This window comes from Haematobacter massiliensis (assembly GCF_000740795.1).
Classification (GTDB): Bacteria; Pseudomonadota; Alphaproteobacteria; order Rhodobacterales; family Rhodobacteraceae; genus Haematobacter; species Haematobacter massiliensis.
Genome location: NZ_JGYG01000001.1, coordinates 452865 through 509496, shown reverse-complemented (window position 1 = coordinate 509496; position 56632 = coordinate 452865). Strand labels below are relative to the sequence as shown.

Annotated in this window: 53 protein-coding genes and 2 tRNA genes (2 of these 55 only partly in view); 23 read left to right on the top strand and 32 right to left on the bottom strand. The window is 63.5% G+C overall.

Annotated elements, in window-relative coordinates:
* On the bottom strand, positions 1–649 hold the 5' portion of the coding sequence (gene phaZ, locus CN97_RS02450) for a polyhydroxyalkanoate depolymerase (protein ID WP_051910929.1). It extends 680 nt beyond the left edge of the window; only the first 649 of its 1329 coding nucleotides appear in the window; the start codon lies at positions 647–649; its stop codon lies beyond the left edge, outside the window.
* A gap of 132 nt (positions 650–781) precedes the next feature.
* Here phaZ and CN97_RS02445 point away from each other — a divergent pair, with 132 nt between their 5' ends.
* The 3 genes from CN97_RS02445 (at position 782) to phaR (ending at position 3866) form a co-directional block, all read left to right on the top strand.
* Entirely contained in the window at positions 782–2611 is a 1830-nt protein-coding gene (locus CN97_RS02445) for a PHA/PHB synthase family protein (protein ID WP_084683947.1), read from the top strand.
* A 116-nt stretch (positions 2612–2727) separates the two neighbouring features.
* Entirely contained in the window at positions 2728–3192 is a 465-nt protein-coding gene (locus tag CN97_RS02440; RefSeq protein WP_035706445.1) for a phasin family protein, read from the top strand.
* A gap of 128 nt (positions 3193–3320) precedes the next feature.
* Positions 3321–3866 carry a polyhydroxyalkanoate synthesis repressor PhaR gene (gene phaR, locus CN97_RS02435; protein WP_035707011.1) on the top strand — a complete coding sequence of 182 codons (546 nt, stop codon included), beginning with the start codon at positions 3321–3323 and terminating at the stop codon, positions 3864–3866.
* Between the two features lie 42 nt (positions 3867–3908).
* Here phaR and CN97_RS02430 read toward each other — a convergent pair whose 3' ends face one another.
* The 13 genes from CN97_RS02430 to secG form a co-directional block, all read right to left on the bottom strand.
* Positions 3909–5276: an aminotransferase gene (locus CN97_RS02430; protein ID WP_035707009.1), complete on the bottom strand. Its 1368-nt coding sequence runs from the start codon at positions 5274–5276 to the stop codon at positions 3909–3911.
* Positions 5277–5340: 64 nt separating this feature from the next.
* Positions 5341–6642 (bottom strand): NAD(P)/FAD-dependent oxidoreductase, encoded by a 1302-nt coding sequence (locus tag CN97_RS02425; protein ID WP_035706442.1) that lies wholly within the window; start codon positions 6640–6642, stop codon positions 5341–5343.
* Positions 6639–7994 (bottom strand): glutamine synthetase family protein, encoded by a 1356-nt coding sequence (locus CN97_RS02420; RefSeq protein WP_035706440.1) that lies wholly within the window; start codon positions 7992–7994, stop codon positions 6639–6641. Before CN97_RS02420 ends, CN97_RS02425 begins: the two co-directional genes overlap by 4 nt.
* Positions 7987–8679: a type 1 glutamine amidotransferase gene (locus CN97_RS02415; protein WP_035706437.1), complete on the bottom strand. Its 693-nt coding sequence runs from the start codon at positions 8677–8679 to the stop codon at positions 7987–7989. The genes CN97_RS02420 and CN97_RS02415 overlap by 8 nt, the downstream gene beginning before the upstream one ends.
* Before the next feature lie 58 nt (positions 8680–8737).
* Entirely contained in the window at positions 8738–10072 is a 1335-nt protein-coding gene (locus CN97_RS02410; protein WP_035706434.1) for a glutamine synthetase family protein, read from the bottom strand.
* Between the two features lie 3 nt (positions 10073–10075).
* Positions 10076–10915, bottom strand: a complete 840-nt coding sequence (locus tag CN97_RS02405; RefSeq protein WP_035706433.1) for an ABC transporter permease — start codon at positions 10913–10915, stop codon at positions 10076–10078.
* Positions 10912–11790 carry an ABC transporter permease gene (locus tag CN97_RS02400; protein WP_035706432.1) on the bottom strand — a complete coding sequence of 293 codons (879 nt, stop codon included), beginning with the start codon at positions 11788–11790 and terminating at the stop codon, positions 10912–10914. Before CN97_RS02400 ends, CN97_RS02405 begins: the two co-directional genes overlap by 4 nt.
* 61 nt (positions 11791–11851) lie before the next feature.
* Positions 11852–12574, bottom strand: a complete 723-nt coding sequence (locus CN97_RS02395) for a transporter substrate-binding domain-containing protein (RefSeq protein ID WP_035706431.1) — start codon at positions 12572–12574, stop codon at positions 11852–11854.
* Between the two features lie 37 nt (positions 12575–12611).
* Positions 12612–13382 (bottom strand): ABC transporter ATP-binding protein, encoded by a 771-nt coding sequence (locus CN97_RS02390; RefSeq protein ID WP_165496698.1) that lies wholly within the window; start codon positions 13380–13382, stop codon positions 12612–12614.
* Positions 13383–13529: 147 nt separating this feature from the next.
* Complete coding sequence (locus tag CN97_RS02385; RefSeq protein ID WP_035706428.1) at positions 13530–13976, bottom strand: tellurite resistance TerB family protein; 447 nt, start codon at positions 13974–13976, stop codon at positions 13530–13532.
* 57 nt (positions 13977–14033) lie between these two features.
* Positions 14034–14498 (bottom strand): hypothetical protein, encoded by a 465-nt coding sequence (locus tag CN97_RS02380; RefSeq protein ID WP_035706425.1) that lies wholly within the window; start codon positions 14496–14498, stop codon positions 14034–14036.
* 158 nt (positions 14499–14656) lie between these two features.
* Positions 14657–16300, bottom strand: coding sequence for a CTP synthase (locus tag CN97_RS02375; protein ID WP_035706422.1), 1644 nt, complete (start codon positions 16298–16300; stop codon positions 14657–14659).
* A gap of 227 nt (positions 16301–16527) precedes the next feature.
* Positions 16528–16902, bottom strand: a complete 375-nt coding sequence (secG, locus tag CN97_RS02370; RefSeq protein ID WP_035706419.1) for a preprotein translocase subunit SecG — start codon at positions 16900–16902, stop codon at positions 16528–16530.
* 150 nt (positions 16903–17052) lie between these two features.
* On the opposite strand from secG, the gene CN97_RS02365 reads away from it, so the two are divergent.
* Together CN97_RS02365 and CN97_RS02360 are read left to right on the top strand one after the other, a co-directional pair.
* Positions 17053–18345, top strand: a complete 1293-nt coding sequence (locus tag CN97_RS02365) for an adenylosuccinate synthase (RefSeq protein WP_035706416.1) — start codon at positions 17053–17055, stop codon at positions 18343–18345.
* Positions 18345–18581, top strand: coding sequence for a DUF2842 domain-containing protein (locus CN97_RS02360; protein WP_035706413.1), 237 nt, complete (start codon positions 18345–18347; stop codon positions 18579–18581). Before CN97_RS02365 ends, CN97_RS02360 begins: the two co-directional genes overlap by 1 nt.
* A 7-nt stretch (positions 18582–18588) precedes the next feature.
* Here CN97_RS02360 and CN97_RS02355 read toward each other — a convergent pair whose 3' ends face one another.
* Positions 18589–19377, bottom strand: coding sequence for a hypothetical protein (locus tag CN97_RS02355; protein ID WP_131389503.1), 789 nt, complete (start codon positions 19375–19377; stop codon positions 18589–18591).
* On the opposite strand from CN97_RS02355, the gene CN97_RS20095 reads away from it, so the two are divergent.
* Positions 19361–20221, top strand: a complete 861-nt coding sequence (locus CN97_RS20095) for a thiamine diphosphokinase (RefSeq protein WP_242685170.1) — start codon at positions 19361–19363, stop codon at positions 20219–20221. The genes CN97_RS02355 and CN97_RS20095 overlap by 17 nt on opposite strands.
* On the opposite strand, the gene CN97_RS02350 is transcribed toward CN97_RS20095, so the two are convergent.
* Entirely contained in the window at positions 20103–21062 is a 960-nt protein-coding gene (locus tag CN97_RS02350; protein ID WP_035706407.1) for a DMT family transporter, read from the bottom strand. The genes CN97_RS20095 and CN97_RS02350 overlap by 119 nt on opposite strands.
* Before the next feature lie 153 nt (positions 21063–21215).
* Between CN97_RS02350 and CN97_RS02345 the strand changes: the two genes are divergently transcribed.
* The 8 genes from CN97_RS02345 (at position 21216) to CN97_RS02310 (ending at position 27180) form a co-directional block, all read left to right on the top strand.
* Positions 21216–21299 (top strand) — tRNA-Tyr (locus CN97_RS02345).
* A gap of 175 nt (positions 21300–21474) precedes the next feature.
* Positions 21475–22278: a 23S rRNA (guanosine(2251)-2'-O)-methyltransferase RlmB gene (rlmB, locus tag CN97_RS02340; protein WP_035707006.1), complete on the top strand. Its 804-nt coding sequence runs from the start codon at positions 21475–21477 to the stop codon at positions 22276–22278.
* A gap of 94 nt (positions 22279–22372) precedes the next feature.
* On the top strand, positions 22373–22918 hold the full coding sequence (locus CN97_RS02335) for a YHS domain-containing (seleno)protein (protein ID WP_051910905.1): 546 nt from the start codon (positions 22373–22375) through the stop codon (positions 22916–22918).
* Positions 22919–23098: 180 nt separating this feature from the next.
* Positions 23099–23533: a CoA-binding protein gene (locus CN97_RS02330; protein ID WP_035706404.1), complete on the top strand. Its 435-nt coding sequence runs from the start codon at positions 23099–23101 to the stop codon at positions 23531–23533.
* 57 nt (positions 23534–23590) lie between these two features.
* Positions 23591–24268 carry a PAQR family membrane homeostasis protein TrhA gene (gene trhA / locus CN97_RS02325; RefSeq protein WP_035706402.1) on the top strand — a complete coding sequence of 226 codons (678 nt, stop codon included), beginning with the start codon at positions 23591–23593 and terminating at the stop codon, positions 24266–24268.
* An 80-nt stretch (positions 24269–24348) separates the two neighbouring features.
* Positions 24349–25350 carry an N-acetyltransferase DgcN gene (dgcN, locus tag CN97_RS02320; RefSeq protein ID WP_035706401.1) on the top strand — a complete coding sequence of 334 codons (1002 nt, stop codon included), beginning with the start codon at positions 24349–24351 and terminating at the stop codon, positions 25348–25350.
* Positions 25351–25352: 2 nt separating this feature from the next.
* A complete protein-coding gene (dgcA, locus tag CN97_RS02315; RefSeq protein ID WP_035706399.1) occupies positions 25353–26318 on the top strand; it encodes an N-acetyl-D-Glu racemase DgcA in 966 nt (321 codons plus the stop codon).
* 1 nt (position 26319) lies between these two features.
* Positions 26320–27180: a D-amino-acid transaminase gene (locus CN97_RS02310; RefSeq protein WP_035706398.1), complete on the top strand. Its 861-nt coding sequence runs from the start codon at positions 26320–26322 to the stop codon at positions 27178–27180.
* Positions 27181–27259: 79 nt separating this feature from the next.
* Here CN97_RS02310 and CN97_RS02305 read toward each other — a convergent pair whose 3' ends face one another.
* From CN97_RS02305 to CN97_RS02290, 4 genes are all read right to left on the bottom strand, one after another.
* Positions 27260–28180 carry an ABC transporter permease gene (locus CN97_RS02305; RefSeq protein WP_035706397.1) on the bottom strand — a complete coding sequence of 307 codons (921 nt, stop codon included), beginning with the start codon at positions 28178–28180 and terminating at the stop codon, positions 27260–27262.
* A 9-nt stretch (positions 28181–28189) separates the two neighbouring features.
* On the bottom strand, positions 28190–29467 hold the full coding sequence (locus CN97_RS02300) for an ABC transporter permease (protein WP_084683946.1): 1278 nt from the start codon (positions 29465–29467) through the stop codon (positions 28190–28192).
* Positions 29468–29572: 105 nt separating this feature from the next.
* Complete coding sequence (locus CN97_RS02295) at positions 29573–30646, bottom strand: ABC transporter substrate-binding protein (RefSeq protein WP_035706396.1); 1074 nt, start codon at positions 30644–30646, stop codon at positions 29573–29575.
* A gap of 80 nt (positions 30647–30726) precedes the next feature.
* Positions 30727–31830, bottom strand: a complete 1104-nt coding sequence (locus CN97_RS02290) for an ABC transporter ATP-binding protein (RefSeq protein WP_035706393.1) — start codon at positions 31828–31830, stop codon at positions 30727–30729.
* A 318-nt stretch (positions 31831–32148) separates the two neighbouring features.
* On the opposite strand from CN97_RS02290, the gene CN97_RS02285 reads away from it, so the two are divergent.
* From CN97_RS02285 to CN97_RS02275, 3 genes are all read left to right on the top strand, one after another.
* Positions 32149–32802 (top strand): protein-L-isoaspartate O-methyltransferase family protein, encoded by a 654-nt coding sequence (locus CN97_RS02285; protein WP_035706391.1) that lies wholly within the window; start codon positions 32149–32151, stop codon positions 32800–32802.
* A 59-nt stretch (positions 32803–32861) separates the two neighbouring features.
* Positions 32862–34220 carry a TolC family outer membrane protein gene (locus CN97_RS02280; protein WP_035706389.1) on the top strand — a complete coding sequence of 453 codons (1359 nt, stop codon included), beginning with the start codon at positions 32862–32864 and terminating at the stop codon, positions 34218–34220.
* 90 nt (positions 34221–34310) lie between these two features.
* Complete coding sequence (locus CN97_RS02275; protein WP_035706388.1) at positions 34311–35240, top strand: hypothetical protein; 930 nt, start codon at positions 34311–34313, stop codon at positions 35238–35240.
* Positions 35241–36202: 962 nt separating this feature from the next.
* On the opposite strand, the gene CN97_RS02265 is transcribed toward CN97_RS02275, so the two are convergent.
* The 3 genes from CN97_RS02265 to CN97_RS02255 form a co-directional block, all read right to left on the bottom strand.
* Entirely contained in the window at positions 36203–36523 is a 321-nt protein-coding gene (locus CN97_RS02265; protein ID WP_035706383.1) for a DUF6280 family protein, read from the bottom strand.
* 255 nt (positions 36524–36778) lie between these two features.
* Positions 36779–37531, bottom strand: a complete 753-nt coding sequence (ygfZ, locus tag CN97_RS02260; protein ID WP_035706380.1) for a CAF17-like 4Fe-4S cluster assembly/insertion protein YgfZ — start codon at positions 37529–37531, stop codon at positions 36779–36781.
* A complete protein-coding gene (locus CN97_RS02255) occupies positions 37528–39339 on the bottom strand; it encodes an ABC transporter ATP-binding protein (protein ID WP_051910904.1) in 1812 nt (603 codons plus the stop codon). The genes ygfZ and CN97_RS02255 overlap by 4 nt, the downstream gene beginning before the upstream one ends.
* A gap of 132 nt (positions 39340–39471) precedes the next feature.
* Between CN97_RS02255 and CN97_RS02250 the strand changes: the two genes are divergently transcribed.
* A complete protein-coding gene (locus CN97_RS02250; RefSeq protein WP_035706376.1) occupies positions 39472–40674 on the top strand; it encodes a pyridoxal-phosphate-dependent aminotransferase family protein in 1203 nt (400 codons plus the stop codon).
* 15 nt (positions 40675–40689) lie between these two features.
* Here CN97_RS02250 and copM read toward each other — a convergent pair whose 3' ends face one another.
* The 4 genes from copM to CN97_RS02230 form a co-directional block, all read right to left on the bottom strand.
* Positions 40690–41052 (bottom strand): CopM family metallochaperone, encoded by a 363-nt coding sequence (gene copM, locus CN97_RS02245; protein WP_035706373.1) that lies wholly within the window; start codon positions 41050–41052, stop codon positions 40690–40692.
* 58 nt (positions 41053–41110) lie between these two features.
* A complete protein-coding gene (locus tag CN97_RS02240; protein ID WP_035706370.1) occupies positions 41111–42232 on the bottom strand; it encodes a pyridoxal phosphate-dependent aminotransferase in 1122 nt (373 codons plus the stop codon).
* Positions 42233–42274: 42 nt separating this feature from the next.
* Positions 42275–43414 carry a DUF2235 domain-containing protein gene (locus tag CN97_RS02235; RefSeq protein WP_051910903.1) on the bottom strand — a complete coding sequence of 380 codons (1140 nt, stop codon included), beginning with the start codon at positions 43412–43414 and terminating at the stop codon, positions 42275–42277.
* 220 nt (positions 43415–43634) lie between these two features.
* Positions 43635–44780 (bottom strand): type III PLP-dependent enzyme, encoded by a 1146-nt coding sequence (locus CN97_RS02230; protein ID WP_035706367.1) that lies wholly within the window; start codon positions 44778–44780, stop codon positions 43635–43637.
* A 230-nt stretch (positions 44781–45010) separates the two neighbouring features.
* On the opposite strand from CN97_RS02230, the gene CN97_RS02225 reads away from it, so the two are divergent.
* On the top strand, positions 45011–45460 hold the full coding sequence (locus tag CN97_RS02225; protein ID WP_035706364.1) for an Lrp/AsnC family transcriptional regulator: 450 nt from the start codon (positions 45011–45013) through the stop codon (positions 45458–45460).
* Positions 45461–45688: 228 nt separating this feature from the next.
* Positions 45689–48634, top strand: a complete 2946-nt coding sequence (locus CN97_RS02220; RefSeq protein ID WP_035706360.1) for a valine--tRNA ligase — start codon at positions 45689–45691, stop codon at positions 48632–48634.
* 163 nt (positions 48635–48797) lie between these two features.
* Here CN97_RS02220 and metF read toward each other — a convergent pair whose 3' ends face one another.
* Positions 48798–49658, bottom strand: coding sequence for a methylenetetrahydrofolate reductase [NAD(P)H] (metF, locus tag CN97_RS02215; RefSeq protein ID WP_035706357.1), 861 nt, complete (start codon positions 49656–49658; stop codon positions 48798–48800).
* Positions 49659–49841: 183 nt separating this feature from the next.
* Between metF and CN97_RS02210 the strand changes: the two genes are divergently transcribed.
* From CN97_RS02210 to CN97_RS02200, 3 genes are all read left to right on the top strand, one after another.
* Complete coding sequence (locus tag CN97_RS02210) at positions 49842–50780, top strand: pirin family protein (protein ID WP_035706352.1); 939 nt, start codon at positions 49842–49844, stop codon at positions 50778–50780.
* A 131-nt stretch (positions 50781–50911) separates the two neighbouring features.
* A tRNA-Asp gene (locus CN97_RS02205) sits at positions 50912–50988 on the top strand.
* 116 nt (positions 50989–51104) lie between these two features.
* A complete protein-coding gene (locus CN97_RS02200) occupies positions 51105–52523 on the top strand; it encodes a M20 family metallopeptidase (protein WP_035706349.1) in 1419 nt (472 codons plus the stop codon).
* A 45-nt stretch (positions 52524–52568) separates the two neighbouring features.
* Here the strand turns inward: CN97_RS02200 and CN97_RS02195 are convergent, their stop codons facing one another.
* From CN97_RS02195 to CN97_RS02180, 4 genes are all read right to left on the bottom strand, one after another.
* Positions 52569–53057: an SspB family protein gene (locus CN97_RS02195; RefSeq protein WP_035706346.1), complete on the bottom strand. Its 489-nt coding sequence runs from the start codon at positions 53055–53057 to the stop codon at positions 52569–52571.
* Between the two features lie 104 nt (positions 53058–53161).
* Positions 53162–55369 carry an aldehyde dehydrogenase family protein gene (locus tag CN97_RS02190; protein WP_035706342.1) on the bottom strand — a complete coding sequence of 736 codons (2208 nt, stop codon included), beginning with the start codon at positions 55367–55369 and terminating at the stop codon, positions 53162–53164.
* Positions 55370–55381: 12 nt separating this feature from the next.
* Positions 55382–56392, bottom strand: coding sequence for a deoxyribose-phosphate aldolase (gene deoC, locus CN97_RS02185; protein WP_084683944.1), 1011 nt, complete (start codon positions 56390–56392; stop codon positions 55382–55384).
* A 26-nt stretch (positions 56393–56418) separates the two neighbouring features.
* On the bottom strand, positions 56419–56632 hold the final stretch of the coding sequence (locus CN97_RS02180; RefSeq protein WP_035706339.1) for an HpcH/HpaI aldolase family protein. Its footprint extends 569 nt past the window's final position; 214 of the gene's 783 nt are visible here — the last part of the coding sequence; its start codon lies beyond the right edge, outside the window; its stop codon occupies positions 56419–56421.

Genomic DNA, 56632 nt, shown 5'->3' with positions numbered 1-56632 from the left:
TAGGCTTTGCCGCCGGGTCGATCGGCCCGCCGATGAGCGTCATGGACCGCGGTTGCGCCTCCGGCTCATGCTCCGCAAGCCACGCCCCGGCGACAAGCGTCAAGGGTGCCGGCTGGCAGATTGCGATCACGTGAATATCCGGACCGAGATGGCGGATGAAATCCACGAGCGTGAGGGTGAAATCCTCCACATCGAACTTGCCCTCGGACACGGGAATGTCGCGGGCATTGCGCCAGTCGGTGACATAAAGCTCGCAATCGGGCAGCAGGCTCGCCACGGTCGAGCGGCACAGGGTCGCGTAGTGGCCGGACATCGGCGCGACGAGAAGTACGCGCCGTGCCATCGGCTCGCGCCCTTCGACCCGGAAATGCACGAGGTCACAGAACGGCCGCCGCGCGACCACTGCCGTTTCCACGACCAGATCGGTGCCATCCGCGCCGGTGACAGTGCGAATCCCCCAGTCCGGCTTCACAACCATACGGGAGAAGCTCCGCTCCGCGACCTCTCCCCAGGCCGCCATCAGGGTAAGTGCGGGGTTCGGAATGGGGGCGAGGGCGGGGTAGCTCGCCATGGCACGGGCCGTCGCGCCCAGCCATTCGCTGGTGTTGCGCAAGGTTTCCATCATGTCGTAGCCGGTCATCGTCTTGATCATCGCGCTCTCCTGCCAATTGCAGCCTGGGGCAATTCGTCGCTTCCCCCCCAGTATGGGCGACGCTATGCTTGACTCCAACTCTAGGGGGGAGCCAGGGAGATGACAACGGGAACGCGTGGTCGCTCGCGTATGGACAAGTCGCCGGATGAGGGTGACGTAACGGAACCCGCGCCGGAGCCGTCGCCGGCGGACCATCTCGAACGCATGAATGAAAGTCTGGCGCGGGTGGAGGAGCTTCGCCAGCGAATGATCGCGGCTCTCGCCCGGCGCAAGCCCGTGGATGCCGGCCTCGCCGGGCCGGGAGGCGACATCTTCATGAAGGCCGCCACCGGCTACATGGCTGAGATGATGCAAAATCCCGGTCGTATCCTCGAGCATCAGATTGGCTACTGGGGCAAGGCTGTCCGCCACTACATGGATGCGCAGCAGGCTCTTACCACCGGTCGCCTCACGCCGCCTGATGATCGCGGACCGCGCGACCGGCGCTTCGCCAACCCGCTCTGGGACAGCCATCCGTTCTTCAATTACGTGAAGCAGCAATATCTGATTTCGGTGGAAGCGGCGCATCAGGCCGTGGCCGACATGCAGCTTGACGAAAAAGAGCGACGCAGAGTTGATTTCTTTACCCGCCAGATGCTCGACATGTTGTCGCCCACGAACTTCTTCGGGACCAATCCCGATGCGCTCGAACGTGCGGTTGCGACGGATGGTGAGTCGATCGTCAGGGGCATGGAAAACCTCGTCGCCGATCTGGAGGCGAACGATGGAGAACTCCTCGTAACCCTGGCTGACCGGCAGGCGTTTCAGGTCGGCGAGAATCTTGCCACCACCGAGGGTTCTATCGTCTTCCGCAACCGGCTTTTCGAGCTCATCCAGTATTCGCCAAAGACGGAGACGGTGAAGCAGCTGCCGCTCATCATCTTTCCGCCGTGGATCAACAAGTACTACATTCTCGATCTCAAGCCCCAGAACTCCTTCATCCGGTGGGTGGTGGGGCAGGGGTATACGGTTTTCGTCGTAAGCTGGGTCAACCCGGACGAGTCGCTCGCGGATGCCGGGCTTGATACTTACATCGAAGAGGGATTTCTGACGGCGATCGAAACCGTGCGCGATATCACCGGCGAAGAGCAGGTAAATGCGGTCGGTTATTGTATCGCTGGCACGACCTTGGCGCTGACATTGGCATTGCTTCGCAAGCGGGGCCTGAATCCGGTGAAGTCAGCCTCTTTTCTGACAACGCTCACGGATTTCTCCGATCAGGGTGAGTTCACGGCGTTTCTTTCCGATGACTTTGTTGACGCCATAGAACGGCAGGCCTATGCGAAGGGATATCTGGCCGCCTATTTCATGGCCAAGACCTTTTCCTATCTGCGCGCAAACGATCTGGTCTATGGTCCGGCAATCCGCAGCTACATGATGGGCGAAGCGCCGCCGGCATTCGATTTGCTGTACTGGAACGGTGACTCGACAAATCTGCCTGCCCGCATGGCGACCGAGTACCTGCGCTGGCTCTGTCAGGAGAACCGCTTCGCGAAGGAGGGCATTCGCCTGTGCGGTGAAGACTTGACGCTTTCCGATGTTACTGTGCCGCTTTGCGCGGTGGCATGTGAAGCCGATCATATCGCCGCATGGAAGGCGAGCTTTGCGGGGGTCTCCCAAATGGGAAGCCCAGACAAGACCTTCGTGCTCGCGGAATCGGGCCATGTCGCCGGGGTCATTAACCCACCCGGCAAGGACAAGTACGGTCATTACCTTGGGGCCACACCGGAAGGTGCGTCAGAAGCGTGGCGCTCCTCCGCGCAGCGCCGCCAGGGCAGCTGGTGGCCGAGCTGGGAGGGCTGGCTTCGTCAGCGGGCAGGAAGCGACGTAAGTGCCCGCTTGCCGGGGACGGGCAACCATCCGGTGCTTGGCGATGCGCCGGGGGAATATGTGCGCACCAAGGGGTCTGCGGGCGAATAATTGTTCAATTTAGCTGACTTATAAATTTTCTGCACCGCAGCAAAAAAATCTTGAAATGCCGCAGTGCAGAACATACCTTGGGGTCAGTACGCGATATTGTAGTTGTGGAGGGAAAGATGGCTAAAACTCAGGATTTCACCAAAATGGTGCAGGATATGATGTCGGCATTTCCGGTGGACGCTCATGCGTTCCAAGAAGCATTCAAGACCCAAGCCGCTCTGGGTGAGCGGATGACGAAAGTCGTGCTCGAAGCTGCAGAGAAATCGACGGAAATTTCCAGCCGTTGGACGAAGGAATCGATCGCGAAGGTCGGTGAGCTCGCTCGCGTGAAGGAAGAGCCGGGTGATTACTCCAAGGCGCTGTCCGAGTTCGCTTCTTCTTCCGCGGAAATGGCAGCGGAAAATCTGGCTGCCTTTGCCGAGGTGGCGAAGAAGGTGCAGATGGAAACTGTCGAACTGATGCTTGCTGCTGGCAAGGATATCTCGGAAGACGCTACCGCTGCTGTGAAAAAAGCGACGAGCGAAGCTACAGCTGCGGCCGCCCGCGCTTCCAAAGCCGCGCCGACGGCTGTCAAATCCTGACCGGATTTGAGGTTTGATTGGGGGACGGGCCATGGCCCGTCCTTTTTCGTTACAGGAGGAACGAGGCAGGTTTCTTTTTGGAAATCTCTGGCCTAGATTCCCTGTAGCAAGTGACGGGGGGATGGAAGGTGGCAGAGAACGACAAGCCGCTGCTGATCAAGCGGTATGCGAGCCGCAGGCTTTATAATACCGAAACCAGCGATTACGTGACGCTGGAGGATATCGCGCGGTTCATCCGTGACGGGCGTGAAGTGAAGATCGTTGACCTGAAGTCCGGGGATGACCTCACGCGCCAGTATCTGCTCCAGATCATCGCCGAGCATGAGAGCCGGGGCGAGAATGTCCTGCCCCTGACGGTCCTGACGGATCTGGTCCGCAGCTATACGACTCAGGCGCAGAGCGTGGTACCGCAGTTCCTCGCCATGTCCTTCGACATGTTGCGTGAGGGACCGAGTCGGATGATGGAAGGGTTGACCACCTATCCCAATCCGATGTCGGCCATGCCCGGGTTCGAGGCGATGCAGCGTCAGCAGCAGGCGTTTCTGAAGACGCTGATGCGGGGCTGGGCGCCGCCCTCGACCAAGGAGGAGGAGCCGGCTTCGACGTCTTCCGAGCTGGCGGATATCAAGCGCCAGCTTGCCGAGTTGCAGGAGCGGCTTTCGGGCCGGAAGTGAATCCTGGCAGCCCGCCCGATCCGGGCGGACTGCTCCCGCCTGTCAGGCGACCTCCGCAAACACCTGTTTCAACGCGGCTTCCAGTTTCTCGAACATCTCGTCCATCTGACCCTCCGTGATGATGAATGGAGGGCAGAGAACGATGGACTGTCCCAGTGGCCGACAGATCAGCCCGTGATCGGTGCAGGTATTGGCGATCCGCTCGGAAACCGAGAGTTTGCCGTCGAACGGCGTCTTGGTTGCCTTGTCTTTCACGGCTTCCAGGGCACCCATAAGGCCCTTGCCCCGCCACTCGCCGATGTTCGGATTCTCTGCCAGCCGCGCCAGGCCTGCCTCGAAGCGAGGTGTCAATGCGCGGGCCCGCTCCGCCAGTCCTTCGTTCATGATGATGTCGATGGCTTTCAGGGCCACCGCACAGCCGACAGGGTGGCCTGAAGCGGTGAAGCCATGCGGGAACTCCTCGATCGCTTCGGAGGCGGCCTGCATGCGATCAGCGAGTTCCGGTCCGAGGATGATCGCGCCCATGGGGAAGTATCCCGCCGTCAGCGCTTTGGAGGAGATGATGGCATCTGGCACGAAGTCGTAGGTTTCGCAGCCCCAGGTGTTCCCCGTCCGGCCGAAGCCGCAGATCACCTCATCGGAGATGAGAGGGATGCCGTATTTCTTCAGGATCGGCTGTACCGCCTGGAAATACCCTTTGGAGGGGGGAATCACCCCGCCCGCGCCCTGAACCGGTTCGGCAAAGAACCCCGCGATCGTGTCCGGCCCTTCGGCAAGGATCGTATCCTCCAGCTCCTTCGCCATCCGTTGGGTGAACTGTTCCTCCGTCTCGTCCTGCTCCCCGAAACGCCAGTAATGCGGGCAGGAGAGATGAAGAAAACCCGGCAGCGGCAATCCGAAGACGGAGTTGTAAGGTTTTCCGGTCATGGAGGCGGAGACTACTGTCACGCCATGATAGGCGTTTACCCGCGTCAGGATCTTGCGCCGCTCCGGCTTGCCCTCGGACTGGGCGAGGAACCAGAGCATCTTGACCATCGTGTCGTTCGCCTCCGATCCGGAGTTGGTGTAGAACACCTTGCCGCGCGGGAAGGGGGAGACCTCGACCAGGCGTTCCGAGAGCATGACCGTCTGGTCCGACATGCGACCGAAGAAGGCGTGGTAACCGGGAAAGCGGGCGAACTGCTCCTGTCCCGCGGCAATCAACCCAGCATGGTCGAAGCCCGCCACCATGTTCCACAGGCCCGAATTGGCGTCGAGATATCGTTTGCCATGGGTGTCGACGATATAAGGCCCCTCGCCATGGGTAAGGACGACCGTGCCCCGTTTATGAACGGAGGGCAGATCAGTGAAACCGTAAAGGCTGTATTCCTCTGCCCGGGCTTCCCAGCTGTTCGGTACATCGTCACGCATCATACGGTCCTTTCCTTGGCTCGTCTGAAAGCTAGTCCTTGCGCCACATTTCTTCAACAGCGGCTCAAAGTCCCAGCCGGTCGCGCAGGCCATACCACGTCATCGCCAGAACGAGGAGCGGATGGCGCGCGGCCGCGCCACCGGGAAAGCGCGGCGTGGGCAGCCGCCCCATCAGGTCGAACCGTTCCGCCTGTCCGGCCACCGCCTCCGCCATGATCCGCCCGGCGAGCGTCGCCATCGCGACGCCATGCCCGGAATACCCCGAGGCTGAGAGCAGGCTCGGTCCGAGCCGGAGAAAGCAGGGCAGGCGCGTCATCGTGATCGCCAGCGTTCCGCCCCAGGCATAGTCGATCCGCACGTCGCGCAGTTGCGGATAAACCTTCAGCATGGGTTTCCGCACTGTAGCGATCACATCGGGAAAGCGATAGCCGAAGCTCTCGCCTCCACCGAACAACAGCCGGTTGTCCTCCGACAGCCGCCAGTAGTTCACTACGAAACGGGTATCCGCAACGGCGACGGCTTCGGCCAGAAGATCGCGCGCCCCGGCGCCCAGCGGTTCTGTCGCAATGATGAAATTGTTGATCGGCATGACCCGCGCCGCGACCTCCGGCACCAGATCGCCGAGATAGCCATTGCACGCGAGAATGACGTGATCGGCTGTAACGCTGCCTTTCGCCGTCATGACCTGCGTCGTCTGCCCCCGGGTTATGCCGGTGACGAGAGTATTCTCATGGAAGGTAACGCCCGCAGCCTGCGCGGCCTGCGCCAGACCGATGGCGAAGTTCAACGGGTGGATATGGCCCGCGCCACGGTCGATGTCGCCGCCGACATAATCGTCGGAGCCGATCAGCCCCCGGATGCCCGCCTTGTCCAGCGGTTCTACCTGATCGTAGCCATATTCGCGGGCCAACTTCTCCGCCATGGCATGGGAGTGGCGGACCTCGGCTTCCGTGCGACAGGCATGCGCCACCCCGGGTCGGAAAGGGACGGGCATCGCATGACGGGTGATGAGGTCGCGGACTAGCGCCTTCGCCTCCTCCGCAATAGCCCAGAGCCGGTGGGCATCGTCCCGGCCCATGCGCCGTTCAAGCTCGTCCTGTTCCAGCCGCTGACCGGAGCCGACCTGTCCGCCGTTTCGCCCCGAAGCGCCGAAACCTGCGCGATGCGCCTCCAGCAGCACCACGGAATAGCCTCGCTCCGCGAGATGCAGCGCCGCAGACAGCCCGGTATAGCCCCCACCCACCACGCAGACATCGGCACGGAGCGACCCACGAAGCGGGGGCGCGGGTGCCCGATCGGTGGCGGTCGCCGCGTAATAGCTGGCAGGAAACGACCCCTGACGATCGTTGGCGGTTAGAAGGTTCATACGTTGAGCAGCAGGTGCTCCCGCTCCCACGGGCTGATGACTTGCAGGAACTCCTTGTATTCGTTCCGTTTTACAGAATCGTAGACGGAGCAGAAGCCGGTACCCAGAACCTCCCTCACACCCTCGTCCTCTGCGAAGAGGTCGAGCGCATCGCCGAGGTTGTAGGGGAGTTCGTCCGCAGACATATAGGCATCACCCAGGCATTCGGGGCGCGGCATCTTCTCTTCCAGCAGGCCCAGATAGCCGCAGGCAAGCGATGCGGCGAGCCCGAGATACGGATTGCAGTCCATACCCGCGAGCCGGTTTTCGATCCGCCGTCCCGAGGGTTCGGAGATCGGCACGCGCAACCCCGTTGTCCGGTTGTCACGCCCCCATTCGAGGTTGATGGGTGCCGCGAAATCCGGGACATAGCGCCGGTAGCTGTTCACATAGGGTGCCAGCAGGGCGATAACTGCAGGCAGATGGTTCTGCATCCCGGCGATGAAATGCAGGAATGCCTGCGTCTCAGCGCCCTTTGCATCGGAAAAGATGTTCTGTCCCGTCGCGGTATCCACCACCGAATGGTGGATATGCATGGCGGAACCCGGCTCTCCCTCGATGGGCTTGGCCATGAAGGTTGCAAAACAGTCGTGGCGGAGCGCGGCTTCGCGGATCAGGCGCTTGAAGTAGAAGATCTCGTCTGCCAGCCGAACCGGGTCGCCATGGGCGAGGTTGATCTCCACCTGACCGGCGCCGCCTTCCTGCAGGATGCCGTCGATCTCAAAGCCCTGTGCTTCGGCGAAATCATAGATATCGTCGATGACGGGGCCGTATTCATCAACCGCCGACATGGAATAGGCCTGCTTGGCTGCGGCCCGGCGGCCCGACCGGCCCATCGGCGGCTGCACCGGCATGTTCGGGTCGATGTTGCGCGCCACGAGGAAGAATTCCATCTCCGGCGCGACGATCGGCGTCCATCCCTTTTGCTTGTAGAGATGCAGGACGCGTTTCAGGACGTTGCGCGGCGCTGCGGCCACCGGCTGTCCCGTCTGGTCGATGGCATCATGGATCACCTGAAGCGTGACATCCGCCGTCCATGGCGCCGCGGTAGCGGTGGAGAAATCCGGCGCCATGATCATGTCGGGCTCGGTGAAGGCGCCTGTCGGGTTGTCTGCCCAATCCCCGGTGATCGTCTGGAGAAAGATCGAATTCGGCAGGAAGAAGGATGTCTGCTTGGCGAATTTGAACGCAGGCATTGCCTTGCCGCGTGCGACGCCAGCAATGTCGGAGACGATGCACTCTACTTCGTCGACACGACGGCCCTGGATATAGCGTTGCGCGGCTTCGGGGAGCTTTTCGGTCCAGTCAGACATGGGCCCTCTGAGTAAGAAAATCGGCGATCCGGTCGGCGAGCAGGGCGGAGCCACGTTTCGTATCGGCGCTATCCGCCAGACGGGAGAGGGCGGCGGCAACCCTGTCGCCTGGCACGCTGCCGCTCCGATGGTCGATCAGGCCCTGCGTCACCGTCCCGTCGAACTCCGGATGCGCCTGCACGGTAAGGATATCGTCGCCATAGGCCAGCGCGGCATTGTCGCAGAAGCCGGAGGAGGCGACCACCTGCGCTCCCACCGGCCGTTCGACCACCTGATCCTGATGCCAGGCGTTGAGGGTGACCGTCCTGTCGCCGAAGTCGTAGTCCTGCGGGCCGACCGACCAGCCGCCGGAGAACTTCTCCACCCGTCCGCCAAGCGCCTGCGCAATGATCTGATGCCCGAAGCAGATGCCCACCATCGGCACATGCGCCTCCTTCACTGCGCGGATGAAGGTTTCCAGGGGCGGGATGAAAGGATGCTCCTCATATACACCGAAGCGGGAGCCGGTGATGATCCAGCCGTCTGCGTCATGGGGAGAGGTCGGAAACTGCATGTCCAGTACGCGCCAGGTTCGGAAGTCGAACCCCCGGCCGGCGAGCAGACGCTCGAACATGTCAGGATAGTTGCCGGAGGCGGGCTGAATGACGTCGGGCGCGTCGCCGGTCTGCAGGATGCCGATGAGCATGGGAGTCCTCAATGCAATCGCCCAAGGCTATCCCTGCCTGCCGCCGTCGGCAAGCGGCTCACACGGTGTCGAGATACAGGTCCATCTGTTCATCGGGGCCGAGTTCCGCCATGTAGCGCACCTCCTGCCGCTTGGTCAGCACATAGTTTCGGATCAGTTCCTGCGGAAAGATCCGCGCGACCAGCGGAGAGGCCTCGAAATCGTCGATCGCCTCCTCCCACGATGTCGGGAGACGGGGCGATGCGCTGTCATAGGCGTTGCCAAGGAGGGGCGGCGGCGGTGTCATCCCATCCTCGATACCGATGAGCGCCGAGCCGAGGACCCCCGCGATCATCAGGTAGGGGTTCACGTCACCACCCGCCACGCGGTGCTCGATCCGCCGTGCGACCGGTTTTCCGGAGGGAATGCGGATCGCGGTGGTCCGGTTCTCATAGGCCCAGGTGATCGCCGTCGGCGCATGCGCACCCGGAACCAGACGGTCGAAGCTGTTGGCATGGGGCGCAAACACGAGCGTCGAATCATGCAGCGCGGCAAGGCACCCGGCGACAGCGCTTTTCAGAGCAGCAGTGCCCTCCGGCCCGCCGTTGTCAAAGATGTTGCGCCCCTGCCGGTCGAGCACGGAGAAATGCATGTGCATCCCGTTGCCCGCATAATCCTCATAAGGCTTGGCCATGAAGCTCGCCGCGAAACCGTGTCGCCGGGCGAGACCCTTCACCAGCAGCTTGAAGAGCCATGTGTCGTCCGCGGCCTTCAGCGCGTCGGACTGATGCATGAGGTTGATCTCGAACTGACCCAGACCCGCTTCCGAAATCGCGGTGTCGGCGGGAATGTCCATCTCCTCACAGGCATCATAGAGATCGGTGAAGAAGCGGTCGAAGGCATCCAGCGCGCGCAGGGCAAGCGTCTCCGCCCCGATCCGCCGCTTGCCCGAACGCGGCGATTTCGGCATCTGCGGACGCTTGCCGGAATCGTCAATGAGGTAGAATTCCAGCTCCGTCGCCACGACGGGGCGCAGCCCGTCTGCCGCATAGCGCTTCAGCACGGAGGCCAGCGCATGGCGGGGGTCACCGTCGTAGGGCCGGCCGTCCTCGCGGAACATCCAAAGCGGCAGGAGGGCGGTCGGTGCTTCCAGCCATGGCATCGGCATGAAGCCGCGGTCGGTCGGCAGTAGAACGCCATCAGGATCGCCTTCGTCAAAGACGAGCGGGCTGTCCTCGATATCTTCGCCCCAGACATCCAGTGAAAGGACCGAGAGGGGAAAGCGCGTCCCGTCCTCGGCGATACGGTCGGCGAAGCGGCGAGGAATGCGCTTGCCCCGCGCCTGTCCGTTGAGGTCTGCCGCCGCTACGCGGATGGTTCTGACTTCGGGGTGTTCGCGCAGCCAATCGTGCATTCTTTACCTGACGTATTGCGGCTTGAAACGGAGTTTTCGCCGCGCCGTCTGTGGAACATGCCGGTTGAGCCGCCGGTTCACCAGCCCGAAAAGTCCGATCACCAGCAGGGTCAGCAGGATGAAATAAAGCCCGACCAGCGGATAGGCCACGAAAGGGTTGAAGGTTCTCGATACGAAATAGCTGGCATAATAGAGGCTGTCGCCCGATTGCTGCCATGCCGGAAAGGCGGAGAAGAAGACGAGCGTCGTGGCGTGGAGCAGGAAGATCGCCTCATTCGTGTAGGCGGGCCAGGCAAGGCGCAGCATGGTTGGCCACACGATGCGCGTGAATTTCTGGCGGCTGGAGAAGCCATAGGCATCCGCCGCCTCGATATCGCCTTTGGGAACCGCCATCAGGGCGCCGTAGAAGATCTGCCCCGAATAGGCCGCCGTGTTCAGACACAGCACCACCAAGGCGCCCAACCACGCCCGCGTGAGCCAGCGGGTCTCAACCGTAAGCGTGGTGAAGCCGAGCGGGATGTCCACCCCCACCTTCGGCAGCAGCATGAACAACTCGTAGGCAAAGAAGAACTGGATGAAGAGCGGAGACCCGCGGAACAGGAAGATGAAGAGATCGGCCGGTTTCGACAGCCATCGCCGCGGGCTGGCCTTGGCAAGCGCGAGACCGGTCGCCAGGAAGAACCCGATGAGCAGGGCGAGCGCGGCAAAATAGATGTTCCACAGCAGGCCGGAGCCGATGAGGACCACCTGCTCGCAAAGCCCGATCTCTCCGGTGGGGAGCCGCCGCTCCCCGATACCGAGCGCGCGGAGGCCATAGAGGTGAAGCGCCTCGCCGCAGGTCATGCCGCTCTCCTGATCTGTTCACCCGCGAGCGTAGCCTGCCCCGTGGCGAGCCTGCGCGTGTACCGGGCAAGAACCCTTTCGCTCACCCAGGTCAGCAGGAGATACCAGGCGAGCAGGACGAGGAAGTACCACAGCCGCCAGTCACCATGCGGATAGTCGAAATGCGAGGTCTTGGAGGCGCCCAGTTCGCGTGCCCAGTAGACGATGTCCTGCACGCCCAGCAGGAACAGGAGCGGTGTCGCCTTGATGAGAATCATCCACAGGTTGGACAGTCCGGGAATTGCGTAAGTCCACATCTGCGGGACGAGGATGCGGCGGAAGATCTGGCCCTGGCTCATCCCGTAGGCCTCGCCCGTCTCAAGTTGTGCCTTGGGAACGGAATTCATCGCGCCATAGATCACATTGGCCGCGAAGGCCCCGAAGACGATGGCGAAGGCAACCACGGCAAGCGTGAACCCATAGGTCTCATGGATCCATGGCGGCGAGGAGGCGAGCGGCAGCTTCGCCTCTGGACAGACGACGAAATCCGACCCACGCCGCACGGGTTCGGTCCAGTCGGGGCATTTGACCTTGTGCCGCATCCACTCCAGCCCCTGGTCGATCATCAGCGGCACGAAGAGGAAGAACACAATATCCGGCACCCCGCGCACCATGGCGCTGTAGCCCTTACCGATGAGGCTTACCGGCGCGAAATGCGAGCGCGCGGCGACCGCTCCGGCGAAACCGAGCGCCAGCGCCAGCGGCGCGGTGATGAGAAGAAGGGCGATCACCACCAAAAAGGAGCGGTAGAACAGCAGGTGCTTACCCGATGTCAGGTAGCACGCATACCATTGAAAACCGTCGAGTGTGGCAGGATCGGTACAGAAGCTGAACATCGGCGGCTCGGACTATCCGGGAGGGGAGAGGACCGGGGACATGCCCCGATCCCCGCTGGCATCAATAAACGACGGCGTCCTCGCCAAACCATTTCACAATGAGCTTGTTGATGGTGCCGTCCTGTTTCATCTCTCCGATTACGCCGTCAAAACGATCGCGGAGCGCCGCATCGGACATGCGGAATGCCGCGCCGACACCTTCGCCAAGCTGCACGCGATCAACGATGACCAGCTCCCCATTCGACTGGTCCACGATCGGTTGGAGGTAATCCAGATCGGCGAGAACGGCATCAGCCTCGCCGTTGCGCACGGCGGATACGGTTTCGTCAGGCGTCGCGAACTCGACAAGTGTCGCGCCGGATTCGGCCACGTGCTGCGCCTGGATGGTTGCGGTCTGGGCGGCAACGATCCCCTTGGTCACATCGACATCATCGGAGGCGGCGACGTAGAGAGACACGGTGGGCGGGGTGTAGTTCTGCGTGAACAGACGGTCCTTCTTCCGCTCCTCGGTGATCGACATGCCGGCCATGATCAGGTCGTAGTTCCCCGAGTTGAGGTTCGCCATGATCGTGTCCCAGTCGTTCTGCACGAATTCGCAGGTCAGGCTGAGCCTCTTGCAGAGTTCGCCGCCGAGTTCGACCTCATATCCGTCGAGCTTGCCACTGTCGTTGATGAAATTGTAGGGAGCATATGCGCCCTCCGTTCCGATCCGCACCACTTGCTGCGCGAATGCGGAACCGGCCATCGTCGCCAGAACGGCGGCGGTCATCGCGATTTTCTTCATGTCAGAACTCCCTGTTATCTTATGGGCTTGCCGGATGTTATTCACCACCAGCGCGAAGAAACTGGCGCAACCGCTCGCTTCGCGGTGCGCCAAAAAGCATATCCGGCGATCCCTCTTCCTCTATTCGTCCCTGATGGAGGAAGACGACATGATCGGAGACATCGGCCGCCATCCGCATGTCATGGGTCACGATGATCATCGTGCGCCCTTCATCGGCCAGAGCCTTGATGACGCGAATCACCTCCTGCTCCAGCTCCGGGTCCAGCGCGGAGGTAGGCTCATCGAAAAGGAGGGCCTTCGGTTCCATGCACAACGCCCGCGCGATGGCCGCGCGCTGCTGCTGCCCGCCTGAAAGCTGCGACGGATAGCGGTCGGCCTTGTCCCCGATTCCCACCTTGTCGAGAAGCTGGCGGGCACGCGCCTCCACCTCCTCCCGGGGCTGTCCAAGCACGGTGACGGGCGCTTCCATGACGTTCTGCAGCACCGTCATATGGGACCACAGGTTGAACTGCTGGAATACCATCGACAGGTTCGTGCGAATCCGGAGCACCTGCGTGCGGGATGCCGGGCGGCGGTGCTGCCCCTCGCCATGCCACATGACGGCTTCCCGCTCGAACAGGATCTCCCCGTCCTGACTGTCTTCCAGCAGGTTGGCACAGCGCAGCAGCGTGGACTTCCCCGATCCGGAGGAGCCGATGAGCGAAACCACGTGCCCTCGCGGCGCGGTGAGGCTCACGCCCTTCAGCACCTCGAGGTTGCCATAGGATTTGTGGAGATTGATGATTTCGATGACGGGTGGTGTCGCGATGCTCACGGGGGGTCGTCGTCCTGTTGCTTGGTCGATAGTTGGACGATTTTCCCGATGGAATGCAATGAGTCCTGCGCGTCAGGGGCGATTGGTCGCATAAAATGAAGGCAATCCGTCAGGTCTTGCCCTTCAGTTGTGCAATATCGGTCAGGCGCGGCGGCTTTCGACCCGTTGCCGCGCCAGCGCACTGTCGCGATCATTGACGCCCAGCAGGTTTGCGGTGAGCCGGAGCATCGCATTCTCCTCCTGGTTCCGTATCCCGTCGGCAAGCGCCACGTCCCACAGCGCTTCCATCACCCCCTCGCGCTCTTCGTAGGCGACGGCATCCTTGATGACTCGGGTAAAACGCACGGTATCGGGAGCGACCTTCTCCAGTTCCTCGGCCTCGCGCAGCAGGGAGGCCGCCTCAAACGGGCCAAGGGCGAAGCGGGTGCCGACGATCCGGGCGATGCGATCGCTCTCTTCGCCGGAATAGGTGCCGTCAACCCGCGCGACGCGGACAAGCAGGGCTGTCAGCGCAAGACGCACATCGTCCGTGGCGAAGGAGTGTCGATCGGTGGCGCCTGTGAAAAGGCGGATGAGATCCTGGAGCATATGGGTCGATATAGGGTCGGTGCTGCGTATTCGCGAATCACATCCTGCGGCGCGAGATCAGATGCAGGCCCAGTAGGGGCCGGCGCGCTCCGCCATGGAGCAGGTGCAGATCTCCTGCTTGCTCTGCCCGTTCAACGGCTGAGGGTTGATGAAGCCGATGCCGCGATACTGCCCGGTCACCTCCCGAATCGCTTGCGACCCCTGCGGATAGGCGCGGTCCCCGATGAGGCAGGCAGCAGGCAGGCTGATCGCCGCCACGCCGGACCGGTCCCGGACCACCGGCACGCTGCTGGCTGCGGTTTCCGGGGAAACGGTGACGATGGGCGCGGATGTATAGGAACCGCGCTGCGAGCGCCCCGCAGGATAGCTGGCACCCAGATCGCGGTCCCACACGGTCTGGCAGCGGGCTTCCGCTCCTTCCCCAAGACAGTTCAGGCGATCAGGGTCCGCTCCGCCGTTGATCAGCGGCCCACAACCCGCAAGCGTGAGCAGAAAGGCGGGAAGGAGGATGTGACGGATCATGGCGCGCTCCGATGTGTCTGGTTGAGCGAAATCTAACCGCTCTGGCGCGTCGGGCAAGCCAGAAGGCAGCCATGTCCGTTTTCGGGCGGCTTTCGATCTCGCTCCGGCATTGCATTGAGAGGCTCGCGGGCGGCCTCTCAATGCGCACCGATGCAAGGTCAGACCAGACGTTCGACCTCTTTCGCAGCTCGCACGAAATCGGCGAACAGCGGATGCGGCGCGAAAGGTTTCGATTTCAGTTCCGGGTGGAACTGAACCCCGATGAACCAGGGGTGGTTCTCATATTCCACGATCTCGGGAAGGCGCCCATCGGGCGACATGCCTGAGAACACCAGCCCATGCCCCTCGAGCTGGTCGCGGTAGCGGATGTCCACCTCGTAGCGATGCCGGTGGCGTTCCTCGATCTCCGGCGCGCCGTAGATCGCCGCAACGCGGGATCCAGGCTTCAGCGCGGCGGTGTAGGCACCGAGCCGCATCGTGCCGCCCTTGTCGTCGCCCAGCTTGCGCTCGACCCTATGGTTGCCCTGCACCCATTCCTTGAGGTGGTAAACCACGGGAGTAAAACGTTTTTCGCCAGACTCGTGATCGAACTCCTCCGACCCGGCGTCATTCAGCCGGGCAAGATTGCGGGCGGATTCGATCACCGCCATCTGCATGCCGAGGCAGATGCCGAGATAAGGGATTTTCCGCTCCCGCGCGAAGCGGGCCGCGTTGATCATGCCTTCCGTTCCGCGCTCTCCAAAGCCGCCGGGCACGCAGATTGCGTGGAAATCCTCCAGCCAAGGACCGGGATCCTCGCGCTCGAAAATCTCGCTGTCCACCCACTCGGCCTTCACCCGCACGCGATTGGCCATGCCCCCGTGCGTCAGTGCCTCTGCGATGGATTTGTAAGCGTCTTCAAGTTGGGTGTATTTGCCGACGACGGCGATGCGCACCTCGCCTTCGGCGTTCTCCAGCCGGTCCATGACATCCTCCCAGCGGGAGAGATCGGGGCGCGGAGCGGGGGCAATCTGGAAAGCGTCAAGCACCGCCTGATCCAGCCCTTCACGATGATAGGCCAGGGGCGCCTCGTAGATGGTCTTGAGGTCGGGCGCCGCGATCACCGCATCCGGCCGGACGTTGCAGAAGAGCGCGATCTTTTCACGCTCCTTCTGCGGAATGGGCTTCTCCGACCGGCAGACCAGCACGTCGGGCGCGATGCCGATGGAGCGCAGTTCCTTCACGGAGTGCTGGGTGGGTTTCGTCTTCAGCTCGCCGCTGGCAGCGATGTAGGGCAGGAGGGTGAGATGCATGAAGATGCACTGCCCGCGCGGCCGCTCCTGCGCAAACTGGCGGATCGCCTCGAAGAAGGGCAGTCCCTCGATATCGCCGACGGTGCCGCCGATCTCGCAGAGCATGAAGTCGACCTCATCTTCGCCTACGCGAAGGAAGTCCTTGATTTCATTGGTGACGTGCGGGATCACCTGGATCGTCTTGCCGAGATAGTCGCCGCGCCGTTCTTTCTCCAGCACGTTGGAGTAGATCCGGCCGGAGGAGACGCTGTCCGTCTTGCGGGCAGAGACGCCGGTGAACCGCTCATAATGGCCAAGGTCGAGGTCGGTCTCGGCGCCGTCATCGGTGACGAACACTTCGCCATGCTCGAAAGGCGACATGGTGCCCGGATCGACGTTCAGATAGGGGTCCAGCTTGCGCAGGCGGACCGAATAGCCGCGCGCCTGCAGCAGGGCCCCCAAGGCAGCCGAGGCGAGCCCTTTTCCCAGGCTGGAGACCACCCCGCCCGTGATGAAGACGTAACGTGCCATGAAGCTGCTCCCGTGAGTTCCAAAGAGAATCTGCCGCGGTTCTTGCAAGAATCGCGGCATCACGGGACTTGGGATATAGCGGAAACCGTAACGGTCCGCAATATCCTGCGGAAAGACTTCCTGAAGCCCCGATAACTTGTGTTGATGTGGCCGTAAAAATGGCGGGCGTAGGGGCGTCCGCCGGTATCGATCTTTCAGCCGGCCGTTCAGCTAGCCGGGCAGTCTGCTCAGTCTGCGCGGGGCGGGGTTGCCGGGGCGCCACCAACTGACGGGGGCAGGAGGCTGCCGCCATCCGCGGGAAGCGCAGGCTCGTTCGCCGCGGGCGGAGCTGTGAGATCCGAACCAAGCCGGTCCAGCACCGAGCCACCACCCGAGCGTTCCGCCGAGATAATGGTCAGAGCGACCGAGGTGCACAGGAAAGCGACCGCGAAACCCCAGGTCAGCCGGGTCAGCGCATTCGCCGCCTGCCGCCCGGTCATCACGCCGGTGCCGCCGCCACCGCTGCCCATGCCCAAGCCGCCGCCTTCCGACCGTTGGAGCAACACGACGACGATCAACGCCAGCGCGAGCAGGAGGTGGATGATGAGCAGGATGTTTTCCATGGGGCAGCCGGCCTTTCGTTCCGCGCCTATCTAGAGGCATGGCGAACGGGTCGCAAGTCACCCTGTTCGACCCCGGTGCGATTTTCACGTGGTTTTGCCCGCGCGGTCGCGGTAAGGACTCCCCGCATCGACCAGAGGCGGAGTCTTGAAATGGCCAATGTCGTCGTCGTCGGCGCCCAATGGGGCGACGAGGGTAAGGGAAAAATCGTGGATTGGCTCTCGGAGCGCGCGGACATCATCGCGCGCTTTCAGGGGGGGCACAATGCCGGCCATACGCTCGTGATCGGCGAGAAGGTGTTCAAGCTGTCCCTGCTGCCCTCCGGGATCGTCCGGCCGGGCAAGCTCGCCGTGATCGGCAACGGCGTCGTGCTGGACCCTTGGGCGCTCTTTTCGGAGATCGACAAGCTCTCCGGCCAGGGGGTCGCGATTTCCACTGACAATCTGATGATCGCGGAAAACACGCCGCTGATCCTTCCTCTGCATCAGGATCTCGACAAGATCCGCGAGGAAGCGGCAGGGGCCTCCAAGATCGGCACCACCGGGCGCGGAATCGGCCCGGCTTATGAGGACAAGGTAGGGCGTCGCGCGATTCGCGTGGCCGATCTCGGCGATGAGGAGACGCTTGACGCGCGGCTGGACAGGCTGCTTGCCCACCATGACGCGCTGCGTCAGGGGCTCGGCGCGCCTGCCGTGGATCGGGCGGAGCTGAAGGCGAAGCTGCTGGAGATCGCGCCAAAGCTCCTGCCCTATGCGCAGCCGGTGTGGAAGATCCTCAACGAACAGCGCCGTGCCGGCAAACGCATCCTGTTCGAAGGGGCGCAAGGGTCGCTGCTGGATATCGACTTCGGCACCTATCCTTATGTCACGTCCTCCACCACCATGTCGGGGATGGCCGCGACGGGGACGGGGCTTGGCCCCTCTGCCATCGGTTTCGTGCTGGGAATCGCCAAGGCATATACCACGCGAGTCGGCTCCGGCCCGTTCCCGACCGAACTGGAAGATGAGATCGGTCAGCGGCTGGGCGAAAGGGGCCATGAATTCGGGACGGTTACCGGGCGCAAGCGCCGCTGCGGCTGGTTCGATGCGGTGCTGGTCCGCCAGACCTGTGCGATTTCCGGCGTCAACGGCATCGCGCTGACCAAGCTCGACGTCCTGGACGGATTCGACACGCTGAAAATCTGCGTGGGCTACGAGGTCGATGGCGTGAAATACGACCATCTGCCGACTGCCGCCGCGCTCCAATCCCGCGCGACGCCGATTTATGAGGAGCTGGAGGGCTGGCAGGAGTCCACCGCAGGTGCACGCTCCTGGGCGGAGCTTCCGGCCGCGGCAGTTAAATACGTCCGCCGCATCGAGGAGCTGATCCAGTGCCCGGTGGCGCTACTGTCGACGAGCCCTGAGCGGGACGACACGATCCTCGTCACCGATCCGTTCGCGGACTGATGGCGCTTGGCTACAAGGCCCGGCGGCGGTTGTCGCTGCTCATCCTGCTTGTGGGTGTGCCGCTCTATATCGCCGTCGTGGTAACGCTGATGAACTGGCTGGATGCCCGTTTCGGGCGCCAGCCGTTCTGGGTGGAGCTGGCGATCTATGTCGGCTTGGGCATCCTCTGGGCGCTGCCGTTCCGCGCGGTATTCAGGGGGATCGGTCGCGCCGATCCCGATGCGCCGGAGGAATAAGGCAGGATCAGGCGACGCTGCTGTGAGAGTCGTCGAAATATGCGGAATCCTCAGAAACCGCGAACCGGCCCTCTCCCAGCCGCCGGAAACGCCCCTCGCGGACGAGAACGCCGAAGGATTTCAGCTCTTCCTCAAAGGGATAGGGCACAGTGCTCGATTTGGACAGCGCATCCAGAAGCGCGGGGCGGGTAAAATCCGTCCAGCCCTCCACCGCCATCAGATAGGCCGCGATCGCCTCCATCCGTTCGGTCAGACTGGCCGGGGCAAGCTCCGCCAGCACGCTTTTCAGCCGATCCGCTGAAATGGCGGGGTACTTTGTGGCCGATAGCTCATGCGGCATGAGCTTCAGGGGTGGCAAGCTCATTTGTGGCGGCGGCGTGGGTACGTCCACCCGCTGGGCCGCAAGAAGCAGAAGGGGCGTGCTCACATCCTCGTTCAGATCGCGTTCAAGCCGGGCGGCGGGTTCCGCGCTTTCCCCGATATCGGGCTCCGCGACTGCGGCGATTTCCTCGGCAGACAGCCCGTAAGCGGGTCTGTGACCCGACTCGGCCGCCTCGGATACCGTCAGCCGCAGGACACCTTGCGAAACGGAAATTTCAGCGGGCGGAAACGCTTCCGACAGCGCTGCCACTTCGGCCTGACCCACCACCCGCGTGCCGAGCGCCGGGTTTTCTCCCGCGGCGCGCTGCAGAGCGTCCAGCACCTGCGCGAGAACCGCCGTCGGTGCGTCGTAGCCTTGGATCAGGCAAGAGAAGTCGCCGTAGGTGACGGAAAGGGTTTTGCCGCTCGTTGTCATTCTTTTCGCCATATCCGCCAGGCCGGAGCTGTTCCCGGTCAAGCTGTTCCGCCCGTCCGAATGCGGCTTGCCGCCGCCGACCGGACCGGTCAATCTGACGCGAGAGATTGCCAGTCCGGGCGTGGCCCGTCAACATGAGCCCATGTCCGAACCTGTCCTTACCGCAACATCTGGCATCACTTTGCTTGGCGGCGCCGATATTTCGCCGTCCCTGCTGGAGAGGGCGCTGTCGCTGGCGCCGGTGGTTGTCGCCGCCGACGGCGGCGCGGACAGGGGTCTGGCGCTTGGCGTCCGCCCTGAACTCGTCATCGGGGATCTCGACTCGCTGAGCCGCGCTGGCCGGGAGGCGATGGGAAATGCGGTTCTGGAGGTGGCGGAGCAGGACACCACGGATTTCGAAAAATGCCTGCAGCGTCTGGCAGCACCCTTCGTGCTCGGGCTGGGGTTTCTCGGCGGGCGGCTGGATCACGCCCTCGCCGCGCTGACAGTGCTCACCCGCGCCCCCATGCCGGTCCTGCTGATCGGCGAGGAGGATGTGGTATTCTGCGCGCCCTCCACACTGACGCTGCACCTGCCGGTGGGGACGCGATTTTCGCTCTATCCGCTCGCGCCGGTCAGCGGGCAGAGCGAGGGGCTGGTCTGGCCGATCGACGGTATCGACTTTGCTCCGGCGGGCAGGGTGGGCACCTCGAACCGCACGGCTGCGGAAGTCGTGCGGCTGTCCTTCACGGGGCCAGGGATGCTGGTGCTGCTTCCACGAGAGGTATTGCGGCCGGCACTGTCGGCGCTGCTGACCGCTGAACCACACGTTCCCGATGCACCAGGTAAAGACCCGAAGCGGTGATGATGGCAATTCCGGCCCAACTGATGGCATCGGGAAGATCGCCGAAGATCGTGTAGCCGAAGAACACCGTCGCGATCATCTCGAAGTAATGCAGAGGGGCGAGGGTGGTGGACCCCGCGAAACGCAGCGCATAGGTCATCAACATATGCGCGACCGTGGCGGCGGCGCCGACGCCTGCGAGCGCCAGCCAGATCGTCCCGCTCTGCGGCCATGCCAGCCCGAGCTGCACGCCCGGAATGTCCAGCGGCATCAGCAATACCGGAAGCGTCAAGACGCAGGCCGCGAGCGCCGTATGCGCCTGCATGGCCACCGGGTGCTGCTGGCGGGCAAGGCTTCTCGTGATGAGAATGTAGAGCGCAAAGAAGACCGCCGTCATGAGCGGAAAGAAGGCCACCGGACCGAAGGTTACAAAGCTCGGCCGGATGACGAGCAGCGCTCCTGCGAAACCGACCGCGCAGGCGGCAATCCTGCGTGGGCCGACGCTTTCCCCGAACAACGCCCAACCCAGCAGCAGGATGATGAACGGCTCTACGAAAGCGATGGCGAGCGCATCCGCCAACGGCATGACCTGCACCGCGGCGATGAAGGCATAAGTGGCGAGGATCGATACGGCGGCGCGGAGGAACGTCAGACCGAGCACGCGGCGTGACATGCGCCACTCCACCCGCATCAAGATGACCACCGGCACCATGAGCGCGGCCTGCACGACAAAGCGCGCGGCAGTTACCTGTCCGACCGGCACCGCCTGCGACGCGATCTTGGAGGCCACGTCGATCATGGGTGCCGTTAGGCAGAAGCCGAGCATCAGCGCAATGCCGAGAAAGGTGCGATCCTGTGTCATCGCGTCTCTTTAAGCCACGCGAGGAACGGTGGGCTGTTCATTTGCGACATTCGATGACGGTTTGAGCTATCGATTCAGACAAAACAATGTCGGTGTCGGCTGGAAAATTGCCTTGACGGGATCCATGGGCTCCTGTAATCCCCGCCTCGCGTCGGGCGACGTGCTGCAAGGTGCGGCAGCGGACTGTAACTCCGCCGGGGAGACCCATGCCTGGTTCGATTCCAGGGTCGCCCACCACTTCCATAAATTTCGTCAGAAAATCAATGGAGTGGTGGTTCCACGACAGGCGGCATGGACCATGCCTCTGCCATGGGATATGTGCATATCTCCCTCTTTTCGTCATAAGGCCGTGGACACGGTCCGGGGGCTTTTTGAACGCCGGTTGCGACCGGTTGTCTGTGCGGGGCGTGCCATGAAGAAACCGTCTTGGGTCATTGATAAGGAGCGTGCCAAACGGGCCGCTGCTGCGGAAACTGTCTGGCTGTTCGGGCTGCATGCCGTGCGCGATGCCCTGCTTAATCCGCGGCGGACGCGTCTGCGGCTTGTCGTGACCAAGAATGCTGCGGATCGGCTTGGCGATGCGATTGCCGAAAGCGGAATGACGCCGGAGATCGCCGACCCGAGAAAGTTCGATGTCCCGATTGATCCGGGCTCTGTTCATCAGGGGGCCGCGCTTGAGGTGAAGCCGCTCGACTGGGGGCGGCTGGAGGATGTCGCCATTTCGGGAGAGGGAGCACCGCTTGTCGTGCTTCTCGATCAGGTGACGGATCCACATAACGTGGGCGCGATCCTGCGATCCGCGGAGGTTTTCGGGGCGCGTGCTGTCATCGGCACCCAGCGACACTCCGCCCCGGAAACGGGTGCGCTTGCGAAAAGCGCGTCCGGCGCACTGGAACGCCAGCCCTATCTGCGCATCCGCAACCTCTCCGACGGAATGGAGACGCTGCGCAACATGGGCTTCACGCTCATCGGCCTCGCCGGGGAGGCGACGGTCGCTCTGGATGCCGCTCTCTCCGATCTCGGGGATCGGCCGGTGGCGCTGGTGCTTGGCGCCGAAGGCCCGGGGCTGCGCGAAAAGACACGCGAAACCTGCGACGTGCTTGTGCGTATCGCCGCAGCGGGGGAGTTCGGCTCCCTCAACGTGTCCAATGCTGCCGCAGTGGCGCTCTATGCTGCCGGTCACCGTGGCCGGTTGGGCACAGATACGGGCGAGTAGGCCTCTCTCCATCACGGTTGCGGGAGCGCGGGTTTTCCGCGGCCTTGGCCCATGTCATCTGTGGGGAAGGATTGAACGACTGAAGGAGCGCGCCATGACGGTGCTCGCCCCCCATGGCGCCTTGACGCACAGCCCTCCACGCCGCCGCGGAACTCAGCGCGTGGCCGATGGTCAGATGGGGCGCCGGGAAGTGTTCTTTCTGGGAGCGGGCGGGTTGGCGGCAGTGTCGGTGGGTTTGCCCGCGCTCGCCGGGACAAATCGCCGCGTCTTTGCCCCTGGTGGCATCGCGCTCGCGGGCCGGGATCCCGTCTCCTACTTCAGCGCCGCGCATCCCGCGAAGGGCAAGACGCAATACGCCCTGAAGTGGAAGGGCGCGATCTGGCTCTTCGCCTCGCATGAAAATCTCGTGGCTTTTGAGGCAGATCCCCGTGCATATGCGCCGCAGTTCGGCGGATGGTGCAGCAAGGCAATGGAAAACGGGGGCCGAAAAGTCGCTGCCGACCCGGATGTTTTCGCCATCCGGGACGGACGTCTTTATCTGTTCCGCAGCGCGGATGAAATGACGGTCTGGGCCGCCGCGACGACAGATTTCGACAAAACCGCCACAGCGGAGGAGCAATCCATCGCATCCGGAAATTAACATTCGTTCTGAATATGTTCACAGATTCGCGACTCCCCCCTTTAAAAGCGGGAAAGGGTCTCTATCTGCTCCATCAGAAGCGCGGAATCGGAACCTCCGTGCTTCGGTTCACTGTCCCTCGTTCCGCGACTGGCGCCCGGTCTTCGTGACTGGGCGCTTTTTTATTCTGGAGACACAGCCATGGTCCAGAGCGAATCCGCCCTGTTCACCCGCATCCTTCGCGATACGCGAAATGTCGCCGTCATCGGCCTGTCACCCAACCCCGCGCGCCCCAGCCATGGAGTTGCCCGCTTTCTTCAAAGTCTCGGATGGCGGATCGTACCGGTCAATCCGGGCCATGCGGGGGAAACCATCCTGGGGGAGACGGTCGTGGCCCGGCTCGCAGACATCGCTGACCCGGCTGCCATCGACATGATCGACATCTTCCGCCGTTCGGAAGCGGCGGGCGCGGTGGTGGAGGAGGCCCTTGTCGCGCTGCCCAACCTCCGGACTGTCTGGATGCAGCTTGGTGTCACCGCGCCTCGCGCGGCAGCTCTCGCCCGCGCCCGCGGGGTCGATGTGGTAGAGGATCGCTGCCCTGCGATAGAGTTTCCCCGCCTGCTCGCGACGCGCTGATATTCTGTCACACAAGCGTCGCTTGGCAGCAGGCGCGATCACTGGCAAAGTCGCTTCATGCAAGAGATAACGGAACCCGCTCCCTCCGATCTGTCCGGCGGCGTATTGCGTCCGCGGCCCGGTCGTGACGAGTTGATCGCAGATGGTATCGTGCACGGCGTCGGAGTGGCTCTGGCGCTGCTTGGCACGGTCGTTCTCATCGTCTCCGCTTCCGGTGCAGGGTGGAGCGGGCGGGCGGCTGCTGCGCTTTACGGCTCCATCCTCGTGGCCGCGCTCTCCATTTCCCTGGCTTATAACCTCTGGCCTGTCGGAGCGGTGAAGCTGGTTCTGCGTCGCTTTGACCATTCGTCGATTTTTCTTCTGATCGCAGCAACTTACACGCCATTCCTTGAGCGGAGCGCGAGCCATTACTCGGCCGTGGTGATGCTATGCGCGATCTGGCTGATGGCCTTCGCAGGAGTTGCCATCAAGTGGATTTTCCCCGTCGGATACGGGTGGCTGTCGCTGGTTCTTTACCTTTCCATGGGCTGGAGCGGACTGCTGATCGCCGCGCCGGTGATGCAGAGCATTCCTCTCATGTCCCAGGTTCTTATCCTGGCTGGCGGGCTGGTCTATTCTTTCGGCGTCATTTTCTTCCTTTGGGAGAAACTGCGCTTTCAGACGGCGATCTGGCACGGGTTTGTGGTGACTGCGGCGGCGATGCATTATGCGGCCATCCTCGCCTGCTTCCGCTAAGGGAAATGTCTGTCTGATCGGGGGTTGCGCCTGCGGGTTGCCGCGTCATCATGGCGGTGTTCAATCTCCGAGGTTCCCCCATGATAAAGACGCCCTACCTCCTTTTTCTCGGTGACGCGCCCGACCCCTTGGCGGCGAAGGTGGCGCAGGGCATCCGCGACTGGCGCCCTGAATTCGCCGTGGCGCAGTTCCGCATGGAGGGCTGCAAGGCGGACATGAAACTTCCCGACATGACCTTGGCGGAGGCGAAGGCCGCGGGCTGCAAGACCCTGGTCGTCGGTGTGGCCAATCGTGGCGGCGTGATCTCCGACAGCTGGATCAAGGTGTTGGTGGAAGCTCTGGAAGAAGGCTTCGACATTGCCTCCGGCCTGCACAACCTGCTCAGGGATGAGCCGTTGCTGGTTGCCGCCGCGGAACGCTTCGGGCGGGAACTTCACGATGTCCGCGTTCCGGTGGTCGACTATCCCATCGCCAACGGCAAGAAGCGCTCCGGCAAGCGCATGCTGGCCGTCGGCACGGATTGCTCGGTCGGCAAGATGTATACCTGCCTCGCCATGGACAAGGAGATGCGGGAGCGCGGCCTGAAATCCGATTTCCGCGCAACGGGGCAGACCGGCATCCTCATCACTGGCGAAGGTGTTCCCCTTGATGCCGTGATCGCGGATTTCATGGCGGGTTCGGTGGAATACCTGACGCCGGACAACGACGAGGACCATTGGGACATGATCGAAGGGCAGGGGAGCCTGTTCCATATCTCCTACTCGGGGGTGACGCTGGCGCTGGTGCATGGCGGCCAGCCCGACGCACTGGTGCTCTGCCATGAGCCGACCCGCCCGCATATGCGCGGCCTGCCGGATTACAAACTGCCGAGCCTGGAGGATTTGCGTGACCTGTCGCTCCAGCTGGCTCGTGTGGGCAACCCGGAGTGCAAGGTCGTCGGTATCTCCGTCAACACCCAGCATATGAGCGAGGAGGAGGCCGTGCGCTACCTCCAGAATGTGGAGCAGCAGATGGGCCTCCCCACGGTTGATCCGTTCCGACACGGCGCGGGCCGGCTGGTCGATGCGCTGGTGGCATCCTGACCATGAAGCTCACCGTGACCCCCGAAACCTTCCGGCTCGCGGAAGTGTTCACCATATCGCGCGGCTCCCGCACGGAGGCGAAGGTGCTGACCGTGACGGTTGAGAAGGACGGCATCACGGGGCGGGGCGAATGCGTGCCCTATGCCCGCTACGGCGAAAGCCTGGAGAGCGTGACCGGTCAGATCGAAGGGCTGGAGCTTCCCCTGAGCCGGACGGAGTTGCAAGGCATGCTGCCGCCGGGTGCCGCCCGGAACGCTGTGGATTGCGCGCTCTGGGACTGGGAGGCAAAGCGCGCGGGCAAGCGTGTCTGGGATATGGCGGGGCTGCCGAAGCCCGGGCCGATGATCACCGCCTTTACCCTCTCGCTGGATACGCCGGAGCGGATGGAGGCTGCGGCGCGCCGCAATGCCTCCCGCCCCCTTCTGAAGATCAAGCTCGGCACCGCCGATGACATGGGTCGGCTGGAAGCCGTGCGCCGGGGTGCCCCGGAGGCGCGGATCATCGTCGATGCGAACGAGGGGTGGACGGCGGATGTCTATCGCGACCTTGCCCCGCATCTCGTGCGGCTTGGCGTCGCGTTGGTGGAGCAGCCGCTGCCCGCAGGGGCGGACGAGATGCTGGCGGAGATCGCGCGTCCGCTACCGGTCTGTGCCGACGAAAGCTGTCATGACCGGCATTCGCTGGATGACATCGCGGGCAAATACGATCTCGTCAACATCAAGCTCGACAAGACCGGTGGCTTGACGGAAGCGCTGGCGCTGCGGGATGCGGCGCATGCGGCGGGCTATGGCATCATGGTCGGTTGCATGGTGGGGTCTTCGCTCGCCATGGCGCCCGCCGTGCTGGTCGCTCAGGGAGCGGCTGTTGTCGATCTTGACGGGCCGCTGCTTCTGGCCGAAGACCGCGACAGCCCGCTGCTTTACGACGCGGCGGGTGTGCATCCGTCCGACGCCGAGCTTTGGGGGTAACATGAGCCGCATCGTCTATGTGAATGGTGACTATCTGCCGGAGGAGGAGGCGCGCGTCTCCATCTTTGATCGCGGCTTCCTGATGGCGGACGGGGTCTATGAGGTGACGAGCGTCCTGGGCGGCAAGCTGGTGGATTTCGAGGGCCATACCAAGCGCCTCGCCCGCTCGCTGAGGGAGCTGGAGATGGCGACGCCCGTTTCGGATGAGGAGCTTCTGGCCATCCATCGGGAACTGATCGCGCGCAATGGGGTGGAGGATGGCATGGTCTATCTTCAGGTCACCCGCGGCAATCCCGGCGACCGTGATTTCGCTTTCCCCGACAAAAGCGTGGCCCCGACGCTGGTACTGTTCACCCAGTCGAAACCGGGTCTGGCGGACAGCCCGCAGGCAAAGATCGGCGCGAAGGTGATCTCTGTCCCCGATATCCGCTGGGGACGCCGCGACATCAAGACGGTGCAGCTTCTCTATCCCAGCATGGCGAAGATGATGGCCAAGAAGGCGGAGGTGGATGACGCCTGGTTCGTGGAGGATGGCTTCGTCACCGAGGGATCGTCCAACAACGTCTATATCGTGAAGGGCGGACGGATCATCACCCGGCCCCTGTCCGAAGAGATCCTCCACGGTATCACCCGTGCCGCGGTGATCCGCCTCGCAGCAGAGGCGCAGATGGAGGTCGAGGAGCGGCTGTTCACGGTCGAAGAAGCGCAGGCGGCGGATGAAGCGTTCTTCACCTCAGCCTCCGCGTTTGTCATGCCGGTGGTTGAAATCGACGGTGCAGCAGTCGGGGGCGGCAAACCGGGGCCAGTGGCGGCGCGGCTCCGGGAAATCTATATCGACGAGATGCGTAAAGCGGCGGTCTGAGCTTCCGACGACAAGTCTCTGACACTCCGCGCGGGACGCAGGCGATGGCTTGCGTCCCGCTTCTTTTTGGCCGCTGGCTTCAGCCGGGGCTGAGGCCGCGCAGACGCTCCGACCGGCGCCGCAGGAGTTCGACCGTGGTGAGAAGGCCGATGGAGACGACGATGAGGATGGTCGCCACCGCAAGGATCGCGGGGCTGATCTGCTCCCGGATACCGTTCCACATCTGGCGCGGAATGGTCTGCTCGTCGGGGCTGGCGAGAAACAGCACCACCACGACCTCATCGAAGGAGGTCACGAAGGCGAAGAGCGCCCCGGAAATCAGTCCGGGCAGGATGATCGGCAGCGTCACCTTGAAGAAGCTTCGGACCGGAGAGGCGCCGAGGCTTGCCGCCGCGCGGGTGAGCGACCGGTCGAACCCTACCAGGGTCGCCGTCACCGTGATGATGACGAAGGGAATGCCCAGCGTCGCATGCGAGAGGACGAGGCCGAGATAGGGAATGCCCCACTGCTGGATCTGGATACGGGAGTAGAAGAAGAACAAGCCGGTCGCAGTGATGATGACCGGAACGATCATCGGGGAGATCAGCAGCGCCATGATCGGCCGACGGTATGGCATCTCGGGCCTGGAAAGGCCAAGCGCCGCGATGGTGCCGAGCGTCGTTGCGACGAGCGTCGCGAAGAAGCCGACGATGATCGAGTTCTTGGCGACCTTCACCCATGTCGCGTTCTGCCAGACATCCGCCCAGAAGGCTCCCGTGCGTGGCGCATCCGGGGCCTGGGTGCCGAAGGTCAGGAGCATGTCGTACCAGCGCATCGAATAGCCTTCGGGGTCGAAGGCCAGCATCTTTTCCGTGAAGGTGAAGTAGGGCTCGGCGTTGAAGGAAAGCGGGATGATGACGAGGATCGGCGCGATCAGGAACAGGAAGATGAGTGCGCAAAGCGCCAGATAGACATAATGCCAGACGCGTTCGAGCGGGCTTGCATAGACGGGAAGGGCCATCTTCGTTCCTCAGCCGAGCTTCATGTTGTCGATGCCGATCAGGCGATCATAGAGCCAGTAGAGCAGCAACACCGCCGCCAGCAGGATCGCCGCGAGCGCCGCCGCCATCGACCAGTTCAGGCTGCCCTGCATGTGATAGGCGATCAGGTTGGAGATGAGTTGCCCGCTTGCGCCCCCGACCAGCGCGGGGGTGATGTAGTAGCCCACCGCAAGGATGAAGACGAGCAGCGACCCCGCCCCAATCCCCGGCAGGGTCTGGGGAAAATACACCCGGCGGAACGCCGTCCAGGAGGTCGCGCCGAGGCTCCGCGCCGCGCGCACGTAGGAGGGGTTGATCGGTCGCATCACGGAATAGAGGGGGAGCACCATGAATGGCAGCAGGATATGCGTCATCGCGATGATCGTGCCGAACTGGTTGTACATCATCGGCAGGCGCTGATCGTCGTTGATGATGTGCAGCGCGACGAGCAGGTTGTTGACCACACCCTGCTCCTGCAAGAGCACCATCCATGATGTCGTCCTGACAAGGAGCGACGTCCAGAAGGGTAGCAGGACAAGGATCATCAGCAAGTTCGACTTGCGAAGCGGAAGCGTCGCCAGCAGATGCGCGATGGGATAGGCCAGAACGAGGCAGATACCGGTGATAAGGGCGGAGAGCCAGAATGTGCGCAGGAAGAGCGGCACATAGATGCGACGATCTTCCGGTACACGCTCGATCGCACCGCTATTGTCGCGCTGCATGTCGATCGCCGCGAGATAGAAGTTGGCAGTGTAGGGGTGCGCTGCCTGACGCATCACGCCCCAGAGCACAGGATCGCCCCAGCGCGCATCGTCAGCCACCATCGTCTCACGATACGGAGGCTGCCAGTCGCGAGACTTGCGCCCTGCGGATGTAAAGAGCGAGCGGGTGCCGGGCAGGTCGTAGTTCACTCTTGTGGCGACGGTGCCGAGGGTCTTGGCCTCCGCCGCGTTCTTGATGTCTGTTGCGAGCGCGGCAAAGGCGCTTTCGTCCGGCTCCAGGTCGGGATGATCGCCCAGCCAGCCGGACACCGCAGGCATATTCGCCGAAAAGCCGTCGTTATAGACCGAGCGGAGCAGGAGCTGGCCAATAGGCATCACGAAGGTGATGACGATGAACAGCAGCAGCGGCAGCACGAGCAACAGCGCCCTGCGCCGTGCACTTCTCTGCGAATGGGCCAGCGAGCGTCTGAGCGCTTTGCCGCTCTCTTCCGGCAGGACACTGTCGGGCTGTCGTCCGGGCGGATAGACTGCGGTGGTTTCGACCATCTTGCTTCAAAGCCTCTGAGAGTGGCGGCAGGCGTGCAACGCTGTCCCGCTACCGGATAGAACGTGCCCGGTCCCGCTGGCGCGGGGCCGGGTCGGTTTCTCAGGTCAGTTGATGAGCCACGCGTTGAAGCGCTCTTTCAGATCTGCGTCATGATCGACCCAGAACTCGAAGTTCGTCTCGACCGCATTGGTCATGTTCTCGGGCGTCGTCGGCAGGTGCGGGGCCATGACGGTCTTGCCGTCCTTGTAGGTCCGCTCCATCGTCGCGGTGGATTTCCGCGTCGGGCCGTAGCTGATGTATTGCGTCATGTCGGCGAGCTTCTCGGGCGAGGTGGAGTAGTCGAGAAACTTGATCGCGTCCTCCAGATGCGGGGCACCCTTCGGGATGACGTAGCCTTCGAACTCGTACTGCATCCCGTCCCAGACGGTGACGAAGGGCTTACCCTCGCCGATCACCGCGTTGAAGATGCGCCCGTTATAGGCCATCGTCATGGAAACCTCGCCATCCGCGAGCAGTTGCGGCGGCTGAGCGCCGGCTTCCCACCAGACGACATCCTTCTTGATCGTGTCGAGCTTCTTGAACGCGCGGTCCAGACCCTCTGGGGTGGCCAGCACGTCATAGACCTCGGCCGCGGGAACGCCATCCGCCATCAGGGCGAGTTCGATCACCGTCTTGGGGGATTTGCGCATGCCGCGCTTGCCGGGGAATTTCGCCGTGTCGAAGAAGTCGGCGGCAGTCGTCGGCTTCTCACCGGGGAACTTGGTTTCGTCATAGGCATAGATCGTGGCCCAGACGTCGGTGGCGACGAGACAGTCCGTCAGGCCGCCCTCGAAGAAGTCATCCGCAGCGGCAGTGCCATCGGGTGCCGGCGCGAGTTTGGAGGCGTCGATCTCTTCCAGCAATCCTTCGTCGCAAAGCCGCACCGCGTCGGAGTATTCGAGCGAGGCGATGTCCACGGTGACGTTGCCAGCCTCCACCATCGCCTTGATCGGCGCGGCGGGGTTGTCGGAGTCAAGCATCGTCGTCTTGATGCCCGTGTCCTTCTCGAAGGGTTTCACATGCGCCTCGGTCTGCGCCACCCCATAGGCGCCGCCCCAGCTCATCACCACGACCTCGGCCTGCGCGGTGCCGAGGCTCGCCGCCGTCAGCGCGGTCGTCAGCGCAAGTATCTTCTTCATTTTCAGGCTCCCTGTTTGCCCTGTTATCCGGCGGTTTCTGCAGAAATCCGCCTTGTTCTGTTCAACGCCGGCTTTCCGATTCAGACCGGATCGAGCGCGCGCGCATCCTGCGGCGCCCAGCCGATCCTGAGGTGCTGTCCTGGCGACAGTTTGGTCTGGCTCAGCGTATTGCGGCATTTCATGACGAAATCGTCCGACCCCGCTACCTTCATCCGGGTGCGGAGAACGTCGCCCATGTAGATCACCTCGATCACCTCGGCGTCGATCATATGCGCGTCCTTCGGCATCATCTCCGGCTTGAACTCCACGCGCTCCGGGCGAATGGAAACCAGCGTCTCCTGCCCTTCATGGCGGAGATTGACGGGCGTCGCGTCGATCACCTCGCCCGTCGCGAGCCGGATGAGAGCCTTCTCCGGGCCGAGTTTCTCGACCCTTCCCGGAAGGCGGTTGTTCTCCCCGATGAACTGGGCGACGAAGCTGTTTTTCGGCCGCTCGTAAAGTTCATCGGGCGGCGCGAGCTGCTGGATGCGCCCGTCGTTGAACACGGCCACCCGGTCCGACATGGTCAGCGCTTCGCCCTGATCATGAGTGACATAGACGACGGTGATGCCGAGCTCGTGGTGCAGGCGCTTGATCTCGAACTGCATATGTTCGCGAAGCTGCTTGTCCAGCGCTCCCAGAGGCTCGTCCATCAGCACCAGTTTCGGGTCGAACACCAGCGCGCGGGCGAGGGCGATCCGCTGCTGCTGACCGCCCGAAAGCTGAGCCGGGCGCCTCGCTCCGAACGCGCCCATCTGCACCATGTCGAGCGCGCGGGCGATCTTTGCCTCGCGCTCCGCCTTGCCCATGCCCCGCACTTCGAGCGGAAAGGCAAGATTCTCGGCCACGGTCATATGGGGAAAGAGCGCGTAGTTCTGAAACACCATGCCGATGCCGCGCTTGTGCGGGGGCACCGTATTGATGGGGCGACCGTCAAGCCGGATTTCGCCGTGAGTCGCGGTCTCGAACCCTGCCAGCATCATGAGGCATGTGGTCTTGCCCGAACCGGATGGCCCGAGCATGGTAAGGAATTCTCCCTCTGAAATCGTGAGGTTGAGGTCTTTGACGACGAGGTTTTCGCCATCATAGCTTTTCTGAACGTGCTCGAACTCCACGAACCGGTCGCGGCCCTGGGCTGGTTCCACGCAAGTCTCCCTGTCTGGCGGCTCGGGCCGCTCGTTCTTGTATAGCTCCAGAGGAGCCATGAGTGGGTATCACGCCCAGCGGCGCGCTCCGGCGCTAGGTCGTTTGCGACATTACCGGTCAATTATCGACATTTCTGCGCGAACTAATGGCAGAACTGGAATTTCTGCACAGAGAATCACCGCCTTTGTTTTCTCGCGACGGAATTCTGGCGCGGGAAGACCAAGGTTTCGGCGGTTATGAGGCTGAACGGGGCTTGTTGCCGCCGCTGATTTTCTGTGGCAAGACATCCGCGACGCAGGATTGGACGGGAACGGGCAATGTCGGATTTCGCGAGCCGCCGCACAGTGATGGTGGACACCCAGATCCGCCCCGCTGATGTGACGAAATACCCGATCATCGATGCAATGCTGAGCGTTCCGCGCGAAGTTTATGTTCCCGCCGCCGTGCGCGAAGCCGCCTATGTGGGCGAGAATGTCGATATCGGGCGCGGGCGCTTCCTTCTCGAACCCCGGACGCTTGCGAAGCTCCTCGATGCGCTGGATATCGGGAAGGATGATCTGGTGCTCGATATCGGTGCGGGGCTGGGTTATTCGACCGCTGTTATCGCACGGCTGGCCGAAGCCGTTGTCGGTATCGAGCAGGATGAGGAATTCGCGGCCGAAGCGCAGGATCTGCTTGCGGCGGAGAGTGTGGATAATGCCGTCGTCGTGAAGGGTGACTTTGCCGAAGGCTCGCCCAAGCACGGGCCGTTCGACGTGATCATCCTTGAAGGAGCGGTCGAAGACGTACCCGAAAAGATCCTCGCCCAACTCAAGGATGGCGGCCGTATCGGTTGTCTGTTCATGGAGCGCGCGCTCGGTGTCTGCCGCATCGGATACAAGATCGACGGCGAGATGACTTGGCGCTATGCTTTCAATGCTTCCGCACCTGTCCTTCCGGGCTTTGCGGCTGAGCGGGGTTTCGTGTTCTAGGCTGGTTCTGAACGGGACACCGCCTGACAAATGAAAAAAGATCAGGAACGAGGCGGGACATGGCAGGGCGATCGAAGGTCAGGTTTTTCGCGGCGTTAGTCGCTGCGGGGTTGTCCGTCACCTCAGTGCGGGCGGAGACACTGACAGACGCGCTTATTGCGGCTTATCGCAATTCCAATCTTCTGGAGCAGAACCGGGCCGTTCTTCGTGCCGCGGATGAAGATGTGGCGACTGCCGTTGCTGCGCTGCGCCCGACGCTCGCCTTCGTGGCCCAGTCGCGCTGGGTCGATCCGGTATTGACGCGTCGGCTCACGAGCAGCATCGGCCTCTCGGCGAATCTCACGCTCTATGATTCAGGCCGCAATCGACTGGGGATAGAGATCGCGCGCGAATCAGTGCTTGCGACGCGGGAGGCGCTGGTCGGGGTCGAACAACAGGTGCTGCTGAATGCCGTTCAGGCCTATATGAACGTGCGCAGCGCCATCGAGTATGTCTCGCTGAACCAGAATTCCGTACGCGTGATTGGCGAGGAGCTTCGGGCCGCGCAGGACCGCTTTGACGTGGGCGAGGTGACGCGTACCGATGTCGCTCAGGCGGAAGCCCGGCTGGCTTCGGCACGTGCGCAGCTTTCCAGTGCCCAAGGTGACCTGACCACGGCGCGGGAGGCTTACAAGGCCGCGACAGGGCAGTATCCCGGCAGTCTCGCCACGCCTCCGACGCCACCTCGCAGCGCCGCCACAGTGGATGACGCAAAGGCGGTAGGCGTCCGCACCCATCCTGATGTGCGGCAAGCGCAGCGTCAGGTCAACGTGGCGGAACTGAATGTCTCGCTCGCGGCGGCGCAACGTTTGCCGACGGTTTCGGCGACCGGCTCTGTCGCACGGGATCAGAGCGGGGACGACGCCTCCTCGCTCACTCTCTCGCTGAGCCAGCCGATCTATCAGGGCGGCGCATTGTCCTCCTTGCATCGTCAGGCAATCGCCGGGCGGGATCAGGCGCGCGCGGCGCTTCAGCAGTCGGCCGTGAACGTGGCCTACCAAGTGGGTGCCGCCTGGTCGGACCTGCAGGTTTCGCGGGCGTCTCTCGCATCTATCGATGAGCAGATTCGAGCAGCGCAGGTTGCCTATGATGGCGTCCGGGAGGAGGCCCGGTTCGGTGCGCGCACCACGCTCGACGTTCTGGACGCGGAACAGGAGCTATTGAACGCGCGGGCCAGCCGGATTTCCGCGCAGTCGCAGCAGTATGTTGCCGCCTATTCCGTGCTGTCCGCGATGGGTCTTTTGACCGTGGATCACCTGAAGCTCGGGATCCCGACATACGATCCGGCCGCCTATTACAATGCGGTGCGCGAGGCCCCTTATACTTCCATTCAGGGCCAGAAACTTGACCGTGTGCTCCAGAGCATAGGGAAAAAGTAACTATTTCCTGTCATGATGTCATGTGAGTCGTGGGGCCGATCAGGCCGCACGAGCGACTCGATGCCCCAGCGGTCATAGGGATGAGGCGATATGTCTGACTCCGGTAAACGTGGCGAGATCGAAGATGTGCTGACGGCGATCCGCCGCCTTCTCGCGCAGGATGGCGACGGGCTGGAGATGCGCGTCCAAGGCGAACGTGCTGCCGGCGAGCGTCTCATGCTTACGCCGGAGTTGCGCGTCGAGCAGACCGATGGACGGGCCTCTATCGAGGATGCCTTGGCCCTGCTCGAAGCTGCAGTCGCGGCGCGTGCGAGCGTGCCTGTGCCGGTGGAAAGCAGAGAGTTCCACAACGATCTTCACGATGTCGATGAAGCGCCATTCATCGCGATTGATGAGCCGGAACACCACACAGCAGAACCGATCGCCTTCCGCCAGGCTCAGGCGCGGCGGTTCCAGCTTGTGCGGAGTTCATTCCCTCCTACGACCGAGAGTGACGAGCCGGAATTTCCCGTGGAGGCCGCTCGTCCTCCCGTTGAGGTTCCATCGCAGCCGGATGCTCCTCCTGAACTGCCTCCCGATACTCCGGAGGAGTCGCCGCCCGCCGATATCCCGGAAGATCCTGTGGAGGAGCCTGCCGAAATCCCGTTTGATGAACCGGTAGAGACCCCTCCGGACGTGCCTGATGAACTTCCGCTTCAGGAGCAGGGTGCGACGCAGACGGAGTTTTCCGCTGCCGCGGACGAAGTTGAGGTGGAAGCCGAGACATATCTGCCCGAAGAGGTGCGTCCCGGTCGGGAGGCAGCAAACATATCCTCCGCGACGCTTCCCGATGTGGAGGATGATATTGATCTTTTCGCCGATGAGACCTCGGAACTGGGCGATGAACATCTACGGATGCTTGTTGCAGAGGTTTTGCGAGAAGAGCTTCAAGGCCCGCTGGGAGAGCGTATGACGCGGAATGTGCGTAAGCTCGTCCGGGCGGAAATTCGCAAGGCGCTCGCTGGCCGGGAATTTGAGTAGATTAGAGCTGACCTTCCTCAAATTCGGTGCTTGGGTCAGATCTTGGCGGATTGTCAGATGATGCCTGCACCGAGCCCATCTTTGCTTTCCGGCTGTCTGTTTGCATGGCCAGCAGCCATCGGAAATTGATCCAGACTGGCGCCCTTGGGTCCAGAAGCGCTGCGGGCTAGCCGGGCAGAGCGCTTCGTGTAGGCGGCAGAGGGTCAACGATGTCGATGATCACGCAGGTTTGGGATATGTGCCGGAGTGCTGGCGAATTCGACATGAAGCCGACGGCGTTGGGCATGGCGGTTTCGATCAGGGTACAGGGAGTGGCGGACCCTTGCCGCCTGCCTTGGAGGCGAGGAACGGGCTCCTTCTCTAGAGCCGAACGTGAACATGCCGTGTTCGATGGCGTTGTCGCCCAGTTTCAGCATATCATTACAGATGGTTGGGGGCGCAAGCGTTCCATGCGGACCCGGGCAGGACGGATGGCGGCTGCGAGCAGGTATTTGCCACAAGGTCGCGGCGCCAGCCAGACCTCCCTGTATCCGTAACCTGTAAGCATACCGAACGCAGCGGTTCAAGGATTATGAACTGCGTCGGTGTTAGGCCTCAAAGGCGTCTTGGAAAAATGTTTTCCGGGCTGGCTGGGTGGGGCCCGAGGTTGAGCAGCGCAACTGCGCCGCAGAATCGGTGAGGCGAGCGGGAAACTCCCGAAATTCCGTTACTTGTTTCATCCTCGCATCGCGCGGACAGCTGCATTCGCCTGCGCCTTGATATACCAAATCGTGCTGCAAAAGAGGGACGACCGCCACACGAGATCAATATCCGAACGGCAAAGCTGCCAGAATCCGGGACTCAAGGCTGGCATTTGCTCAACGGCGGTCTGCCTGATCGCCGCGTTTCCCCCAGAAAAGTTTGAGTAACCATAAAAAAGACGCGCCAGCGGGCGCGTCCTTTTGGATGCCACGGCGCCCAGTTCAGGCGGCTTCGGCCTGTTCAAGAAGATGGCGGCGTTCACTTTCTTCACGGGAGAGCGCGACAGAGGTGCGGATACCTTTCGCGACAAATTCCATGAGACCCTTCACGACACGCTCGTTCGGGTCGATCCCGGCACAGGAAAGAACTTCGCGACCATCGCGAGACCGTGCCCAGCGGGCGATCTGTTCCGGTCCGTTCCCGTATTTCTTGTCATCAGCAATCGCATCGTCCAGTGCAGCAAGGACAACCGCGGCGAAGAGCTTACGAGCCCGCGCGCCCTGCTCGAAGTTGAAAGCGTTGCCGTCGACGGAGTCGGCCATGATATCCGGTCCTTTTCTTGTTATTGCTCTTGTCGTTCTGCGAAAGGTGGCCGAATATCGTGTTTAGGGTCGGGTTTGGTATTGCCGTTCGGGAATACCTGCCATGTGGGCATGGCATACCAAAACGGGACCCATCACAATATGCAGTCGCCTTACCAGGGGAGTGCCGCCGATATATAGGCCCCACTGACTTTCGATCAAGCATTTATCCGCGGCGACGTGTTGTTGTTTTGCCGCAGGGGCAGTGTCGTCGCGTCACGTTCTGCGGAGCACGACACCATCTGCGGTGAGCGGGCCGGTGGCGCGGTCGAAGCGGAGATAGGCAATGGCCTGATTTCCGGCGACGGTAAAGATACGTCCGGCGGGCTTTCCTTCCGCCATAATCTCGGTGCCAGGTGTCACGGGGGCGTCCAGAACGACCGAGACGAAACCCTTGCGAAGCTCGGTCTTGTGCTTCATCCGGGCAGTCACCTCTTGTCCGACGTAACACCCCTTGCGAAAGTCGACGCCGTTGAGCCGGTCAAACCCCGCTTCAAGGATGTAGGTATCGTCTGGCAGCAGCTCTATCCCCGCTTCGGGAATCGTTTCCGCCACCCGCAGGGTATCCCAGTCCACGGTGGGCGGACTTCCTTCCTCATCGGTATAAAGACGCCATCCCAAGGAGGGGTGACGCGGGTCGCGGAGCGCGCCTTCAGGCGGCTCGCCAAGACCGCGCAACACGTGAAGGGAACTTGGCGTGATGGCGACATCGGCCCGAAGCCGGTACATCTGGAGGCGGCGGGCAAGACCCTCCGCCTGTTCCGCATCGGCGTCGAGCAGGATCCGGTCACCCGCATCCGCGAGGAAGAAATCTGCAAGGTACTTGCCCTGCGGCGTCAACAGCGCTGCATAGATCAGCCCGTCCTTCAACCGGCCCAGATCGTTGGTTACCAGGTTCTGCAGAAAGGTGACCCGGTCCGCGCCCGTGATCTCATAAATCTTTCGGTTCGATGCGCGTTCGCCGGTCATGTCCTTGCCTCCGTGTCGTTCACCGATATGGGCATGGTCGATTGGAATTGCAGCCGGTAGAGCCCCGCATAGAGGCCGTCGCGGGACAGCAGCTCCTCATGCGTGCCCTCATCGACCACGCGGCCCTGATCCATCACGACGATCTTATGCGCGTCGCGAATGGTCGACAGACGGTGCGCGATGACCAGCGTCGTACGACCGACGGAGAGCCTGTCCAGCGCCGCCTGTACCAGAGCCTCCGAGCGGGCGTCGAGGGCGGATGTCGCCTCGTCCAGCAGCAGGATAGGCGCATCGCGAAGCAGGGCGCGGGCGATGGCCACGCGCTGTCTCTGCCCACCGGAAAGCGCCGAGCCGCGCGGCCCGGCCGGAGTATCCACGCCCAGGGGCAGATGCTCCACGAACTCCGTCACATGGGCTGCGTCCATTACCTCGCGGAGCCGCTCGTCGCTCACATCCTGCCGGCCGAGAGTGATGTTCTCCCGGATCGTCTCGTCGAAGAGCGCGGCATCCTGGGTGACCACGGAAAACATCGCGCGGAGTTCGGGCAGCGGAATGTCCATGAGGTCCACCCCGCCAACCGTTACACGGCCGGATTGGGCATCGACAAGGCGTGTGAGCAGGTTGAACACCGTGCTCTTGCCAGCCCCGGAAGCGCCGACAAGCGCGGTGGTCTTGCCTGCTTCAGCCGTGAAGGTCACGCCGCGCAGCACCGGCATTTCGCCATAGGCGAGTGTCACGTCCTGCAGCTTGATCTCCGTGTCCCCCGGCGCGGGAAGGCGGGGGTGGGCAGGCGCGGTGATGGAGGGAAGCGTATCCATCAGCCGGTAGACCCGCTCGAGACTAGCCGCCGCAACCTGCCATGTCCCCGCCGTATCGCCAAGCCTGCGGATCGGCTGGAAGGTCAGCGCCATGGCCGTGAAGAACGACATGAATTGCGCGAGGGTCTTTTCGCCGGCGATGATCTCCCGCCCGCCGAGAACGAGGACGGCAAAGAACCCAAGCCCCGTGACCACGTCGATGAGCGCCGGAATGGTCGAGCGACCTGCGGCGTTCTTCACTTCCGCCTTCACGATCGTGTCGATGATTCGCTCGAACCGGCCTGACTGATAGCCCTCCATGCGGTTCAGCTTGATCGGGATGATGCCGTGGAAGATCTCGTCCAGCCGGGTCGCGCGGAGGCTGGCCTGACGACGGCTTTGCGTTGTCTTGCGGCGGACGTAGCGCTGAATGCTGGCAATCGGCAGGATGAGAAGCGGCGTTCCGACCAGCGCCACCATCGTCCAGACCGGGTCGATGGAAATCGCCACGGCAAACAGCGACACCAGCGCCACGCCATCCCGCCCCACGGCGGAGATCAGGGTGATCCAGATGCCCTGAATGGCCATCGTATCGCCCTGCACCCGTTCGATGAGCGCGCCGGGTGGGTTCTCCTGAAAGAACCGGTTGTCCAGCGTCAGGATATGGCGCAGCAGGTCGGCCTGCATGGCGGTGGAGGTGCGCTGTGCGATGCGCGACAGCATCGTCTTGCTGAGGATGGAGGTGATCGCGCGGATCAGGAACAGCCCGAAAATCGCGGCGCCCACCCACCAGATCGCGGAGGGGTCGGCGCCCGCGAACACCTTCTCGAACAGCGGCTGGAGCATGTAGCTCAACGCGCCGAGGGTTGAACCCTCGATCACCATCAGCACGGCGACCAGCGACATGGCCGGGATCTGGTGGCGGAGGTAATCGTGCCAGAGCCGGCCAAACAGCCTGCGGGAGGTATAGGGATCGCCCGTCGCGTGGCGGGACTTGCTCGGGTCAGACATCCGGGCGCTCTGCCTAGGGGGCGTTGGCTGCGGTGTAGCGGCTCTGCGGCCCAAGGGCAAGCCGTGCGCCCGGTTGACCCCTGCAGCGGCGCGGACTAGGGGTTGAACCGCGCCTTGCATGGAGAGTTTTCGATGAGCCTCGGCTTCGGTCGTCATTACCTTGCCATCCCCGGTCCGTCAGTCATGCCCGACCGGGTTCTGAACGCCATGCATGTGCCGGCGCCGAACATCTACACCGGGGCATTGGTCGATACGGTGGACGATATCGTGGCCGATCTCCGCACGCTGGCCCATACAAAGGACAACGTGGCGATCTACATCGCCAATGGTCACGGCGCATGGGAAGCGGCGAATGCCAATGTGTTCAGCCGGGGGGATCGGGCGCTCAGCCTTGCCACCGGGCGGTTCGGCATAAACTGGGCGGCTCAGGCGCGCGAGATGGGGGTGGAGATCGACGTGATCGACTTCGGTCTGCGTGCGCCGGTCGATCCGCAGCGGGTCGAGGAGGCCCTTCGCGCCGACACCGGCCATACCTACAAGGCGGTCCTTCTGACGCATGTGGATACCGCGACCTCCGTCCGCAACGACGTGCAGGCCGTGCGGCAGGCGATGGATGCGGCCGGGCACCCGGCGCTGCTGATGGTGGATTGCGTGGCCTCCTTCGCCTGCGATCCGTTCGAGATGGATGCCTGGGGGGTGGATGTGCTCGTCACGGCCAGCCAGAAGGGTCTCATGACGCCGCCCGGCTTGGGCATCCTGTTCTTCTCGGACAAGGCGAAGCATGCAACCCGCGGCAATGACCTGCGCACACCCTATTGGGACTGGCAGCCCCGGGCGGAGCCTGCGGAGTTCTACCAGCATTTCTACGGCACGGCGCCCACGCATCTGCTGCTGGGACTTGCCGAGGCGCTGAACATGATCCTGCGCGAAGAGGGGTATGAGGCGGTGATGCAGCGTCACAGGACGCTTGCCCGCACCGTCTGGGCTGCTTTCGATGCCTGGAGCCACGGAAGCGAGATCGCCCTCAACATCGCCGATCCGGCGTTTCGCGGCCATTCCGTGACCGCGGCCCGCATGGGTGCCCCGCACGGCACCGCGCTGCGGGAATGGACGGAAAAGAACGTGGGTGTGACGCTGGGCATCGGGCTTGGCATGGCGGAGCCGGGCGACCCGTCGTGGCACGGTTTCCTGCGGGTGGCGCATATGGGGCATGTGAACGCCCATATGACGCTGGGCGTTCTCTCAGTGATGGAGGCCGGTCTTCGCGCGCTCGACATTCCGCACGGGCCGGGCGCACTGGACGCGGCGGCGCAGGTGATCGCCTCCAGCTGCTGACCGGATCGGCTCGCCTCAGTGACCGTGCTTGGCGAGCCAGTCGGTCATCCAGCCGATCTCCTGCTCCTGAGCGGAGATCACTTCCTGGGCAAGTTTCTTCACCTCGGGATCCTTGCCGTATTCGAGCACGATCTTCGCCATGTCGATGGCGCCCTGGTGATGCGGGATCATGCCGCGGATGAAGTCCACATCGGCATCACCGGTATAGGGGACGTCCATCGCGGAATGCATCCGCTCCATCGCTTCCATGTAGGCAGCGGTGGACGGGCTTTCCATGCTGCCGCCCTGCATGCCATGTGCCGAATGATCCTGCGCAAAGGCGGGGAGCGTTGAAAGGCTGAGCGCCGCTGCGCAGAGCGCGGTCGTGATCGGTTGCATGGTGGCCTCCGTTGCTGGGGACCTGCAACGTCGGACCTTCCAGCCGGGGGAAGGCAAATCACGCGGGCGTGACGGGCTCCCGTGCCGCAGCCAGCGCCTCCGGCAGCACTTCCTCCAGAAGGTCGAGATCGGCGGGCCGTCCGGCGCTTATGCGGATGCAGCGGTCGAGGGGCGCGACCCCCGGCATTCGGATGAATACGCCCCGCGCGCCGAGCTCTGCGACGATCCGGCGGGCGACTGCCCCATCTCCGCCGCTGTCTATGGCGACGAAGTTGGTGGCGGAGGGAAGCGCCGTCAGCCCGTTGGCCGTGGCAATGGCGCTGATCCGCTCCCGCGCATGGGCAACGTTTCTGCGGGTCTGCTCCAGCCACGCGGTATCGGCCAGCGCAGCGAGCGCCCCGGCCTGTGCGATACGCGACATGCCGAAATGGTTGCGCACCTTGTCAAAGGCGCGGGCGAGGGGGGCGGCGGCCAGCGCGTAGCCGACCCGCGCCCCTGCCATGCCGTAGGCCTTGGAGAAGGTCCGCATGCGAATCACACGCGGATCCTCCGCCGCGATCCGCGCAGCCGTTCCTTCCGGGGCGAGTTCCACATAGGCCTCATCCAGCACAAGGAGGGTGCCGTCCGGCAGCGCCTCCACCATCTGCTCGATCAGCCGCCCGGGATGGTGGCTTGCCATGGGATTGTCAGGGTTGGCGAGGTAGATCAGTTTGGGGCGCACCGTTGCCGCCAAGGCGACAAGCGCCGCCGGATCCTCATGATCCTGCCGGTAGGGCACCTTGTGCAGAACTCCCCCGCATCCCGCGACATGGAAGTTGAACGTGGGATAGGCCCCGTCCGACGTGACGACGCCATCGCCGGGCGCAATGACCAGCCGGGCGAGATAGCCCAGAAGGCCGTCAATCCCTTCGCCGACCACCACATTCTCCGGCCGGAGCCCATGATACGCGGCGAGCGCTTCCTTCAGATCGTGATTTTCGGGATCGCCATACATCCACGCATCGCTGGCTGTGCGCGCCATGGCCTCGATCGCCTTCGGCGAAGGGCCGAAGACGTTCTCGTTCGCGCCGAGCCGGGCCCGGAAGGGAGCGCCGCTCCGCCGTTCCAGCGTTTCGGGGCCGACGAACGGCACTGTGGCGGGGAGCGCATCGACAAGCGGGGTATAGCGGGGTCCGATCATGACGCATGACAAGCGCAAACCCGCGCGCCGCGCAAGGGGGGATCAACCCTCCCTGCGGAAGGGGCTGAAAAGCGCGGCAAGACGTACGGATGCCTCGGTCTGCTTCGGGGTGTCGATGCGCCGGATCTGCCGTGTGGGTGTATGGAATCTGACGGTGGGGTGAAGGCGGCCTTTCACCGGTCCATTCGCGCGCGGACTGCGGATGAGGAATACCTTGCCCCAGCCGTCGAAAGTGCCGACGGCACGTGCACTGGCATCGCAGGGAAACCGAAGCCGCCAGTCCTGCGGCAACGGCACGCCCTGCGCCTCCACACGCTCAAGCATCCAGACCAGTGGAATATTGGCGAGTTGCCGTCCCTGGCGGCCGGTATGCACCTGCCCGCCGATATCGGGATGCGCGCCCCGGAACCATGTATCCTCCGCCAGCCCATTCCAGTCGGGCAGCACCTGCCATGGCAGGGGACTGAAGGCGACGCGCGTCTCGTCGAGCGCCAGAGCCTGCGCGGCGTAGCGAACGGACGGGCCGAGGTCGAGCTGGTGAAAGGCGTGTTCCGCTTCCGTCAGACGCCAGAGCAGCGGCAGCCGCAGACCGAGCGCCTTCACGGTATCCCAGACGCCGATCATCGCGATTTCGACCTGAGTATGGCAGTGGGCTGCCCGGAAAGCCGAGGCGCTGTCGCTGTTCGGAGCAAGTCGATAATGACGGAAGACTTGCCGGATGTTGCGCTCCGTGGCTTCTTCGGCCCGCAGAAGGCCCAGCCGGTCGATCATCCCGGCAAGCGACCTGACGGCGAACCCGCCTCGCGAATAGCCGAACAGGAACACGCGATCTCCCGGGCGGTAGCGGGAGGCAAGGAAGCCGTAGGCACGTTGGATCTGATCGTTGATCGAAGCGCCGGTGATGATATCCGGCAGGCTCGACCATCCCTTCCACTGGATGCCCGCCTCATAGAAAAGCGACAGGCGGGAGGCGGATCCCGCCTCTCGCAGCAGCCGGAAGGTATGCCCGGCATTCGTCTCCTGCCCAGAGGTGAGGCTGGACAGCGTGCCGTCAAGAATGATGACGTGATCCATTGCGGGGCGGGTCTTCCCGCGCTTCGGCAGTGGCGTCGTTGCGGTGATCGGCGCGACATCCGCGAGGCCGAGAATCCGTCGCATATCCGTGAACCGCCAGATGCCCATTCCGACCCCCGCTCCACCACCCGCCGAAACTGCGGATTGACCGTTCCTCTGAAAGATTGGCACAACCAAGTCACCGTAACACGGCGAAAGCCCGTCGACTTTATGACAATGCCGCACAGCCGCTGCGGGTTGCGTGCAGGCGGAGAAAATACTTTCTTGCATGAAAAAGGCGCGCCCGCGGTCGCGCCTTTGGCACTTCTGTATCTTTGTATCGGGGGTATCAGCCTTTCAGCTTGAGCACCGTCGCGACGCTGAGTTCACCGAATCCGTTGAAGCGGGTGTTGGTCGCGATGGAATAGGCGCCCATCCCGTGGAACAGCACGTAATCTTCCTCCTGCATGTCGCCGGGCAGGGCCACGACGCCCGGCAAACGGTCAACGCTGTCACAGGTCGGACCAAAGACGATACGTTCCACCGTCTCGCCGCCACGCTTCACACCATCAGGCGAGATGACTTCCGTCCGGTCGATGATGCCGATGAGCGGAAGTTCCGCGAAGGCGCCATAGACCCCATCGTTGAGGAAAACATGCTCATCATCGCGCACTGCCTTCACCCGGCTGGCAAGCGAGAAAGCCCCGGCGCAGAGGCCCCGACCCGGCTCGCAGACCAGCGCCGGGCGATCGGAGCCGAAGGCTTCCGCCGCCACCGTGTCGATCAGGCGGAAGATCGCCTCCAGTTGCGGCTCGATCTCGTTCAGCCGGTGGGAGGGGAAGCCGCCGCCGACGTTGAGCCGCGCGATCTTCACCCCCGCCATCGCCGCGATCTCTGCCGCCGCACGGATATATGCGTCCCATGCGCTGGGCTCGGTGCATTGCGTGCCCGGATGGAAGGTCAGCGAGGGAACGAACCCGGCATCAGCGACCGTCGCCAGCAGCTCTGCCGCAAGTTCCACCGTCGCGCCGAACTTGGCACCGAAGTTGTAGGCCGCGCCGGCGACGGGCAGCTTGAACCGCACGGAAATCTCCGTGCCCTGCGCAGGGACAAGCGCGATGAGCTTGGCCAGCTCGCTCCGCGAATCGACGGAGTAGGACGCCACGCCCAGTTCGACAGCCGTCAGGATCTCCGAGCGTGCCCGGACCGGATTGTTGTAGTGCATCGCGGCGCTGGGCGCGATCCGCCGGATGAGCCGCATTTCGGCGGGAGAGGCGACATCAAAACCCTGCACACCTGCGGCGGCCAGATTTTCGATGACGATCTCATCCGGGTTGGATTTTACGGCATAGGTGACGAAACCGGGAAAGCCATCAATGAATCGCCGCGCCGTCGCCTGCAGCACCGCGGGCGAGAAAAACATCACGGGCGCATCGGGTTGCTGGATGCGGAGGTATTCGGACGGAGTCGTCCAGATCGTTTTCGAGAGCCCCATCGGCGCGTTCCTTCTTCTGCCAACAGAGCGCAGCCTACCCCAGCCCTGGACCCACCAGTTCGGAGCCGCTTACGCGTCAAACCAAACCAGGCCAGGTGCGTATGAGCCGCCCTTTTCCTGAAAACGAGGATGCCGCATATGGAGCCAAACCGGTGTCTTGGGAAGTGTTGTTTTTGCCTGCAGCTTCGTTAAATTGACGAAAGCCGCTTACAGATTCACGAGGTGGGATTCTGGACGATCTGGACAGGTCAATCGTTGCCCAACTGGCCGCGGACGCGCGCATTTCCCTCGCCACGCTGGCGCGGCGGTTGAAGGTGGCGCGCTCCACACTGCAGTCGCGTCTGGAGCGCCTGGAAAGCTCCGGCGTCATCACCGGCTATACGGTCAAGCTGGGAGAGGCGGGGCAAAGGGGGCGGTTGCGGGCGACCGTGCTGTTGACGATCGACCTCCGGCTTCAATCGGGAATCGTGAACCGGTTGAAGGCGATGCCGGAGGTAGAGACGATCCATTCCACCTCAGGCCGCGTCGATCTTCTCCTGACCCTGGCCGCCGCGACAACACAGTCGCTGGACACCGTGCTCGACGCCATCGGTGCGATTCCGGGCGTCAAGGCGTCGGAGAGCTTCATCCATCTGACGACAAAGCTCGACCGTGTTGTGGCAGGAGGCCTTCCAGCCTAGTCGTGCGCTTCAGCCCGCCCCCGCGAGCGGTTGCTCCACGATTGCGAAGGCCGTAACGCCGAGTGCAACCATGCGGCAAGGCGCGACCCATGCGGGGCTAAAGCTGGAAAAATGCCGGACAATGGAATGGCGGGCAAAGGGGCCTCCTGAAAAAAGCTGCAAACCGCGCCTTGGCGGCGGGGCAGTCCTTGGATAGACCTGCGGACGTTAAGAAAGTGGAACCCGACCATGGAAAAGACGTTCGACGCGCAATCCGCGGAAGCGCGGATCTACGAAACCTGGGAAAAGGCGGGGGCCTTCAAGGCGGGCGCGAATGCGTCGCGCGCGGAAACCTTCTGCGTGATGATCCCGCCGCCGAACGTCACCGGATCGCTCCACATGGGGCATGCGTTCAACAACACCTTGCAGGACATTCTGGTCCGCTGGCACCGGATGCGGGGTTTCGACACGCTCTGGCAACCGGGGCAGGATCATGCCGGGATCGCCACGCAGATGGTCGTCGAGCGGGAACTCGCCCGCAGTCAGCAGCCGGGCCGCCGCGAGATGGGACGCGAGGCCTTTCTGGAAAAGGTCTGGGAGTGGAAGGAACAGTCGGGCGGCACGATCATCAACCAGTTGAAGCGTCTCGGCGCCTCCTGTGACTGGTCGCGCAACGCCTTCACCATGGATCCGACCTTCCAGCAGGCGGTGATCAAGGTCTTTGTCGACATGTACGACAAGGGCTACATCTATCGCGGTAAGCGGCTGGTGAACTGGGATCCGCATTTCGAAACGGCGATCTCCGATCTGGAGGTGGAGAACGTCGAGGTGAAGGGCCACATGTGGCACTTCAAATACCCGCTGGAGAACGGCGAGACCTACGAATACGTCGAGAAGGACGCGGACGGAAACGTCACGCTCCGCGAGGTGCGGGATTACATCTCCATCGCCACGACGCGGCCCGAGACGATGCTGGGCGATGGGGCCGTGGCGGTCCATCCATCCGATGAGCGCTACGCGCCGATCGTCGGAAAGCGCGTTCTGCTTCCGCTGGCGGATCGCTACATTCCGATCATCGCGGACGAATATCCCGACCCGACCTTCGGCTCCGGCGCGGTGAAGATCACCGGAGCGCACGATTTCAACGACTACAAGGTCGCGGAGCGGCATGGCCTGCCGCTTTACGTGCTGCTGGACGGCAAGGGTCGGATGCGCGACGACGCTGCCGACGACAACATGGTGCCCGAGAAGTACCGTGGCCTCGACCGGTTCGAGGCGCGGAAGCTGGTCATTGCCGATATCGAGGCGCTGGGACTGCTGGAGAAGATCGAGGACAAGATCATCACCCAGCCCTTCGGTGACCGCTCCAAGGTGGTGATCGAGCCGATGCTGACCGATCAGTGGTTCGTGGACACGACCAAGATCGTCGGCCCGGCACTGGACGCAGTGCGCAACGGCGACACGCGCATTCTGCCGGAACGGGACGAGAAGGTGTATTTCCACTGGCTGGAGAATATCGAGCCGTGGACCATCTCCCGCCAGCTCTGGTGGGGGCATCAGATCCCAGTGTGGTATGGTCTGGACCTGGGTGTGCCGCAGGGGAGCGATCTGGGTGACGAAGATCGCGACGGAGAGATCGACGAGGTCGAGATCTTCGATCTGCTGATGAATGGCGGCATGCTGCATCGCGGGGAGGTTCACTACGCCGCCACCGATTTCGATGCGGTGCGGGAGCGGTTCCTCGATGAGATCGCCGATATTCCTGCGCCCTTCAGCCATTCGATGGTAGTGGAAGTGACGGACAAGGCGGAAGCGATCGAGCGTCTGGCAGCGAGTCTCGCCGCATACAACATCGACCAGGATCCAACGAAACTCGTCTATCCCGTCTGGCGCGATGCGGATGTTCTGGACACCTGGTTCTCCTCCGGGCTATGGCCGATCGGCACATTGGGCTGGCCGGAGGATACGCCGGAGCTGCGCAAGTATTTCCCGACGGATGTGCTGGTGACGGGCTTCGATATCATCTTCTTCTGGGTCGCCCGGATGATGATGATGCAGCTCGCGGTCGTGGGACAGGTGCCGTTCCATACGGTCTATGTCCACGCGCTGGTGCGCGACGAAAAGGGCAAGAAGATGTCCAAGTCGCTGGGCAACGTACTGGACCCGCTGGAACTCATCGACGAATACGGCGCGGATGCGGTGCGCTTCACACTCACCGCGATGGCGGCGATGGGGCGTGACCTGAAGCTCTCCACCCAGCGGATCGCGGGATATCGCAACTTCGGTACGAAGCTGTGGAATGCCGCGCGGTTTGCCGAGATGAACGGCGTCTGGGAGAACCACGCGACCGGCTCCGCCCCGCTGGCGACGGCCACGGCCAACCGCTGGATCCTCGGCGAGACGGGCCGCATCCGTGAAACGGTGGATGAGGCGCTGGCCGCCTACCGGTTCAATGATGCGGCGAACGCGCTCTATGCCTTTGTCTGGGGCAGGGTCTGCGACTGGTATGTGGAATTCGCAAAACCTCTGCTGGCGGATGAGGCGACCGCCGCGGAAACGCGGGCGGTGATGGCATGGGTTCTGGACCAGTGCTTTGTCCTGCTCCATCCCATGATGCCCTTCGTGACCGAGGAGCTGTGGGAGACGACAGGCAAACGGGCGAAGATGCTCGTCCATACCGACTGGCCGACCTATGGCGCCGAACTCGGCGATGCCGAGGCCGACCGCGAAATGGGCTGGGTCATATCGCTGATCGAGGAAATCCGTTCCGCCCGCGCGCAGATGCACGTGCCGGTGGCGCTGAAGCTGGCCATCGTCGTGACCTCTATCGACGAAGCTGGCCGTGCGGCCTGGGCGCGGAACGAGGCGTTGATCCGGCGCTTGGCGCGGATCGAGACCCTGACGGAAGCGGATACCGCGCCCCGCGGCTCCGTGACGATCGCGGTGGAAGGTGCGACTTTCGCCTTGCCGCTCGACGGTGTCATCGACATCGGGGAGGAGAAGGTGCGGCTGGAGAAGACGCTCCAGAAGCTCGACAAGGATCTGTCCGGGCTGCGCAGCCGTCTTGCCAATCCGAAGTTCGCCGAAAGCGCGCCGGAGGATGTTGTAGAGGAAACCCGTGAGAAGCTGGAGCTCGGCGAGGAGGAGGCTGCAAAGCTTCGTTCCGCATTGACCCGGCTGGCGGAAATCGCCTGATCGGCGCGAAGGCACGGGCTCAAGCGGCTCTGCCGCCATCGCCCGTGCCTCGCGCCTCTCCCTTCGGAGAGTCGCGGGACTGCCTGTGATGTCACGTCAGATCAATAGCGGGCGGTTCAGCAGTGTGGCTGATCGGGGTAATCCGCATGTCCGCCTTCTGGGATCAGGCGGCGCTTTCGGCGGCAGGACGAATGCCGAGATTGGCGCAGACCTGCTGGGTCAGCTGGGGACGGTTCAGCGTATAGAAATGCAAGTCCTCGACGCCACCTGCGATGAGGGCCTCGCAGAGTTCAGTGCACTGCTCGACCGCGAAGGTGGCCTCGCGGCCCGCTTCCACCGCGGCGGAGAAGCGTGCATCGAGTGATGCAGGCACGGATGCGCCGCAGCGGGCGGCGAAGCCGCGCACGCCCTTCCAGCTGTTCACTGGCATGATGCCCGGTATGATCGGCACATCGACCCCGGCCGCAACAGCCGCATCGCGGAAGCGGAAATAGATGTCGGGCGAAAAGAAGAACTGCGTGATCGCCGATGATGCGCCCGCGGCCACCTTGCGGCGGAGCCAGGCGACATCCGAGGAGGTGCCGGGCGACTCGGGGTGAGGCTCCGGGTAAGCGCCGACATGGAGCCGGAAATCTCCCGTTTCGGCCAAGGCCTCCACCAGTTCCACCGAACTCGCGAACCCCTCCGGGTGTGGGGTGAAGCCGGAGGCGCCCTTGGGCGGATCGCCCCTGAGCGCCACGATCTCCTTCACTCCCGCTTCGGCATAGGCTCGGGCGATTTCCAGCGTCTCCTCCCGCGTGGCATCCACGCACGTCAGGTGAGCGGCAACGTTCAGCCCGTAGTTCTTGTGGATCGTCGTCACCGCTTCATGCGTGAGCTTTCGCGTCGTCCCGCCTGCGCCATAGGTCACGGAAACGAAGGCCGGGTTCAGCGGCGCGAGGGCCTGCACCGTCTCCCACAGGCGAAAGCTCGCCTCCAGCGATTGCGGCGGGAAGAACTCGAAGGAGATGCGAGGGGGCGTCATGGGCGTATCCGTCTTCTGGGCGGGCTCTTCTGCCATGTTCGCCGGCGCGAGGCAAATCTTATGTCCCGAAGGCCGGGGCGAGCTTTCCTTTCCTGCGCTCTCGCGGACCGTCAAAGGGGTATGGCTTGCCAATGGGGTGCCATTCGGGGACTCTGTCCGCCTGAAAACAGCCAGGAGGCCAGGATGAGCTGGAACCCCGCCCTCGACCCCACATGCCCGATCGGCGACGAAGTCGATGCCATCGAGACGGTCATCATCCCGCGCTCTCGCGACATCGGCGGGTTCGAGGTGCGCCGCGCGCTCCCCGCCGCCTCCCGCCGGATGGTCGGCCCTTTCGTGTTCTTCGACCAGATGGGTCCGGCCGAGTTCCTGACAGGGCAGGGGATAGATGTGCGCCCGCATCCGCATATCGGCCTGTCCACCGTCACCTATCTGCTGCGCGGACGTCTCCACCACCGCGATTCCATCGGCACGGATCAGTGGATCGAGCCGGGCGCAGTGAACCTGATGAGCGCGGGCAACGGCGTGACCCATTCGGAGCGCACGGACGGCGAGGCGCGGGAGAGGCCCCTGTCGATGTTCGGCATACAGACATGGCTCGCCCTGCCGGAAGCGAACGAGGATGATCCCGCCACCTTCCAGCATGTCGAGAAAGCCTCGCTCCCCCTGCTGGAGGGGGAGGGCAAGCAGGTGCGGCTGATCCTCGGCGACGCCTGGGGAGAGCGGGCACCCGTGGACCTGCCCTCCGAGACCTTCTACGCGGATGCCGTGCTGGATCCCAGCGCAGCCGTGCCGCTTCCCGACAATCATGAGGATCGCGGTGTCTACGTCCTTACAGGCGAGGTGAGCGTTGCAGGGCAATCCTTCGAGGTGGGCCGGATGATGGTCTTCCGCCCCGGGGACCGGGTCAGCCTCTCCGCGGGGCCAGCGGGTGCACGTATCCTGATCCTCGGTGGTGCGACCCTGAATGGCCCCCGATTCATCTGGTGGAACTTCGTCGCCTCCTCAAAGGACCGGATCGATGCGGCGCGGGAAGCTTGGCGGGCGGGCGATTGGCAGCATGGCCGCTTCCGCCTCCCGCCCGGGGATGACCGCGAATTCGTGCCCGCGCCGGAGCGGTGAGGGCTCCGGACGGGGCAGCGGGAAAAGTTTTTCCATGCGATCTATTTTTCCTTGCGCAATGCGCTTGACGCCACCCGCGCCGTTGCCTATTAGACCCCCACGCCCGGCGGGATCGGGCGAAAAAGAGATGCGCGGTTGTAGCTCAGTTGGTTAGAGTACCGGCCTGTCACGCCGGGGGTCGCGGGTTCGAGCCCCGTCAACCGCGCCACTCTCTTCTTCCCTCTTCATCATAACATGTTGAAAAGGCGGCACTTGCCGAAGGAAGAAGAGTGTTGCGTCCCCTTTGCCGTTTCCGCTTTATGAGCCAAACGACAGGGGCATGGCATGAAGAACAGCGCAGAGATCTGGGATCTGGTGGAGCAGCGGCGGGTGCCTTACGTGGCGCTGGCCGATCAGGTGTTTGACACGCCCGAGATCGCCTATACCGAGCGCCGCTCTGTAGAGGCGCATCTGGCGCAGATGGAGGCAGAGGGCTTTCGCATCACGCGTGACCTCGCCGGTATTCCGACAGCGGTGATGGGAGAAGCGGGCGCTGACGGCCCTGTGATCGCGATTCTGGGCGAATATGATGCGCTTCCGGCGTTGGGTCAGGAGCCCGGCGTGGCGGAACCGCGGCCGACGACGCAGTTTGACGGCGCTGGGCATGGCTGCGGTCACAACCTTCTGGGTTCGGCGGCTCTCATGGCGGCAGCGGCGGTAAAGGACTGGCTGGAGCGGACAGGAACGCCCGGTCGCATCCGCTACTACGGCTGTCCGGCAGAGGAGGGGGGTGCCGCCAAGACATTCATGGTTCGCGCGGGTCTGTTCGATGACGTGGATGCGGCGATCTCCTGGCATCCCTCCGATTACAATGGCGTGTTCGAGGCGAACAGCCTCGCGAATACCCGGATCGATTTCACCTTCACGGGCCGCGCCTCCCACGCCGCTGCCGCACCGGATCTGGGCCGCTCGGCGCTTGATGCGGTGGAGCTGATGAATGTCGGTGTAAACTACATGAGGGAGCACATGCCGGACGGGGCGCGTGTGCATTACGCCTATCTGGATGCCGGGGGGATCGCGCCGAACGTGGTGCAGGCCAAGGCCACCGTGCGCCAGCTTGTGCGTGCCCAGACCAATCGGGAGCTTCTGGACCTGGTCGCGCGGGTGCGCAAGATCGCGCAGGGCGCGGCTCTCATGACAGAAACAACCGTTTCCGAAGAGGTGGTCAGCGCTGTCTCCAACCTGCTCGGCAACACCGTGCTGGACCGCCTGATGCAGGCGCATATGGATCGGCTCGGTCCCGTCTTCTACGACGATGCGGACCGGGCTTTCGCGCAGGCGATCCGATCCACGCTGACCCCTACCCATATTTCGGAAACGTTCCGGCGGTTGCAGCGTCCGCTCGACCCCGATCTTCCGCTTTGTGACTTCGTCGTCCCCCTTGGCGCCGCGCTGCCGGGCGGACAGGGGTCCACGGATGTCGGCGATGTCTCCTGGGCCGTCCCAACGGTGCAGGCCTGGGTCGCCACATGCGCGATCGGCACACCGTTTCACAGCTGGCAGCTGACGGCGCAGGGAAAGTCGCCCGTCGCCCACAAGGGGATGGAGCTGGCGGCCAAGATCATGGCGGCAACGGCGCAGGATCTCATCTCCGATTCCGCAGCCTTGACCGCCGCGAAGGAGGAGCATCGTCTGGCGCTGAAGCGGGAACCCTATGTCTGCCCGCTGCCCCCGGAGGTCAACCCGCCAATCCCGAAGGGCTGACGGGGGCCTGTCCGGGCGATCCCCGCGACGGGATCGCCGGCCGGGTTACTGCTTGCGGAATTTGTCCAGACTGACGACCTCTCCCGAGCCGCCATTGGAGTTGCCGCCCGACCCGTCCGGGTCGGTGTCGTCATCCCCCATGCCATGCTCTTCAAGATCATCCAGTTCTTCGTCATCCGATACCTGGCTTTCGAATCGCAGGCCGAATTCCACCGACGGATCGACGAAGGTCAGCAGCGCATCGAAAGGTATGTAGAGCCGCTCCGGCTGATCCCCGAAGTTCAGAGTGATGCCGAACCCATCCTCATCGACCTCCAGATCTTCGTACCAGTGCTGGATGACGACGGTGATCTCCTCCGGATAGCGCGCGCGGAGCCAGTCTGCCAGCTCTGCGTCCGGATGGGTGGTATCGAAGCTGATGAAGAAGTGATGCTCTCCGGGAAGACCTTCGTCCGCGACCTGCTGAAGCACCTGACGGATCAGGCCCCGCATCTGTTCGTGCATGAGGCGACCGTAGTCTATCGTGTCGTGCATCCGTTCTTTTCTCCCTTGCCCGATGGGGCGGCGGTCGAAGCAGACAATAGGCGTTTTGGACCGGAAGAAAAGGGTTCGCGGCAGAATAGCCGCCCCAAGATGGATCAGGGGCGGGTGGGAAGGCTGATGCGCCTCTCGCACTGAGCCGCATGGAGGAGCCACTCCCCCGCCATTTCCCTGCTGGTCCAGTCGATGCGACCGCCATCGCGCGCGAGCACCGGCTTCAAGGAAAGAGCCGCCGTTTCCTCCGCCATCGCCGCCAGTTCAGGCGTAGCGAAGCACCAGACCGCATCCACAGCGTCGTGGCCGGCGAGAGGGCGAAGCAGCGCGTCCCGGTCACCGCTGACGACGCTGAGCGTACCCGGAGGCAGTCCCGCCGCCGACAAAAGCAGCGCCAGCTCGATCGCCGGTTGAGGATCGCGGGGCGAGGGCAGCATGACCACGCGGTTGCCGCGGACAAGCAGCGGCAGCAGAAGCGAGAGGGGAGCCATCAAGGGCGCGTCTGCGGGGCAGGCAAGAGCGACAACGCCGAAAGGGTCCGGCTGGCTCAGTGTCAGCCGATCCGGTCCGATCAGGCTCTCGCCTGAGCCGATGGACAGGACGGCCTTCCGGAACCGGTCGATCGCTGGTCCGAGCGCCTCGCGCGCGGTGGTGCCTGCAATGCGCCCCGCCTCGCGGGAGAACCGCTCCGCTCCGGCATGGAGGATGCGGGCGCGCTCCACTGGTAGTAGTCGGCTCCAGGCGGAGGCCTTTCGTGCGCTGTCCACGGCGGCGGCGATGTCTTTGGCGGAGCCAAGCGCCGCCATTCCGGTTGCTGCCAGATAGCCTTCACCGCCGGCAGGCGATTGGCGCACGCCCCCGATGACCAGCCGAGCATCGCCGTTGACAGGGATCGCCCGAGGCGGATCCAAGGGCCGTTCCGGGCGCCCCCGGGCGGGAAGCTCCTGCCGCGACCAGTCTGCCAGCGACCAGCCGCCGAAGCCGCTGTCGGCACGCGGTTCTGCGCTGGCTTCGACCGGCCCGTTGACGACCACGCTTCCCGAGCGGAGTTGGGCCGCGAGTTGCAGTGCCCTTCCGCCGCTTCCGCTCCAGACAGATACCGGTGCGGCGAAGCGGCTGTTGTTTGCGAGCGCCACCGCCTCTTCCACCGAACGGAAGGTCGTCGTGATGGCGACCGGGCCAGGGATCGTCGCGTCCCAGAGGGCGGAGGCAGGCGAGACCGCCCGGATCAGTTCCGGCGCAACTCCGCCCTCTGCTGCGCGGCCACGGACGATCTCCAGGCCCTCCGCAGAGGCGGTGGAAAGGAGTTTCGCGAGCTGCGCTGTCGCAGCAGAGCGGAGCGCGCCGAGATCATTGCCGCGGACCAAGGGCTCGCCTGTGCGGAGCCGCTCGAACCTGCGCAGCAGCAGCGTCTCGAACCGCGCGGCAGTCTCTGCCGCAACCAGCACCCGGGCTCCGTGCCTGCCGAAACCTGCAACGATCGCTTCGATTGCGGCGTCGGGATCCGCATCTCCAAAGACGATAAATACCGGGGTTCCGCCCAAACGAAGCGCCAGCGATTTGCGCAGGCCAGCCGTCTCCCTGCGCAGGGAGCGGCCCGCCTCTTCGCTGCCGAAGAGCACGATCCGCGCCGGGATTTCGCTTTGCGCCAGAGCCGCGCCCAATGCAGCCCCGCCGCTCACCACGTTCAGCAGACCGCGCGGAAGGCCACCCTCCTCCGCGACGGCGGCCAGGGCGAGGGCGGTCAGCGGGGTCTTAGGTGCCGGTTTCAGCACGAGCGCATTTCCCGCAGCCAGCCCCGCCGAGAGGTCATGGGCAATGTCGCCAATCCCGGTATCAGCGGAGAGGAGCATCACCCCCACCCCCAACGGTGCAGCGGGCGTGGCCGTTGCCGCCGCGCGGAGCCTGCGGGGAAGCGCCGCCATATCCTCCTGTACGCGGATGATGGGCCGACCGGTCTCCAGCACGGAAAGGAGGGTCAGCAGGGCGCGATTCTCCTCCACCCTGCGGGCGAAAGACAAAAGGTGTTCCGTCCGCTCCCAGGGAGCAAGCGCGGCCCAGCGTTTCCCCGCACGTCGGGCAACCCGCAGCGCCCGCAGACCTTCCTCCACGGTCGTTTCGGTCGCATGAGCGATCATCGCTCCGTCGAGCGCGGTGATGACCGGGAGGTCTGCACCCGGCGGGGTAAACCTGCCATCGACAAAAGCGCCGAGCCGATGTCCATGGCTCGCGAGCCAGCGGCGGACCGGGGTCACATCTTCCGCCGCAGGGCTGTAATCCAGATCGGTCATCAGATCGGTAAGGCCGGTCATCCTGCTTCCCCCTCAGGCGATGCCCTGACGCCAGTCGGCTGTGCCCCGACCCGTCACATATTGTTCAAGCTGACGCTCGACCCCCGACAGGAGGGAGGAGGCGCCGATGCGGAAAAGATGCGGTTCCAGCCAGCCGCGGCCCAGTTCTTCCCGCATCAGGATCTGCCAGTCGATGGCGTCTTCCGCACTTCTCAGCCCGCCAGCCGGCTTGAAGCCGACGGCGTGTCCCGTCGCATCGCGGTAATCGCGGATCGCGCGCATCATCACCAGGCTGACCGGCAGCGTGGCGTTCACGGCTTCCTTGCCGGTCGATGTCTTGATGAAATCTGCTCCCGCCTGCATCGCCACCATGGAAGCCTGATAGACGCGGGAGAGATCGCCCAGCTCGCCGGTCGCAAGGATCGCCTTCAGATGGGCCGCGCCGCAGGCCTCCCGCATCGCGGCGATCTCATCATGGAGTGCGTCCCACGCACCCTTCAGCGCCCATTCCCGCGTGATGACGATGTCTATTTCCGCGGCACCCTCGGCTACGGCGTAGCGGATCTCCTCCAGCCGCAGACGAAGCGGCATCAGACCGGCCGGAAAGCCTGTCGCGACCGAGGCCACCGGAATGCCCGAACCGTGCAGGGCGCGGACGGCGTGGGGCACCATCGTCGGATAAACGCAGACCGCGCCCGTGGTGAGCGTTCCGACCTCCAGCGCATCGCGGATCGCAGGGGCGAGTGGCCGCCGCGCCTTGTCGCAAAGCCGGGCGACACGCTCCGCCGTATCGTCGCCGGCAAGGGTGGTGAGGTCCATGCAGCGGATGGCATTCAGCAGCCACGCTACCCTGTTCCGTCCAGAAACCGCGCGACTGCGGGCGATACGCGGCGCATCCCGCTCTGCGGCGGCAGTGTCCACCGTCCGCTCATCGAAAAGCTCAGGGGTGAGAGGGGTGCCGGGATTTCGGGGCGGCGCTGGCAGAAACGCAGCCAGGCGGGCAGGCAGCCCCGCGCCATGCCGTGCGATACGCTCCTGGTCCATGACCGCTCCTCTCTCCCGCTGCTTCGTCAGCGGGCGATCTTCTGCCTCAGCCCGTCCACTGCACCTGCAAAGGCACTTGCGAGGGTGAAGGTGTCATAGCCGACAGAGACCACCTGATAGCCTTCTGCGATAAGCTCCGCTGCGCGTTCCGCCCGGCCGCCGAAAGCGCAGGCGAGCTTGCCCCGCGCCCGCGTCCGCCGTGCGATTTCCCGCATCGCCTCCCGCACCGCCGTTCCTTCC

Coding starts and splice junctions, on each gene's coding strand:
- deoC (WP_084683944.1), bottom strand. CDS start 56,392: ATGGACCAGGAGCGTATCGCACGGCATGGCGCGGGGCTGCCTGCCCGC.
- metF (WP_035706357.1), bottom strand. CDS start 49,658: ATGACGCCCCCTCGCATCTCCTTCGAGTTCTTCCCGCCGCAATCGCTG.
- CN97_RS02240 (WP_035706370.1), bottom strand. CDS start 42,232: ATGATCGGACCCCGCTATACCCCGCTTGTCGATGCGCTCCCCGCCACA.
- CN97_RS02350 (WP_035706407.1), bottom strand. CDS start 21,062: ATGACACAGGATCGCACCTTTCTCGGCATTGCGCTGATGCTCGGCTTC.
- CN97_RS02280 (WP_035706389.1), top strand. CDS start 32,862: ATGGCAGGGCGATCGAAGGTCAGGTTTTTCGCGGCGTTAGTCGCTGCG.
- CN97_RS02395 (WP_035706431.1), bottom strand. CDS start 12,574: ATGAAGAAAATCGCGATGACCGCCGCCGTTCTGGCGACGATGGCCGGT.
- CN97_RS02275 (WP_035706388.1), top strand. CDS start 34,311: ATGTCTGACTCCGGTAAACGTGGCGAGATCGAAGATGTGCTGACGGCG.
- CN97_RS02300 (WP_084683946.1), bottom strand. CDS start 29,467: ATGGTCGAAACCACCGCAGTCTATCCGCCCGGACGACAGCCCGACAGT.
- CN97_RS02250 (WP_035706376.1), top strand. CDS start 39,472: ATGAGCCTCGGCTTCGGTCGTCATTACCTTGCCATCCCCGGTCCGTCA.
- CN97_RS02380 (WP_035706425.1), bottom strand. CDS start 14,498: ATGATCCGTCACATCCTCCTTCCCGCCTTTCTGCTCACGCTTGCGGGT.
- CN97_RS02285 (WP_035706391.1), top strand. CDS start 32,149: ATGTCGGATTTCGCGAGCCGCCGCACAGTGATGGTGGACACCCAGATC.
- CN97_RS02425 (WP_035706442.1), bottom strand. CDS start 6,642: ATGAACCTTCTAACCGCCAACGATCGTCAGGGGTCGTTTCCTGCCAGC.
- CN97_RS02405 (WP_035706433.1), bottom strand. CDS start 10,915: ATGACCTGCGGCGAGGCGCTTCACCTCTATGGCCTCCGCGCGCTCGGT.
- CN97_RS02415 (WP_035706437.1), bottom strand. CDS start 8,679: ATGCTCATCGGCATCCTGCAGACCGGCGACGCGCCCGACGTCATTCAG.
- CN97_RS02430 (WP_035707009.1), bottom strand. CDS start 5,276: ATGCGTGACGATGTACCGAACAGCTGGGAAGCCCGGGCAGAGGAATAC.
- CN97_RS02355 (WP_131389503.1), bottom strand. CDS start 19,377: ATGACAACGAGCGGCAAAACCCTTTCCGTCACCTACGGCGACTTCTCT.
- CN97_RS02360 (WP_035706413.1), top strand. CDS start 18,345: ATGGCGCTTGGCTACAAGGCCCGGCGGCGGTTGTCGCTGCTCATCCTG.
- CN97_RS02400 (WP_035706432.1), bottom strand. CDS start 11,790: ATGTTCAGCTTCTGTACCGATCCTGCCACACTCGACGGTTTTCAATGG.
- trhA (WP_035706402.1), top strand. CDS start 23,591: ATGCAAGAGATAACGGAACCCGCTCCCTCCGATCTGTCCGGCGGCGTA.
- dgcN (WP_035706401.1), top strand. CDS start 24,349: ATGATAAAGACGCCCTACCTCCTTTTTCTCGGTGACGCGCCCGACCCC.
- CN97_RS02335 (WP_051910905.1), top strand. CDS start 22,373: ATGACGGTGCTCGCCCCCCATGGCGCCTTGACGCACAGCCCTCCACGC.
- CN97_RS02230 (WP_035706367.1), bottom strand. CDS start 44,780: ATGGGGCTCTCGAAAACGATCTGGACGACTCCGTCCGAATACCTCCGC.
- CN97_RS02440 (WP_035706445.1), top strand. CDS start 2,728: ATGGCTAAAACTCAGGATTTCACCAAAATGGTGCAGGATATGATGTCG.
- copM (WP_035706373.1), bottom strand. CDS start 41,052: ATGCAACCGATCACGACCGCGCTCTGCGCAGCGGCGCTCAGCCTTTCA.
- CN97_RS02235 (WP_051910903.1), bottom strand. CDS start 43,414: ATGGGCATCTGGCGGTTCACGGATATGCGACGGATTCTCGGCCTCGCG.
- CN97_RS02265 (WP_035706383.1), bottom strand. CDS start 36,523: ATGGCCGACTCCGTCGACGGCAACGCTTTCAACTTCGAGCAGGGCGCG.
- CN97_RS02210 (WP_035706352.1), top strand. CDS start 49,842: ATGAGCTGGAACCCCGCCCTCGACCCCACATGCCCGATCGGCGACGAA.
- secG (WP_035706419.1), bottom strand. CDS start 16,902: ATGGAAAACATCCTGCTCATCATCCACCTCCTGCTCGCGCTGGCGTTG.
- CN97_RS02295 (WP_035706396.1), bottom strand. CDS start 30,646: ATGAAGAAGATACTTGCGCTGACGACCGCGCTGACGGCGGCGAGCCTC.
- CN97_RS02445 (WP_084683947.1), top strand. CDS start 782: ATGGACAAGTCGCCGGATGAGGGTGACGTAACGGAACCCGCGCCGGAG.
- CN97_RS02220 (WP_035706360.1), top strand. CDS start 45,689: ATGGAAAAGACGTTCGACGCGCAATCCGCGGAAGCGCGGATCTACGAA.
- CN97_RS02200 (WP_035706349.1), top strand. CDS start 51,105: ATGAAGAACAGCGCAGAGATCTGGGATCTGGTGGAGCAGCGGCGGGTG.
- CN97_RS02310 (WP_035706398.1), top strand. CDS start 26,320: ATGAGCCGCATCGTCTATGTGAATGGTGACTATCTGCCGGAGGAGGAG.
- CN97_RS02190 (WP_035706342.1), bottom strand. CDS start 55,369: ATGACCGGCCTTACCGATCTGATGACCGATCTGGATTACAGCCCTGCG.
- CN97_RS02255 (WP_051910904.1), bottom strand. CDS start 39,339: ATGTCTGACCCGAGCAAGTCCCGCCACGCGACGGGCGATCCCTATACC.
- CN97_RS02420 (WP_035706440.1), bottom strand. CDS start 7,994: ATGTCTGACTGGACCGAAAAGCTCCCCGAAGCCGCGCAACGCTATATC.
- CN97_RS02365 (WP_035706416.1), top strand. CDS start 17,053: ATGGCCAATGTCGTCGTCGTCGGCGCCCAATGGGGCGACGAGGGTAAG.
- CN97_RS02195 (WP_035706346.1), bottom strand. CDS start 53,057: ATGCACGACACGATAGACTACGGTCGCCTCATGCACGAACAGATGCGG.
- CN97_RS02375 (WP_035706422.1), bottom strand. CDS start 16,300: ATGGCACGTTACGTCTTCATCACGGGCGGGGTGGTCTCCAGCCTGGGA.
- dgcA (WP_035706399.1), top strand. CDS start 25,353: ATGAAGCTCACCGTGACCCCCGAAACCTTCCGGCTCGCGGAAGTGTTC.
- CN97_RS02305 (WP_035706397.1), bottom strand. CDS start 28,180: ATGGCCCTTCCCGTCTATGCAAGCCCGCTCGAACGCGTCTGGCATTAT.
- CN97_RS02330 (WP_035706404.1), top strand. CDS start 23,099: ATGGTCCAGAGCGAATCCGCCCTGTTCACCCGCATCCTTCGCGATACG.
- rlmB (WP_035707006.1), top strand. CDS start 21,475: ATGAAGAAACCGTCTTGGGTCATTGATAAGGAGCGTGCCAAACGGGCC.
- CN97_RS02410 (WP_035706434.1), bottom strand. CDS start 10,072: ATGCACGATTGGCTGCGCGAACACCCCGAAGTCAGAACCATCCGCGTA.
- CN97_RS02385 (WP_035706428.1), bottom strand. CDS start 13,976: ATGCTCCAGGATCTCATCCGCCTTTTCACAGGCGCCACCGATCGACAC.
- ygfZ (WP_035706380.1), bottom strand. CDS start 37,531: ATGACCGGCGAACGCGCATCGAACCGAAAGATTTATGAGATCACGGGC.